37 protein-coding genes and 1 pseudogene (1 of these 38 cut by a window edge) are annotated in these 57,671 nt (G+C 52.2%); 19 read left to right on the forward strand and 19 right to left on the reverse strand.

Annotation, left to right across the window (positions count from 1 at the left end; translation table 11 throughout):
- Window positions 1–784: 784 nt before the first annotated feature.
- Together FHS90_RS09005 and FHS90_RS09010 are read right to left on the reverse strand one after the other, a co-directional pair.
- On the reverse strand, window positions 785–2,986 hold the full coding sequence (locus FHS90_RS09005; RefSeq protein WP_246386807.1) for a M3 family metallopeptidase: 2,202 nt from the start codon (window positions 2,984–2,986) through the stop codon (window positions 785–787).
- A 300-nt stretch (window positions 2,987–3,286) separates the two neighbouring features.
- Entirely contained in the window at window positions 3,287–4,288 is a 1,002-nt protein-coding gene (locus tag FHS90_RS09010; protein ID WP_182512794.1) for a glycoside hydrolase family 43 protein, read from the reverse strand.
- A gap of 600 nt (window positions 4,289–4,888) precedes the next feature.
- Between FHS90_RS09010 and FHS90_RS09015 the strand changes: the two genes are divergently transcribed.
- The gene (locus tag FHS90_RS09015) at window positions 4,889–8,296 is read left to right on the forward strand and encodes a DEAD/DEAH box helicase (RefSeq protein WP_182512795.1); all 3,408 of its coding nucleotides are present in this window, start codon (window positions 4,889–4,891) and stop codon (window positions 8,294–8,296) included.
- 22 nt (window positions 8,297–8,318) lie between these two features.
- Here FHS90_RS09015 and FHS90_RS09020 read toward each other — a convergent pair whose 3' ends face one another.
- The 5 genes from FHS90_RS09020 to FHS90_RS09040 all read right to left on the reverse strand — a co-directional run bounded on the left by FHS90_RS09020 (window position 8,319) and on the right by FHS90_RS09040 (window position 14,850).
- On the reverse strand, window positions 8,319–9,170 hold the full coding sequence (locus FHS90_RS09020; protein WP_182512796.1) for an HNH endonuclease: 852 nt from the start codon (window positions 9,168–9,170) through the stop codon (window positions 8,319–8,321).
- A 2-nt stretch (window positions 9,171–9,172) separates the two neighbouring features.
- Window positions 9,173–11,128, reverse strand: coding sequence for an AbiJ-related protein (locus FHS90_RS09025; RefSeq protein ID WP_182512797.1), 1,956 nt, complete (start codon window positions 11,126–11,128; stop codon window positions 9,173–9,175).
- Between the two features lie 310 nt (window positions 11,129–11,438).
- Complete coding sequence (locus tag FHS90_RS09030) at window positions 11,439–11,804, reverse strand: DUF4260 domain-containing protein (RefSeq protein WP_182512798.1); 366 nt, start codon at window positions 11,802–11,804, stop codon at window positions 11,439–11,441.
- Between the two features lie 333 nt (window positions 11,805–12,137).
- Window positions 12,138–13,208 (reverse strand): chemotaxis protein CheB, encoded by a 1,071-nt coding sequence (locus tag FHS90_RS09035; protein ID WP_182512799.1) that lies wholly within the window; start codon window positions 13,206–13,208, stop codon window positions 12,138–12,140.
- 1,078 nt (window positions 13,209–14,286) lie between these two features.
- On the reverse strand, window positions 14,287–14,850 hold the full coding sequence (locus FHS90_RS09040; protein WP_182512800.1) for a hypothetical protein: 564 nt from the start codon (window positions 14,848–14,850) through the stop codon (window positions 14,287–14,289).
- Window positions 14,851–14,871: 21 nt separating this feature from the next.
- Between FHS90_RS09040 and ggt the strand changes: the two genes are divergently transcribed.
- Window positions 14,872–16,563 (forward strand): gamma-glutamyltransferase, encoded by a 1,692-nt coding sequence (gene ggt, locus FHS90_RS09045; RefSeq protein ID WP_343049640.1) that lies wholly within the window; start codon window positions 14,872–14,874, stop codon window positions 16,561–16,563.
- 403 nt (window positions 16,564–16,966) lie between these two features.
- On the opposite strand, the gene FHS90_RS09050 is transcribed toward ggt, so the two are convergent.
- The 3 genes from FHS90_RS09050 to FHS90_RS09060 all read right to left on the reverse strand — a co-directional run bounded on the left by FHS90_RS09050 (window position 16,967) and on the right by FHS90_RS09060 (window position 21,801).
- Entirely contained in the window at window positions 16,967–18,073 is a 1,107-nt protein-coding gene (locus FHS90_RS09050; RefSeq protein ID WP_246386810.1) for an MFS transporter, read from the reverse strand.
- A 1,126-nt stretch (window positions 18,074–19,199) separates the two neighbouring features.
- Window positions 19,200–20,624 carry an erythromycin esterase family protein gene (locus FHS90_RS09055; protein ID WP_246386813.1) on the reverse strand — a complete coding sequence of 475 codons (1,425 nt, stop codon included), beginning with the start codon at window positions 20,622–20,624 and terminating at the stop codon, window positions 19,200–19,202.
- Between the two features lie 334 nt (window positions 20,625–20,958).
- Entirely contained in the window at window positions 20,959–21,801 is an 843-nt protein-coding gene (locus FHS90_RS09060; protein ID WP_182512802.1) for an alpha/beta fold hydrolase, read from the reverse strand.
- Between the two features lie 447 nt (window positions 21,802–22,248).
- Here FHS90_RS09060 and FHS90_RS09065 point away from each other — a divergent pair, with 447 nt between their 5' ends.
- Window positions 22,249–22,671, forward strand: coding sequence for a hypothetical protein (locus FHS90_RS09065; protein WP_220483029.1), 423 nt, complete (start codon window positions 22,249–22,251; stop codon window positions 22,669–22,671).
- A 634-nt stretch (window positions 22,672–23,305) separates the two neighbouring features.
- Here FHS90_RS09065 and FHS90_RS09070 read toward each other — a convergent pair.
- Both FHS90_RS09070 and FHS90_RS09075 read right to left on the reverse strand, forming a co-directional pair.
- Window positions 23,306–24,226, reverse strand: coding sequence for a hypothetical protein (locus FHS90_RS09070; RefSeq protein ID WP_182512803.1), 921 nt, complete (start codon window positions 24,224–24,226; stop codon window positions 23,306–23,308).
- 388 nt (window positions 24,227–24,614) lie between these two features.
- Window positions 24,615–26,408: a mechanosensitive ion channel family protein gene (locus FHS90_RS09075; RefSeq protein WP_182512804.1), complete on the reverse strand. Its 1,794-nt coding sequence runs from the start codon at window positions 26,406–26,408 to the stop codon at window positions 24,615–24,617.
- A 668-nt stretch (window positions 26,409–27,076) separates the two neighbouring features.
- Between FHS90_RS09075 and FHS90_RS09080 the strand changes: the two genes are divergently transcribed.
- From FHS90_RS09080 to FHS90_RS09100, 5 genes are all read left to right on the forward strand, one after another.
- Window positions 27,077–29,944, forward strand: a complete 2,868-nt coding sequence (locus FHS90_RS09080; protein ID WP_182512805.1) for an outer membrane beta-barrel protein — start codon at window positions 27,077–27,079, stop codon at window positions 29,942–29,944.
- Between the two features lie 789 nt (window positions 29,945–30,733).
- Window positions 30,734–32,329, forward strand: a complete 1,596-nt coding sequence (locus tag FHS90_RS09085) for a circularly permuted type 2 ATP-grasp protein (RefSeq protein ID WP_182512806.1) — start codon at window positions 30,734–30,736, stop codon at window positions 32,327–32,329.
- 254 nt (window positions 32,330–32,583) lie between these two features.
- A complete protein-coding gene (locus tag FHS90_RS09090; RefSeq protein ID WP_066838553.1) occupies window positions 32,584–33,540 on the forward strand; it encodes an alpha-E domain-containing protein in 957 nt (318 codons plus the stop codon).
- Between the two features lie 22 nt (window positions 33,541–33,562).
- Window positions 33,563–34,432: a transglutaminase domain-containing protein gene (locus FHS90_RS09095; protein ID WP_182512807.1), complete on the forward strand. Its 870-nt coding sequence runs from the start codon at window positions 33,563–33,565 to the stop codon at window positions 34,430–34,432.
- Window positions 34,433–34,517: 85 nt separating this feature from the next.
- Window positions 34,518–35,594, forward strand: coding sequence for a zinc-binding metallopeptidase family protein (locus FHS90_RS09100; RefSeq protein ID WP_182512808.1), 1,077 nt, complete (start codon window positions 34,518–34,520; stop codon window positions 35,592–35,594).
- Window positions 35,595–35,991: 397 nt separating this feature from the next.
- Here the strand turns inward: FHS90_RS09100 and uvrA are convergent, their stop codons facing one another.
- Window positions 35,992–38,538, reverse strand: coding sequence for an excinuclease ABC subunit UvrA (gene uvrA / locus FHS90_RS09105; RefSeq protein ID WP_182512809.1), 2,547 nt, complete (start codon window positions 38,536–38,538; stop codon window positions 35,992–35,994).
- A gap of 272 nt (window positions 38,539–38,810) precedes the next feature.
- On the opposite strand from uvrA, the gene FHS90_RS09110 reads away from it, so the two are divergent.
- Window positions 38,811–40,355, forward strand: coding sequence for a Fic family protein (locus tag FHS90_RS09110; protein WP_182512810.1), 1,545 nt, complete (start codon window positions 38,811–38,813; stop codon window positions 40,353–40,355).
- A gap of 91 nt (window positions 40,356–40,446) precedes the next feature.
- Window positions 40,447–40,656, forward strand: coding sequence for a GNAT family N-acetyltransferase (locus FHS90_RS22860; protein ID WP_182512811.1), 210 nt, complete (start codon window positions 40,447–40,449; stop codon window positions 40,654–40,656).
- 82 nt (window positions 40,657–40,738) lie between these two features.
- Here FHS90_RS22860 and FHS90_RS09120 read toward each other — a convergent pair whose 3' ends face one another.
- Window positions 40,739–41,617, reverse strand: coding sequence for a hypothetical protein (locus FHS90_RS09120; protein ID WP_182512812.1), 879 nt, complete (start codon window positions 41,615–41,617; stop codon window positions 40,739–40,741).
- 8 nt (window positions 41,618–41,625) lie between these two features.
- Window positions 41,626–43,074, reverse strand: a complete 1,449-nt coding sequence (locus tag FHS90_RS09125) for an AAA family ATPase (protein ID WP_182512813.1) — start codon at window positions 43,072–43,074, stop codon at window positions 41,626–41,628.
- Between the two features lie 145 nt (window positions 43,075–43,219).
- On the opposite strand from FHS90_RS09125, the pseudogene FHS90_RS09130 reads away from it, so the two are divergent.
- From FHS90_RS09130 to hrpB, 4 genes and pseudogenes are all read left to right on the forward strand, one after another.
- Window positions 43,220–43,433, forward strand: a pseudogene (locus FHS90_RS09130) (hypothetical protein); the annotation flags it as partial.
- A 237-nt stretch (window positions 43,434–43,670) separates the two neighbouring features.
- Window positions 43,671–43,949 (forward strand): type II toxin-antitoxin system Phd/YefM family antitoxin, encoded by a 279-nt coding sequence (locus FHS90_RS09135; RefSeq protein ID WP_182512815.1) that lies wholly within the window; start codon window positions 43,671–43,673, stop codon window positions 43,947–43,949.
- Window positions 43,950–43,951: 2 nt separating this feature from the next.
- Window positions 43,952–44,227: a Txe/YoeB family addiction module toxin gene (locus FHS90_RS09140; protein ID WP_182512816.1), complete on the forward strand. Its 276-nt coding sequence runs from the start codon at window positions 43,952–43,954 to the stop codon at window positions 44,225–44,227.
- A gap of 108 nt (window positions 44,228–44,335) precedes the next feature.
- Window positions 44,336–46,774: an ATP-dependent helicase HrpB gene (gene hrpB, locus FHS90_RS09145; protein WP_182512817.1), complete on the forward strand. Its 2,439-nt coding sequence runs from the start codon at window positions 44,336–44,338 to the stop codon at window positions 46,772–46,774.
- Window positions 46,775–47,723: 949 nt separating this feature from the next.
- Here hrpB and FHS90_RS09150 read toward each other — a convergent pair.
- Entirely contained in the window at window positions 47,724–47,966 is a 243-nt protein-coding gene (locus FHS90_RS09150) for a hypothetical protein (RefSeq protein WP_066832232.1), read from the reverse strand.
- Between the two features lie 403 nt (window positions 47,967–48,369).
- On the opposite strand from FHS90_RS09150, the gene FHS90_RS09155 reads away from it, so the two are divergent.
- From FHS90_RS09155 to FHS90_RS09165, 3 genes are all read left to right on the forward strand, one after another.
- Window positions 48,370–48,570 carry a hypothetical protein gene (locus tag FHS90_RS09155; protein ID WP_066832230.1) on the forward strand — a complete coding sequence of 67 codons (201 nt, stop codon included), beginning with the start codon at window positions 48,370–48,372 and terminating at the stop codon, window positions 48,568–48,570.
- A gap of 236 nt (window positions 48,571–48,806) precedes the next feature.
- On the forward strand, window positions 48,807–49,241 hold the full coding sequence (locus FHS90_RS09160; RefSeq protein ID WP_066832228.1) for a hypothetical protein: 435 nt from the start codon (window positions 48,807–48,809) through the stop codon (window positions 49,239–49,241).
- Between the two features lie 216 nt (window positions 49,242–49,457).
- Window positions 49,458–49,817 carry a cupin domain-containing protein gene (locus FHS90_RS09165; protein WP_182512818.1) on the forward strand — a complete coding sequence of 120 codons (360 nt, stop codon included), beginning with the start codon at window positions 49,458–49,460 and terminating at the stop codon, window positions 49,815–49,817.
- Between the two features lie 513 nt (window positions 49,818–50,330).
- Here the strand turns inward: FHS90_RS09165 and FHS90_RS09170 are convergent.
- Complete coding sequence (locus tag FHS90_RS09170) at window positions 50,331–51,890, reverse strand: protein adenylyltransferase SelO (protein WP_182512819.1); 1,560 nt, start codon at window positions 51,888–51,890, stop codon at window positions 50,331–50,333.
- A 202-nt stretch (window positions 51,891–52,092) separates the two neighbouring features.
- Window positions 52,093–52,965 (reverse strand): AraC family transcriptional regulator, encoded by an 873-nt coding sequence (locus tag FHS90_RS09175; RefSeq protein ID WP_066832223.1) that lies wholly within the window; start codon window positions 52,963–52,965, stop codon window positions 52,093–52,095.
- A 587-nt stretch (window positions 52,966–53,552) separates the two neighbouring features.
- On the opposite strand from FHS90_RS09175, the gene FHS90_RS09180 reads away from it, so the two are divergent.
- Together FHS90_RS09180 and FHS90_RS09185 are read left to right on the forward strand one after the other, a co-directional pair.
- On the forward strand, window positions 53,553–55,430 hold the full coding sequence (locus FHS90_RS09180) for a sodium:solute symporter family protein (RefSeq protein WP_182512820.1): 1,878 nt from the start codon (window positions 53,553–53,555) through the stop codon (window positions 55,428–55,430).
- A gap of 51 nt (window positions 55,431–55,481) precedes the next feature.
- On the forward strand, window positions 55,482–56,690 hold the full coding sequence (locus tag FHS90_RS09185) for a glycoside hydrolase family 130 protein (RefSeq protein ID WP_066832218.1): 1,209 nt from the start codon (window positions 55,482–55,484) through the stop codon (window positions 56,688–56,690).
- A 688-nt stretch (window positions 56,691–57,378) separates the two neighbouring features.
- On the opposite strand, the gene FHS90_RS09190 is transcribed toward FHS90_RS09185, so the two are convergent.
- Window positions 57,379–57,671, reverse strand: the end of a protein-coding gene (locus tag FHS90_RS09190) for an N-formylglutamate amidohydrolase (RefSeq protein ID WP_066832215.1). 418 nt of this gene lie beyond the right edge of the window; the window shows 293 of its 711 coding nt (coding positions 419–711); its start codon lies off the right edge, out of view; the stop codon is at window positions 57,379–57,381.

The following is a 57,671-nucleotide window of genomic DNA, read 5'->3' on the forward strand; positions in this document are numbered from 1 at the left end:
TCTCTCCGCTCTTCCGGATTTTCAATCCGGAAGCAGGTACTCCAGGGATTTGCAACCCCCGTCCCAGAGTATTTGCCCCGCAAAAGCCGCGGATTGCAAATCCGCCAGGTACTTAAGTTCGGGATCACAAATCCCGAACAGCACTGATGCTGAACCGTGAAGCAATGAACACCGCTACAAGCTCTGAAACTCGCTCTTTCCGCTCTTCCGGAGTTCTACCTCGCTCTTTCCGCTCTTCCGGAGTTCTACTCCGGAAACACCCGGCCGGGGAGTTCCACTCCCCTTCTTTTGCCCGTGGTTCCCGGCGGAGTGGAACTCCCCGGCAGGCGGGTTCGGGAGTAGAACTCCCGAACAGCACATTTATACTTACCTTCATACTTTCCTATAAGCCATACAAGTTTAATCTATAGCCTACCTACGGCGCGGAAGTTATTTCCTTGCCTAACGTGGTAAGTCCCAAAAGCAACTTCCTCACTTCAACAGACGAAGGAAAGATGGGCAATGCACCCACACTAACGTCTCAATCGTCAAAGTTACCAGTACTCTAAACTCCTGTTTTTGGCCTACTTTTCACAAAATAGCCCAGAAACGCAATTTCCCGTCCACCCTTAATTGCCAAAGCAAGCATTCCTGATACTCCCCTCCTCGGAGGGGTTGGGGTGGGTTTCACGCATAGCCTTATACTTGCAACACTCCATAAAAAAACTGCTGCGTTTTCGGCCTGTTTTTGAAAAAACAGGCCGAAAACGCAGCAGTAAAACATCAGGCGAAGCCAGAAATCAACTTACCTTTTCTTCGCCTTCTCGCCTGGCACCGGAAAGCCGCGGTCACGCATGAGGGCGTCTATCCTGGCGTCACGGCCCCTGAACAGGCGGTAGGCCTCGGCGGGGTCCATGGAGTTGCGCGGCGCGAAGAGGTATTTCACCAGTTTGGCGGCCACGTCTTTGTCATAGAACCCGCCCGGCGCTTCGGCAAAGGCCTCGGCGGCATCTGAAGTGAGCACGTCTGCCCAAAGGTAGCCGTAGTAACCGGCGGCGTAACCTTCTCCGGAGAATACGTGCGTGAAGTGCGGCGAACGGTGGCGCATCACAATTTCTTTGGGCATGTTCAGGGCCGCCAAGGTTTCGCGCTCAAATTTATCTGGGTCCAGGCCAGTGGGGTCAGACAGCGTGTGGTACTTCAGGTCCATCAGCGCCGAAGCCAGGAACTCAGTGGTCGCGAAGCCCTGGTTGAAGGTGGACGCTTTCTTGATTTTGGCCACCAGCGCCGGGGGCATCACCTGCCCGGTTTTGTGGTGCTTCAGGAACTGGTTAATCACCCTATCTGTAGACAGCCAACGCTCCAGCAGCTGGCTCTGGAACTCAGTATAATCCCGCACGCCACCGTTCAGGGTAGGGTATTTCACGTTGGAAGACAGGAAGTGCAGCGCGTGGCCGAACTCATGGAAAAACGTGGTGGCATCATCCCAGGAAACCAGCACCGGGTCACCGGGCGCGGGTTTCACGAAGTTGGAGTTGTTAGACGCCAGCACAGTCTCTTTGCCTTTGTACGTGGTGTGGCTGCGGTACGGCGAGGCCCACGCCCCCGACCGCTTGCCCGGACGCGCGAACGGGTCCAGATACCAGAGGCCGATGTGCTCGCCGGTAGTTTTATCGGTGACTTCCCAGACCTTCACGTCTTCATGGAACACCGGCACCGATCCTTCGGGCACAGGCGTGAAGTTGAAGTTGAACAGCTCGCCGGCGGTGTAGAAAATGGCTTGCGTGAGGTTGCCCAGCTCCAGGTACTGCTTCACTTCCTCAGAGTCCAGGTCATACTTCTGCTTGCGCACTTTCTCAGCGTAATAGCGGTAATCCCAGGGGGCAATGGTAATCTTTGCGCCTGTTTTGTTGGCAACGGCCTGCATATCCCGCACTTCCTCTTTTACGCGGGCCAGGGCAGCGGGCCATACGGCCTCCATCAGGGCCATGGCGTTCTTGGGGTTCTTGGCCATGCGGTTCTGCAGGCGCCAATCGGCGTAGGTGTCATAGCCCAGCAGTTTTACACGCTCGTCACGCAGTTGCAGAATTTTGGTGATGTTCTGGTTGTTGTCAGACGCATCGCCGTTGTCGCCGCGGGAGTAGTAGGTGTTCCAGACTTTTTCGCGCAGGGCGCGGTTGTCTGAATACGTCAGGAACTGGTCCATGCTGGAGCGGGTGTTGGTGACGGCGTACTGGCCCGGTTTTCCGCGGTCAGCGGCGGCTTTGGCAGCGGCCTTCACAAAACTTTCGGGCAAACCGCCCAGCTGGTCTTTGGTGAAGTAGGTCACGTATTTCTCCTCATCGGCCAGCGTATTGTTCGCAAACGAGGTGTACAGGCTGGACAGTTCTTTGTTGATAGCGGCGTACCGTTGCTTCGCCTCTGCGCTCAACCCCGCGCCGTCCATGGCGAAGTCTTCATAAATGAGCTGCACCACGCGCTGCTGGTCTGCGGGCAACGGCGTTTTCTGCGACTGGTCATACACGGCCTTGATGCGGGCGAACAGCTTAGGGTTCTGCGAAATCTTAGACCGGAACTCTGACAGCTTCGGTGCCAGCTCGGCCTGAATCTTCCGGAACTCGGGCGTGGACAAATTGCTGCTCCAGATGCTGTAATAGGTCATGGCCCGGCCCAGCGCCGAGCCCGCCTGCTCATACGCTTCAATGGTATTCTCAAAGGTGGGCGCTTCGGGGTTGTTGGTGATGCGGTCAATCTCAGCCAACTGCAGTTCCATGCCCCGCTCCATGGCCGGTTTCAGGAGCGCCAGGTCCATTTTATCAAAGGCCGGCACGCCGCCGTACGGCCCCAGCCACTCTTTGAGGAGGTCATTGTCAAACGCGGGAAGTTTCATCTGGGCAGTTGGTGGAGGCGTGGCAGATTCAGTTGAGGCAGGCTGCTGCGGCTGGGTAGACGTACACCCCATCACCGCCAGCAGGAATAGCAAAGAAGGCTTTATGGCCTTTATCATCAGTTTTTTGGTCATAGAAAATATACTTCAAGTTCGTTTCTTTTACAGAAACGGTTGTTTGTTAGAACCTCTAAGGTAAGAAATTATTGCGTGAAAGGATTTCGTTGGCACAGACGCTCGCAGGTCTTGCAGACGCTACGAGGCCTTTTGAGGAAGCGGTGAAGCGGTGGCAGGCATATACACCTCCCCCCCAAGGAGGGGAGTATCTGCACGAGTAGAAGTATAGTTTCTGCATTTTTGACCTACTTTTCTCAAAACAGGCCGAAAACAGGTAATAATAACAGTAAGAGACGATAGGATTTACAGCTTGTTCCGCTTCACCCCTTCATGCGTCAATTTGACGGGCTTGATCATGCCCTTCTCATCAAAGTGCATTTCCTCTATGCAGGTCACGCGGTGGTCGCGGTCGGTTTCTCCCAGTGGGCGGCGGTGGTAGACAATGTACCACTGGTCCTTGCCCGGCACCTGCATCACCGAGTGGTGCCCCGCGCCAGTGGCGATGTTGGGGTCCTGCTGCAGAACCTTGCCCACCCGCTCAAACGGCCCAAACGGAGAGTCGGCCACGGCGTAGGCCACTGAATAATTGGGCCCGGTCCAGCCGCCTTCTGACCACATAAAATAGTACTTCCCGTTCCGGATGAACATCACGGGGCCTTCCACATAGTTCTGGGGGGTGATTTCCTTGAAGGTGGTGCCGTCTGCGAACGGAACAAAACCGGTAAAATCATCTTTAAGTTTGGCAATGTTGCAGTGCCGCCAGCCGCCGTAGATCAGGTAGTACTGGCCGTCTTTGTCTTTGAACACAAACTGGTCAATGGGTTGGGCGCCGTTATGGAACTTGTCTACCAGCGGCTTGCCCAGGTAATCTTTGTAAGGCCCTTCTGGTTTTTCGGCCACGGCCACGCCAATGCCGCCCAGTTCCTGGTCGCTCTGGATATCATTCGCCCCGAAGAACAGGAAATACTGCTTCCCTTTCTGAATCACCGCTGGCGCCCACATGGCTTTCTTGGCCCATTTCACCGCAGCCGTATCCAGAATACGGCTATGTTTGGTCCAGCTGGTGAGGTCTTTTGAAGAGAACGCGTCAAAGAACACCTGCTTCTGGTACCGGTCTGAATACGTGGAAAAAACCCAGTACTGCTTGCCGTAAATGATGCCTTCGGGGTCAGCGTACCAACCGGGAAAGATGGGGTTCCCAGCGGTTGGTTGCGCAGTCTTCTTCTGCGCCTGCGCAAAGCCAGTGATGGCACCAAAGCCAACGGTAAGGACAGCGGCCAGGCAGAGGGAGTGCCATTTCTTCATGGAAGTAGTAGTTTTTGAAAGGTTTGAAGGAGTAAGGTATAAAGAAAAAGGGAAACGGGAAGTTTTAGGCAAAGCAGTCATTTAAAGCCACCTGTAGAGACCCGGCATCGCCTTGTCTCCTACGCATAGCTCATATCCATTCCCCAGTGGGAGCCTATCTTGTAAGCCTAAAAGCCCTAAGCCACCACCTGCCCCTATGACCTCGCAGTGTCTCCCAGACCTGCGAGTGTCTGTGCCAATAGCTGCCGCCAAATACTCTGTTACTTACGTTCAAGCAAAGAAGCATTGTGGGCCCTCCTGAACCCACCCCTACCCCTCCAGGGAGGGGAATATCGGCAATGCGTCAGAGACCAGGCAGTGCCTGGTCTCTACAGGAGGAATATCTGAAATGCGTAAACCGGCAGGAGTCAACATCCGCCTCCGCCCCCTTCAAGGGGGAGTATCTCCTTATGTAAAGGAAGTAAGAAAAGGTGAATTGCGTTTTGGCGCTGTTTTCCCGAAAACAGCCCCAAAACAGAAAAGCAAAAATCCCCCCTCTCTGTGGGAGAGGGGCCGGGGGTGAGGTCTCCCTTTTTTCCGTACCTTCACCCTCCCAACACCATGAACGTCCCGCACCAAACATCAAACCCTGCCAAACCTGTGCACCCCACCGACTACCGCCTGCCAGAGACTATTGCCACGCTCACGTATGCGGTGCTGGCGCGGCATGCGCCGGCAGAGGTTCTGAACGGCAAAACGCCGGGGTTCCAAATTCAGCCCGTGCAGATAGAAGTCAATGCGGCGTCGTTTGAAGGCACGTATTTGTATTTGCAGTTCCCGGGTGTGGCGGTGGTGCAGCAGGCTGATTCTTTGCTGTTGTCGTGCGGGTGCGAGACGCCAAAGAAGATGCTGTGCGGACACATGGTGCAGGTGGTGCAGGCGCTCCAGCACCGCCCCGAGTGGCGGGTGTTCTTTGATGCGCAGCTCAGGAGGCAAAAGCTCCAGGCCAAGGCCGAGGAGTACGGGCTGGAAGAGGAAGCCGACCTGGATGCGTACTTCACGCTGGAGTACACGCCGCAGGGGCTGCAGATAAAACCGAGGCTACCAGAGCTGCTGCCCATTACGCCCGAAACGCAGGCGTTTTTAAAGGAAAAGCTGGCGCCTGAGCAGCCGAAATTACCGTTTCAATCCACGCCCACTTCGGCGCAGCCGAACCAGAACACGCAGCGAATTGTGGTGCTGGGCGAGCACAAATACTACAAGCACCTGCACGTAGAGCTGCTGGAGGCGGCGGTGGCGCAGTCGGGCAATATCAAGAATCCGCTCAAACAAGTGAACCCGCTGGACTTTATCTGGCAGAGCAACGAGCCCGAGGTGCTCAAGTTCTACACGGGCCTCTCCCGCTTCCAGAACAACTACGACAACGAGACCACGGCCGCCGATTTGGAGGCGCTCAAGGCGCTGGTGCAGAACCCGTTGGGGTTGCCGTTTTTCGCCCAGAAATCTGAAAACCAAGGCAAACTGAGCGCCAACGCGCTGGAGCCCGTGGAGCTGCGAAACGCGCCGCTGGATTTGACGCTGGAGGTGCAGGCGCAGGAGAATTTCTACTACGTGCTGCCGCAGTTCCTGATTGACGGCGAGCCGTACCCCCTGCACCGTTTGCCGCTTCGGTATGGGCATTTCCTGGAGGTGCAGAAGAAGCTGTACCTGCTCTACAACCCAGATGTACGGCGGGTGGTGGAGTTCTTCCAGAAGCGGGGGCAGCGGGTGCTCATTCACGCCTCTAAGTTTGAGGAGTTCAGGGAGACCGTGCTGGCCAATCTGGAGACGCGCCTCAAAATCTCCTATTCGTTTTTAAAACCTGCCACGCCGCAGCAACTGGAAGAACAGGGCTTTGACCTGAACCTGGAGCGGCTGTTGTACATTTCAGAATCGCAGGATTTTATTTTGTTTACGCCGGTCATGCGGTATGGGCACGTAGAGGTGCCGGTGTTCACGCAGAAGCAGATTTACGCCAAAGATGCGCTGGGCCAGAGTTTTACCGTGGTGCGTGACCGCGAGGCGGAACACAAATTCACGTCAGCGGTATTGCGGGAGCACCCGCTGTTCAACGAGCAGCTGCACCTGGACTCTTTCTACCTGCACAAAAGCCGCTTCCTGCTAGATGATTGGTTTCTGGAGGCCTTCGAGAGCTGGCGCGGGCAGGGCATCACGCTGCTGGGCTTCAAGGAACTACAGAGCCTGAAACTGAGTCCGCACAAGGCCAAGATTTCTATTCTAGTGACCAGCGGCATCAACTGGTTTGACACCTCTATAGATGTGCAGTTCGGGCAGCAGAAGGCGGGACTCAAGGCGCTGCACAAAGCCCTGCGCAACAAGCAGCGCTTCGTGACGCTGGACGATGGCAGCCAGGGCATTCTGCCGCAGGAGTGGCTGGAGCGGCTGCAACGCTACTTCAGCGCGGGTGAGTTGGCGGGCGAACGCCTGCGCACGCCCAAGATGAACTTTCCTCTCATTGAAGAGCTCTACGACGAAGAGGTGCTGAGCCAGGAAGTGCGCGGTGAACTGGCGCTCTACCGCCAGAAACTCACCCATTTTGAAGCCATTGAGGAAGTACCCATTCCAGAAGAACTGCGGGCCACCCTCAGGCCGTACCAGCGGCAGGGCCTCAACTGGCTGAGCTTCCTAGACCAATTCAACTTCGGGGGGTGTCTGGCAGATGACATGGGGTTGGGCAAGACGGTGCAGGTGCTGGCGTTTCTGCTGGGGCAACGCGGCAAGGTAGACCGCAATACCAACCTGGTGGTGGTGCCCACCTCGCTGCTGTTCAACTGGCAGGCTGAGGTGGCCAAATTCGCGCCCAGCCTAAAAGTGCTCACGCTCTACGGAAACGGGCGGGTGCAGCACCTGCCGCAGCTGGACGGCTATGAACTGGTGCTCACCACCTACGGCACGCTGCTCTCAGACATTGCCGTGCTCAAGAACTACCGCTTCAACTACGTGGTGCTGGACGAGAGCCAGAACATCAAGAACCCGCAGAGCCAGCGGTACCGCGCGGTGCGGCTCTTGCAGGCGCGCAACCGACTGGTGCTCACGGGCACGCCGCTGGAAAACAACACCTATGACCTGTACGGGCAGCTGAGTTTCGCGTGCCCGGGGCTGCTGGGCAACCAGCGCTATTTCCGGGACATTTACGCCAAACCCATTGACCAGTTCAAAGATTTCAGGCGGGCTAAAGAATTGCAGCGGAAAATTAGTCCGTTTCTGCTCAGGCGCACCAAAGAGCAGGTAGCGCAGGAGCTTCCGCCCAAGACCGAGATGGTGCTGTACTGCGAGATGGGCACGGCGCAGCGCGAACTCTACGCGGCGCATGAGCGCGAAATCAGGGAGTTTATCTCGGCCCAGGCCGAAGAGGAAATTCAGAAGCACCCCATGCACGTGCTGCGCGGGCTCACCCGCCTGCGGCAAATCTGCAACTCCCCCGCCCTGCTGCCCGATGATGCGGGCGTGGGCGAACCTTCGGCGAAGCTGGAGGTGCTGCTGGAGCAGATTGAAAGCAAGGCGCCGCACCACAAGATCCTGGTGTTCAGCCAGTTTGTGTCTATGCTGCAGTTGATTGAACAAGCCCTGCAAGCGCGCGGCATCAACTACGTGACCCTCACCGGCCAGACCAAAGACCGACAGGGCGCGGTGGCGCGGTTCCAGGAGCAGGATAACGTGCGGGTGTTCCTCATCAGCCTCAAGGCGGGCGGCACGGGCCTCAACCTCACCCGCGCCGACTATGTGTACCTGGTAGACCCGTGGTGGAACCCCGCCGTGGAAAACCAGGCCATTGACCGCACCTACCGCATCGGGCAGGACAAGCACGTGGTGGCTGTTCGGCTCATCTGCCCTAACACCGTGGAAGAAAAGATGCAGAAACTACAGGCCAGCAAAAAGGAACTGGTCAATGATTTGGTCAAGACCGACGGCGGCATGCTGAAGGCTATAAGCAAGCAGGAGTTGCTGGCGTTGTTGGGGTGGGACTAAAAAAAACTTGTAAATGGCAAACTTATTTTAATACAAACTGCCTCAGAAATGGCTCAAAACTCACTAAAGAAATCTCTAAAATAGACCTCCAATAATTACTACCAAAAGCTTTTTGATTTCTCCTACTCAGCTCATCAGATGTTCTAATAATTATATCTAATGGCGAAAATTTTATTGCGGATTGAAGAGAATTAATTAAATTAGTAACTACTAAATCTGAATTTTCCTTAAATCTCTCACATAGCCTAAGTTTTTGATAATGGTATTCTATTATGGAAAACAATTCATCATCTATTCCATTGATATTATCAATATAAAAATCTATTTCTAATTTTGAATCACTACAATTTAATTTAACAAACAAATATTGATCTTTTGGAAGTTTATCAAGATAGAGATTCAAGAACAAACGTTTATTATTATCTCTCCAAGATATACTTTTATATTCATTACATTTTGAACAACTAGGAAATAAGTTCTTCGGGTGAATAGCAAACTCAGCAAATTCAGATTTTGGAACGATATGATCAAATGAACTTATTTCACCTATAGTACAATTTTGACAGGTACTAATAATCCTATTACTTTCTATAGTTGTTAGTTTTATCTTTAACTCCTGAAACGCTTTAGCTCTAAATGAATAAAGCTTTAGCAAATCTTCTTTTTCATCACCTGTAAAACCACAACATTCCAAATATTGCAAAGTGTTATTTTGAAAAGCTAAATCATAATCTTCATAAAGCAATTTCACACTTTCAGTCAAAGAATTCAATCTATTTTTATAGTATTTATCTTGAGCAGAATTTTTCTTACCCGCAACAACCTCTGCAAAAAAAGAAAAAGGATCCTCTTTATAAGAATTCAAATTTATCATATTCAGGATAGTTTACTTAAGATATAAAGGCGAGCGTTTAAACTTAATGGAATATTATCATACTCTAACTTAGAAACTATATCTTCAAAAGCTTCCCCAGATGCAGCAAAATAATCAATTATTTTTTTATAATGTTTAGGCACATCTTTATTACCAAAAACTTCATCAGTTAATACAGATAAATTTTCACCAAAAGACTCTAGACCAATCCTACGAACAGAAGGTATATTCCCATGCCTTTCCACAACATAAACATTTCTTGAGAAAAGTTCTCTAATAACAAGAGGGGAATGTGTTGCTATTATACAAAAGGATTCAAATTCATCAACAAGCTCATATATTGTACTCATTAACATTGTTATAGCATTTGGATGCAAATGTGTTTCAGGTTCATCATATATTAACAAAGAATCTAATCTTATATTAGCAACGATTTCGGTAATAATATAAAGCATAATACTTTGGCCAGAGCTCAGTTCTTTATTTATTCTTTTAAACTCTTTAACATCAACTTCATATTTATTTTTATATACCTTAACTTCCTCTCTAGGAACTAGAAATTGATTCAAAATATCTACATCCAAAAAATTTAAAAGGATTTTTCTCCATTTATTTATCCGCTCTTGCTCTTCTATTTTCTTCCAAGAATGATGAAATCTTACGACCAAATCTTGTTCTTGTAAAAAATTTCCATCCACACTTCTTAAACCACAATAAACGTAATTAAAAGAAGCTGTATTAATTGGAATATCAAACTTATCAAATAAACTATAGGACACTCCAATTACTTTACTAAATAAAGGTATACTTGGTTTAAAAAAATCTTTTTCCTTTCTAGATATTCTATTTGGCAATGAAGTAACTAATTGTGTTTTCCCTGTCCCGTTTTTGCCTATCAATCCAATAATTCTATTTGGAATATCATCATCTGTATTAAAGTCAAAATCAACATCAATTGGAATATCTGAAAATAGCGGTTTGAAAACAAATGTAAAACTATAATAATTGGATTGCTCTGTTTCATTCAAGATATTTCTAACTTCCCTCAAAAGCCTTTCAGCTTTATCCTCTCTAATTAATGATTGCCGAAACACAATTCTATTTTCAAAAGACTCTTGTATATGAGGAAAGAATGCAGCGTCTTTTAATGAAAAAAGTATTGAATCATAATCATGCTTAAAATAATATTTTATCCTATCATAATAGCTTCTACTCTGCCCAAGTGAGCAAAACAAGCTAGTCAGATTAATAAAATTATCTGGAAGGTGCTTTTTTGGATACAATTCTTCTCCACATATGATTTTTAATTCACCAATATAATTACATACGCAATTATTGTCATAATAAAATAACGAAAAAGCGGATTCAGTCCCATAATCATTCCATTTTACATTATGAACAACAACAAAGGAGGGAAAAATTTCAGGGGTATTATGAGAAGACTTACTTTTAGACATTCCACGAGGATTTTTTTCAACAAAAAATGGAATACTGTTCAGTTTAGTATCAATAGGCAAATTATCAATATCATTCTTTTCATATACTCTATAAATGGGAAGTCCATTTTCAGAATAATCACTAATTGCTAATTTATAACCCTCCTTTCCTAAAGTTCGGTTAAGTTCTAAAATAACAACTATTATATCATCCTCAATTTTTCTATACTTTGGATTTATTATAGCTTCAATAAATTTCTTATATTCTCTATCATTATCTAAAAGTTTTAACCTATGCTCAAAAAGTTCGCTATAATTCCAATCATCATTATTAATTATATGATGATAAACATCCCTATAAGCATTATCAAATCTTTTATCTGTTGAAGGCATTGATTTCAAATCCCATACATCATTTAAAAAATCCATAATCATATCGCTAGAAAACAATTCATCCACTAGCTTGAAATCAAAAACTAATATTTCAAAAATCAGCGATTTTAAACTTTTTGTAATCTTCATTTTTAAAACATATCACCAAAAGCCACATCTATTAATATTCAATCAACCTTTCTTAAAACTTAGATTCAATCATGTATAAATAAAAAATCACATATAAACTTATAAAATATTAACCTCTCCCAAAACACATTCATATCAATTACTTAAACTTTATAAAAATCAAATATTTTTCTATCCACCTCAATTCCTAACACCACATACCGTCGCAGCTTCGGAAGTATCATTCGATTATTAAATATAAAAAGAAAATCGTCATTAGTTCGTTTCTCTTAAATTAGCGAATAAAGTATTTATACTTTATCAATTATATTTAGCCTCCGCTACTCAGCCTTCCAATCCACCCTGAATGCGTGTGCTGGAAACTGTCAGAGAATTTCAAGCCGTAGCCCAGGGCGCGGTCTAGGGCACTATGCCCGAAGAGCACCAGCCCGGCCAGTTGCAGCTCGGGGTGCCCTAGCGCAAACCCGGCCGTGCCCGTGAGCAGCGCGAGACCCTGGTGGTGGAACAGGTTATAGGCATAGGCCCCTACCCGCGGGCCAGCCAGGTAGCCCAACATGCTTACATCTGGCAGGAGCAACAGCGCGAAGAACGTCCACCAGCTATAGCCCAGGTACAGGGTGCACACATACGCGGCGGCCAGTTTGGCCAGGTCTTCCAGGGTCAGGAGTAGTTTCATAAGGGGTTGGGTAGTGTGTAAAAACGGGCGGTTTGGGCACCGGTAAGTTGGGAAGCAAGATAAGAACAAAGAGGAGTTTCCCGTTCTATCGCTGGGGCAGCGCCCAAAAAGAAACAGTTCTTCCCCTCGGCGGAGCCGGACCAGCAAGTGCGGGGAAACATGCCCTGAAAGGAAGGGGCAGCAAACTGCACAGACAACCTCTTGCCTGCCTTCCCCGGCGGGAAACTCAGGGCCTGGTGACGGCCCCGGAAGAAGCGGACCAGCCCAAACTTCAAAGGCGTTTTCGGTCTGTTTTCTAAAAAACAGCCCGAAAACCCCCTGCGCACTCCGCGTTTACCGGAGCTTCTTTTTCTGGAACTGCAAATCGCCGCTTAGTTTCTCATGCACAAAGATAGAGTCATGCACCACGCGGGCCTGCTGGCCGGTCTCCTCGGCTTTCTGCTGGAACAGGGCGGCCACGTCGGGTTGTTTGGTCTGGGTGAAGTACGTGCCCATGTTCTCCAGCAGCATCTTGGTTTCCTCCAGCCCGCGCATGGCCTGGTAGAGCAGACTCTCCACCGACTCGGTGACTTCGGCTAAGAGCGAACTGATGGTGTAGGCGTGGCCGGTGTGGCACCGGAACCGGATGAGGTTGCCCTCAATAAGCTTGGTGAGCGCGCCGTGGCAGTCTGGGCAGGTAAAGGCCGTGAGTTCGCCTTTGTCTATGATGCCCATCTCAAAGGCGTTGTCATGGCGGGCAATGGCAATTTCAATCTCCAGCCGGTTCAGGTCGTCCTGCGGAACGTTGGGCGGGGCGGGGGCCTCTTCGGTGGTGAGGTGGGTGAGCAAAGATGCCAGCTGCGCGAGCGGCACCACGTGGTCGGCCTCCACAAACTGCAGGGCGTTGGCGGGCATGTCGGGCACGGCCGCATCAGAGGGGTCCTGCACCACCGTCACGCCGCCCAGCCGCTGCACAGACCACAGGCCCGAGGTGCCATCGTCCAGGTACCCGGTGAGCACCACCCCCACCACCCGGTTACCATACACATACGCCGCCGACCGGAACAGCGCGTCAATAGACGGCCTGAACCGGTTTTCCTTCGGCCCTTTAGACACCACCATGGTGCCCTTCTCCAAGATCAGGTGGTGGTCTGGCGGTGCCACGTAGATGTTGCCGGGCAGGAACTTCTCCCCGTCTTTGGCAAACTGGGCGGGCAACGCACTGTTTAAATTGATGATCTGGGGCAAAACGCTTTCAGAGTACGGGCCCAGGTGCTGCACCACAAAGATGGTTCCCGGGAAGTTGGCCGGCAGGTGCTTGGTTATTTCCGGCAACGCCAGAATGCCCCCCGCCGAGGCGCCTATCACCACAATGTCGCGCAAGGTGTCTTGCTTCTTTTTTGTGCTCTTCTTGGTAGTTGCCATGTGGGTGGGGTTGGTGGTGCGGGAGCAGGAACCAGGGTGAGTGCTCCTTCTGCCGGTGGTATTTTCTTTTGCGTTTCTTTTTACTTGATTCCCTTGCGGTTGGTTTCTTTTAGGTAGGGCGAAAGTGCGTTCATTCGCCACGCTGCCCGCCAGCCCCACCTATGGCAGAAAAGCATCTTTGGCACTGCACATGGTAGCAGGTACTACGCAGGGGACGCTTCCTGTTTTACGCCTGTTTTCAGAAAAACAGCCCAGAAACGCCCCTAAGCACCGAGCCTTTGGTAGCACCAAGACATGCCCTGGTCAGCGGGAGCGTGTTTCAAGAAGCATACCTGAACCCACCCCTGCCCCTCCCGGGAGGGGAGTTATCTGGCATGCGTGGGGGCAAGTATGAGATGCATGCCCCTTCATCTGCCATGCGTGGATCTGCACATGTAAACATCCCCCTTCGCCCCCTTCAAAGGGGGAGTATCGGAGTGAGTCCTGAGTCTTGAGTCTTAAGTTCAGAGTCCTTTCTTTTTTTCCTTACGCAAATCAGCACGAATGAAGCAGCAATGCCTGGTTTCGCAGCCGTGCCGCGAGGGCAGCCAGAGACCGTCCGTCATCTGTAGGCACGAGTCTGGGGACCCGCGCCAGCGGGAGTATCAGCGGGAGTATCAGCTGGAGTTAGAAGGCACGGAAGTAACTTCCGCGCCATAGAGGTGTAGAAGAGGGCAGAGGTCATGTGAGGCTGCCGCCCCATGGAAGCTGAAAACTTCCGCCACCACAGGTCCAAGTTGGAAACCTGAACCAGAGAAAGCGGCAAACAAGCAGCAAGAAGTAAACCAACAAACAACAATGAACAATCAACACTTCTGCTAGTGGCACCTGGGTTAATTAGCACTTCTGCCCCTGACTGATGTGCGCAGCACGGGCTCGTCTCAGGCTAGCGGAACTACAGCATTTACCTGCAGAGGCAGACATAACAGCACAAGCACTTACAGCAAAGGAATCTAAACCAGTCCTGGGGGTGAGCGCCTCTGTTAATACGGTGCCGCTCCAGCGGCAAGGCCGGAGGGCCTAGTTTTAACAGCAGTGCTCACCGCCAGGACGAGGCCCCGCGGCCGTGAGCGCTTACCGGATACAATGCAACAGCAATGGGATTTCGCACCGGAGCAAACGCCAAAGCCAGGGAAAACAGCAGACCACGTATTCCTAAAATCACGGTACTACGGCAGCGGCACAGCCAAGGGAACAGCAGATTACGCATTCCAGCATCTGCAGCAGCAGCAAAAATGAAACATTTGCTCCAGTGAGGCCCTGCATCCAACAGCACTGACAAGGAAACGACGCATTCCATCAGCAACACACCAGGAGAACAGCAGAACACGCATTTCAGGCCGCCAGTAAAACACAGCATCAACCGCCAAGGCACCTGCACACAATACCCTCTATTTTTCAGCAACACCCTGCCCAACCAGCGAAACAGCAGACGGCGCATTGCAAAAACAAGGGAACGAGCGCTCCTCCTCCCAGGCAGAACGATGAAAGACAGGAACATTCCGTTTCCGGCTTGTTTTCTGAAAAACAGCCCCAAAACACCCCTCCTTCGCCGCGCCTGAAAAGAACCGGAACCTCTCCCTCCTTCCAACGGTAAAACCATACAACAACTACTGCTTTCCACGTGCCAACAATTCAACGCTCTTTTTTCTTCCTCCTTCTAACGCTGGTGGGCTGCGCCAACCCAGACCTGCACACCAGGGGGCTGGTCACCCAGAACGCCATGGTGGTCTCAGCGCACCCCTTGGCCTCTCAGGTAGGCGCTGACATCATGCGGCGGGGCGGAAACGCCATAGACGCCGCCGTGGCCGTGCAGTTTGCCCTGGCGGTGGTGTACCCAGACGCGGGCAACCTGGGCGGAGGCGGCTTTCTGGTGCTGCGGCAACAGGACGGCACCGTGGCCGCGCTGGACTACCGCGAGAAAGCCCCCGCCGCCGCCCACCGCGACCTCTACCTCAACGCCCGCGGTGAAGTGATTGAGAACCTCAGCCTCAAAGGCCACCTGGCCGCGGGGGTGCCCGGCACCGTGGACGGCATGGTGCAGGCCCACCAGAAGTACGGGCGCCTGCCGTGGCGGGAACTGGTGCAGCCCGCCATTGCGCTGGCGGCCAAGGGCTTTCCGCTGACCCAGAAAGAGGCGAAGAAACTGAACGGGCAGCGCAAAAACTTCCTGGCCTACAACACCCGCCGGCCCGACTTTATCCTGAAAGACCGCTGGCGCGAAGGCGATACCCTGCGCCTTCCCGACCTGGCCCGCACGCTGGAGCGCATCAGAGACCAGGGCCGTGACGGGTTCTACGCCGGGGCCACCGCCCGGCTGTTGGTAGAAGAGATGAAACGCGGCAAAGGCATTATCACCCAGCAAGACCTCACTGACTACCACGCCGTCTGGCGCACCCCGCTGGTGGCCAACGTGGGCGAGTACCAGATCACGGCCATGCCCCCACCCTCCAGCGGCGGCATTGCGCTCATCCAGCTCCTGACCCTGTCTCAAGACTATCCGTTGCGCGAGTGGGGCTGGAACACCGTCAAAACCGCCCATTTCATGGTAGAGGCAGAGCGGCGCGTGTACGCAGACCGTTCCAAGCACTTCGGGGACACCGACTTTTTTGACATGCCCGTGTACGGCCTCCTGGACACCAGCTACATCAAAAGCCGCCTGAGAGGCTTTTCCCTCCAGAAAGCCACGCCCAGTGAGCAGGTATCTCCCGGCACGCCGCCCCTGGCGGAACCCATGCACACCACCCACTATTCCATTGTAGACCCGCAGGGGAACGCCGTCTCCGTGACCACCACCTTGAACAGCAGCTTCGGGAATAAGGTGTTTGTGGCCGGGGCCGGCTTTCTGCTCAACAACGAGATGGATGACTTCAGTGTGAAGCCCGGCGTACCCAACAGCTACGGCCTGGTGGGCGAGGAGGCCAACGCCATTGAACCCGGCAAGCGCATGCTCTCTTCCATGACCCCCACTATTCTGGAGAAAGACGGGCAGCTGTTCCTGGTCATTGGCGCCATGGGCGGCTCCACCATCATCACCACCGTGTTCCAGATCATCCAGAACGTGACGGTGCACGGCCACACCATTCAGGGCGCCGTGAACGCCGGCCGCTTCCACCACCAATGGAAACCCAACTGGATTCTGTCTGAATGGGGTGCGCTGGGTTTTGGAACTGGGTTAGGCCTGTGGTTCAAAGGCCACAAGATTGCCCCTAAAACGGGAGGCATCGGGCGGGCAGCCGGTATTCTGGTACTGCCAGACGGCACGTTGGAAGGCGGCGCTGACCCCAGAGGCGATGACGCGGCGGCGGGGTTTTAGAATTAATTTTTTTTAGCTTTCCCGCTGAATATATTTAACATATTATTTCAGCTGAAGACACATAGCTCTTATGAATGATTTAAATGTGTGGCGTCATAAACATATATAGGAAATATACTCCAGTTGATACTCCCCCTTTGAAGGGGGCGAAGGGGGATGTTTACACCAGCCGGTCACGCATACCTGATCACTCCCCTCCTCGGAGGGGCAGAGGTGGGTTCAATGCACCTGCCACCGCATCACCGCCTGCTCAAAAGACCTCGTAGCGTCCGGAGGACCTGCGAGCGTCTGCGCCAATAGCCACCGCTCCCCCACACCCCAAGGAAAAAACACCGCAATTGCGTTTTCGGCCTGTTTTCTGAAAAACAGGCCGAAAACAGGAAAGGGTAAACTGCACCAAAACCTAACGGTTCTGCATCTTAAAAAACAACTTAGAAATGGGAATCAACATCAACCCAGCCACGGCAAAAGAGATGAACGAGACTTTCAGGCTGAAGGCGTGGGCCAGGTACCCAATCATGGGCGGGCCAATGAGCATCCCCACAATCCCGAAGGTCACAATGAGGGAGATGGCCATGCCGGGGGTGTACTTGTCTGAGGTGCCGGCCAGCACGTACGTCATGGGAATCACCGAGGCCGTCCCGAAACCCACCATGGAAAAACCGATCATGGCCGGCCAGAACGTGGGGAACAGAATGGCCAGCATGATCCCTGTAAAAATTAGAAACGCGCTGAACACATAGGTGGTGGGCACGCCCAGGGCATCAATGATTTTGTCTGAGATAAACCGGGACAAGGCCATGAACGACATAAAGATGAGGTAGCCGGCGGTAAACACCTCCTCGCCCACCACCTCCTGAAAGTAGATCCCGCTCCAGTCAAACATGCCGCCTTCGCACACCGCTGAAAAGAAGACCAGCAGCCCCAGGTAGAGAATGAACGGGTCTGGTTTCCCAAACCTCACTTTGCTTTTGGCCGGGGCCACATCATGGCGCAGCAGATATTGGTACGCCACCACCGTGGCAACCAACGAAATGGCAGAAACTATCAGCAGGTGCGGTACCATCTCCACTTTCAACGAAACCAGCAGGGTGGTGAACGCAATGCCCACAATGCCGCCGGTGCTCCACAGCCCGTGAAACGAGCCGTTGATTTTCTTATCTGTCTGCTTCTGCAGGGTAATGGCCTGGGTGTTGATGGCAATGTTGAACACCCGCATGCTCAGCGAGAACATAAACAACACCGCCACCAGCGCCACGGGCGAAGGAGCCAGCCCTATAAAAGCCAGCATGACAGAATTCAGCAGGAACCCCACGGCCAAGGGCTTCCTGGTTTCAAATTTTGACACCAGCCAACCAGACAACGGCAACCCGATCAACGAACTGATGGGCATGCTCAACAGCACCGACCCCAGTTCGGCCTCATTCAGATCCAGGGCAGATTTAATGGTGGGAATGCGGGAGGTCCAGCTGGAAAAATTAAATCCTGACAGGAAAAAGAAGAGGCTCAACGCAACCCTCTGTTGGTTAAATGACAGCATTGTCTAGAATGAAGGACGCAAATACGTATATTCTGTACGCAATTGAAAAAAGATTTTTCTGAGTGGCTCCTGCTTCCTTTCATCAGGAAATGATCCTATGAAGGAGAAGTGGTATTCTTTGTCAGTTTTCATTCCCCAGCGTCCTATCAAGTAGACAAGTATTTCTTCTGCTTTAAAGACCAGTTCAAAAGCTTAATTCTCCTGTTCGTCAGAAAATTCAAAGCAACCGTATTACCATTTTATCTGCTTAAGAGCCTGTTTAAATTTGTCTTTTCTCCGGCCTTGGCCCCCCCCTCACCCCCTTCAAAGGGGGACAACCAGAAAGAGTACCAGGCATTAAAGTAACTTCCGCGCCATAGTAAGGCCAACGCAGAAAAGTAAGATGAGCGCTTTGCGTTTTGGGGCTGTTTTTCTGGAAAAAGCCCCAAAACGCAACGGAAGCTCTACCAATGGCACCTTTCAGTTGTATTGGTGAACTCCCGCAGCCCCAACCTCCTTCCCAGTGCCTGCGGGAGCGGGCGAAGCAGAAGCCGAAGGCGCCGAGGAGCTTAGCGGGAGCACGGACAGACGGTTCAAAACTGCAGTGGCCACAGAAGCAATGCAACAGAGGACGGCAGCGTGGTGGAAACTTTGAACGAAGCCCCTCCTGTCTGAGTGGCGGCGAGTCAGGGGCTTTTTGATTCTTTGGGTTAGGTTGATCAGCAAGGAGAAACCTGAAGAACCTCAGCAGGGGGAAAATTAAAATGCCTTTAGGCAGGAACGGTGGCGGGAGCAAGTGTCTTCGTTAGATCCTTCGGTAGCTACGCCAGCTCTTTTCGGCTCCCGCGTAAAGAATGTTCAGGATGACCAAGCGCAAAGAGACCAGGCACCGCCTCGTCTCTTTGCGCTGGCCACACCATATCCTTGGCACAATACCAGTATTGCGTCAAAACCACTCCCTACCCCTCCCAAGAGGGGAATCATCTGGTATGCGTCACAATCTTTACTAACCTCCACCTACTATGCCTCTATTTTTGAAATACCACCAGAAATAAGATCAGAACAGCGTGGGAGACAAGGCGGTGCCTGGTCTCTACAAAAGAAATGATCAACCTCTCTACGTTCCAGACGGATACAAATCTGGCGGTTCATTCCGGACGGTGATACGCTCTATGGGGTGCAAGGCGCGGGTTTTGTCAAGGAAGATAAACGCATCATACCGTTTAGGGAGGACAGAGGGTACATAGTTGCCCAGATGCTCCAGCTTGGGGTCATACACCACCCCAATGGCCCGGTGGCCTACCGGCCGATTCAGGGCTTTATTGGCCACGAGGTCTTTGGAGAAGATGATTTTATCTGTGGGGCTTAACTGGTGCAGGATCTGCTCCCAGCTGCCCGGTACCGCCGGGGGAACCTCCATGGTTTGGTAGGGGGCGCCCCACCGGCTGGCGGCAATCACGGTGCCTTGGTAAGAGCCAAACCCAACGGCAAACACCTGCTCTTCGCCATATTCCTTGCGTACCAGCTGCCCCACGTTCACCTCGCCCCTATCAGCCATGTCTGTGTAGCGGGCATCGCCCACGTGGGTATTGTGCTCCCAGACAATGGCTTTTGCCTCAGGCCCGTGAAACTCCAGCAGGCGCTGCAGGGTCTGCATCATGTGCCGGTCCCTGATGTTCCATGATTCAGAATTACTGGTCACGGCGGCCCGGTAGTACCGTTCGCCGTTCAGGGCTACCAGCGCATTCTGCTCGGCTACAAACTGGGCCTCACTTTTGGTATTCCCTTCGTTTTGACTCTGCTGCTGAATCTCCCGCCAGAGCCGGCTGGTCTCGGCTCGGCAGTTGGCCGAGGCATTGGCCACGGCCTCTGCGTATTGCATGGCGTCTGCACTGTACGGCTGGAAACACCGGTGCACCTGCCGCGCCGCCTTCACCAGGTCAGGGTTGTTCTTCACATACGGCAGGAGCTCGGTCATAGACTCCCAGAGACAGTAGACGTCCAGCCCAAAGAAGCCTGCTTTCTGGTCTGAGGGTTTGCCCTGGTTCACCGCATTGAGCCAGTGCACCAGCGAGGCCACCTCGTAGTTGCCCCACATCCAGGTGGGCCAGCGGTTGTACTGCTCCAGCAGCGCCACGGCGGCGGCACTGTCTTTGCGCGGGCCTTTGATGAACTGGTTAACGCGGTATGAATCGGCCCACTCCCCTTCAACGGCCACAAAGTCAAAGCCTTTCTCCTGCATGAGCCGTTTGGTGATAGCCGCCCGCCAGGTATAATACTCAGCGGTGCCGTGCGAGGCTTCGCCCAGCAAGACCACCCGGGCGTCTCCTATCTGCTGCAGCAGCACCTCCAGGTCCTGCTCCGTCCGGAGCGGGTGGTGGGGAATGGTGAGCGTGACCGTTTTGCCAGCCCTACCGGCAGGTGGGTCTCTCCTGCTCTGCCCCGCCACTTCCTGCTGAGGGGTTTGCTTGCAGGCAAAAGTGAACAGGCACAGCATTGCCCACAGGAATTGCCAACCGCTATGTCTTTTACTACGTCTCATGCGCCTCCTTCTTTACCTATTCCACTACCTGTTTAAATGCAAAACCAACGCAAGCGGAAAGACCATGTCTTTTCCTGCCTGAATCAACTTGCAGACAGGGTCAGGCCGCTTCCGCTGAAAACAAGGTGCTGTTTGTCACCCTATCTGCATCATTCTCAGACCAAAACCACCCCAAGAGGTACGCCCCTGCAGTAGATTGGTTAGTACCAGCACTGGATTTGGGTATTTACCGAAGGCTTATAGAGGAGGCGTTGCGTATTTTCCGTTTTGGGGCTGTTTTTCAGAAAACAGCCCCAAAACGGCACAAAGAAGACAAAACGGTATGCCGCAGGTATTAAACCGCTTTAATGCCGTAATGCTCCTGCAACACCTTCACAAAGGCTTTCTGGTTGTGGGACCACGGAATATGGCCGCTGCCCGGAATGGTGTGCACTTTTGCGGTAGGGAACCGCTGCAGCACGTGTTTTTTGCTGTCGCCAATAATGTCCTGGTCGCCGTAGGCAATGGTCACGTCATAGGCAGGGTGGGCGAACACCGGCAGCTCTGGCGCCGCCACTATCTGCTTGAGGGTTTGGTTGATAGCCTCGGCCCTGATGCACTCCACCTCAAATTTCTCGGGGTGGGATTCCTTGAAACCCCGGCTGAAATTCTCCAGCGCCTGCCAGAAGAAGTGTTTGTACCCGCTGTCACTGCCCAACAGCCCCAGCCCCGCCTGCATGTTCATGTTGAGCCACTCCAGCGTGGTGGTTTTGGCTTTGTTGTAGCGGGCAATCTCCAGCAGGGTGTCTTTCCACTGGGTGCCCGTGCCGGAGGCCGGACTGCAGAGGAACAGGCTTTGGAGGCGCTCCGGGTGCTGCTCTGCGTACAGTTGGGCATACAATCCGCCCCAGCTGTGCCCAAACAAGTGAAATTTCTTTACTTTTAAGAAGTCGGCAATGCGGGTGAGGTCTGAGAGGTACGCCTTCATGGAGTAATCGTGCCCGCTGGTGGGGGACTTCTGGGTGCCACGCTGGTGAAAGGTGATCACTTGAAAGTCACGGCTCAGGAACTCCACCAGGTACGTCATTCCGTCAGGCACCCCCGGGCCACCATGCAGCAAGACAATGGTTTCCTTTCCTGGTTTGGCCTGAATACTGGTAAAAAGCTTTGTGTCTTTGTTGTCTATATGCACCTTCATAGTGAGTGGCGGTCGTTGTCTGGGGTCGTTTCGGCAATTCCCATGGCTGCATCATGCTTCAGCTACGCAAAACCGGTCTGGTTCATACGGATTCTGGCCGGGCAAGGATAAGGACCGCAACCGCAATCCCATGTTTTCATTCCCTCCCCCAGATTCTCTGCTACCTATTCCCCTCCTTCTCTAGCCATACCGCTCAACGTTTTTTTCACCGCTCCCCTGCTCCTGCCCGCGGCGGTTTACAAAACATACAGCGGTGACGGCCTATGCAGGCGTATCCCTTTTACTTCAATCCAACGGGCCGGGCTAACTTTTTATCGGCTGAAGACCTGGCTCACCCTGCGTCTGGGCCCGCCGCAGTTCCAGGGTCTTAAGAGGAGATACCTTCGTTTCTGAATATATCATTTTTCAGGTAGTACCGTACAAATACCTATAGCAACCAAGATCCCTATGAAAACTTCTTTGAAACTCTATACCCTTGGGGCAGGCCTTGCCTTCTTCTCTTTCTTACCCGCCTGCACCCAGCAGGAGAAAAACGATGCCAGCGTGGAAGTCAATGAAGCCCAAACCGAGTTGGATGCCGCCGGGGAGGAAGCCTCTCATGAACTAAGCGAAGCCGGCAATGAGACCGAAAACGAATTCAACCAGTTCTCTTCCTGGGTTCAGGACAAAACCGCCAAAGCCGAAACCGCCACCGAACAGGAATGGCGGGAGCTGAAAGCCGACTACAAGCGCCGCGAAGCAGAACTGGAGGCCAAAAGCTCTACCTGGGATGAGAAAACCAGACAGGAATGGCAAGAGCTAAAAACCTCCTGGGAGCGCACAGAAGACAAAGCCCAGGCCCGGCTTGGCATCAAAGACGACAATGACTAGAAAGCTGTTTAAAGTTTCCCGGTCTCGGCCATGGGAGGCTCTTGCGCCAGTGACTTAAAAAGAAAACCCAAACAGCTTCCAGGTCACTATTCTACTTATATCCAGGCAATGTTTTCGCCGTACCGGCGAAGGCATTGCCTGTTTTGTTTTGGGGCTGTTTTAGAAAAAACAGCCCCAAAACAAAACAGGCACCATTCCCTTCTAAAAACGCCCTTACCGTTCTTCCTGCCGGGCACAAAATGCGGCCTTACCACAACAATCTGGGCAAAGGGATTTGATTCTTGAGCTCTCGGGGGAAAGACCAGACGTGATCGCATAACAACAAGGGGGGAAAGTTCTCTTCTGTTTTCGGGCTGTTTTCCTGAAAACAGCCCGAAAACACTTGCTTTCTTTGAACCTGTTTCGCGTTTTCTGCTTCAGTTATACTGAAAGGGTTTGTCTGGCGTAAGTGTCTATTGGAACTAATGTTTAAAAGACATTTCCAGAAGATCAGGTTAATAACCGCTCTCAAACCGCACAGAGCTTAAACGATAAGTTTGTACAGTTTACTTTGGTCTTGATTTACAGAAAAGAGTAGATTCTGGCTTATTGAAACCCAAAACTAACCCTGTAAAAACCAGATAAGGGGCACCTGTCATTTCACCTTCTCACAGGAGTAGGTATACGTACGCACACTCCCTTGCGAAGATGTTTGCGTAGCCGGTCTGTTTTCTGAAGTGTAGGTGTACGTATAGGTTCGGGTGTAATTATACGGGGCCGGATTGAAAGAGGCACCAGGTCCTTTCTGAGTTCCTTCCAGCGTAGATTCTGCTACTGTGGTGAGTACGTTGTTAGGGGAAAGATTGAGTAGCACCAGACCAGGGGGCAAGGCGTTCAGGAATTTGTTTTCATAATTGGGGTTCACCTTGTCATCATGGGTAAACGCGAGTTTGAGCACAATGTCATTCTGTATGGTGTTGCCTTGATAAGCCAGTACCCGGTATTCCTGGGAATTGGTTAGATTGCCTTTGGCATTGTAGGTGAATAGATAATCATTGAGCAACAACGGCGTTTGGCCCGTGACCAGCCAGTGCTTGCTCCTGACCAGCTGCTTGGCAGAGTTATAAGTGAAATCGCGCTCTGAGTACAGCATAGGAGCCGCCGCACCCGGGTTTTGAGTTTTGTTGAACCAGGAGACTTTTTGCACCAAGCCGTCAGAATTATAGTCAAACACGAATACCTGAGCCGGAAGGCCCTGGGCATCTGGAATGGTGGTGGTACGTATATGCCCCTGCCCGTCATAGTCAAACCTGAAAGCAGTGGCGGACGTCTGTGAATTGACCGTGGCTACTTCTGTGATCTGGGTCACCTGCCCGTTCACGTACTGGATTTCACGTTGGTGAGGCTGACCGGGCGTACCGTTGGTGACCTGCTCTTTTAGTAATTTACAGGCATATACCGGCGCTACAATAGGTTCAGGGGAAACAGGTGCAGGCTCCTCTTTGTCATCTGAACAGCCCATAAAAATCACTAAAAACAAGAAGCCAAACACAGAAGAAAATGCAGATTTTTTCATAGAAGCAGTGGTCATAAATTGGGACCAAAGTACTGTTTTCACTGCAAACTTCTAGCAAACCATCTTTATAAATATGTTAAATAAAGAAACGAAATAGGTTACGGTTTTATCTCACAGATGACAGTTTTCTATTTTCCAATATTACCGGAAGGCATTCGCAACCCGTTTTTGAAAAACTGCCTATAAGTAACGTTTGCTATTGCTTGGGGCAAGTCCTTTTCAAAGAATATTGCGTGCCATCCTTCGCTGAAAAACGTGCCTGCAAAGAACTACCTGGCCTGGAAACCATACTGCCGGAACCCTTCGCCAAGGAAAGGAACAGAACGCGTCTTGGTTTGACCCACGAGCTGTTTTGGGGCTGTTTTTCTGAAAACAGCCCCAAAACAGCCTAGGCGTTGCTGCCTTCAGGCGGATACGGAATGGTGTTGCGGAGTTCCTGAATGCGCTCAGGCTTGAACTTGGGCAGAGGCAGGTCGTTGTCCTGGCGCCACTGCCGTACCTGCTCCTCTGCCGCCTGCGTTTTCTCTTCAGATTTTCCGGAGTCGCGCCCCAGGTAGAGGGTCTGCGACGGGAACGCCAACCCAGAGCCGCTGCTGTCAATCACCTCCAGCATGCGCAAGAGCAGGTCTTCCTGCACCTCCAGAAACTCCCCGAAGTCCCGGGTGAGCACATAGCTGAACACCTCCAGGTTAAAGGAAGACGCCCCCACGCCCACAAACCGCACCCGGGCACTCTCCGGGTCAATCTTGGGGTGCGCGTACAGAATGCTCCTCAGTTCTACCAGCAGGTACCTGATCTGCTCAGGGCTGGTGTCACAGCGTATGCCAAAGGTGGGGTGAAACCAGATGCGGTCCCGGTGGGCGAAGTTCTCAATACGCTGCGAAGAAAAGTCACCGTTAGGGATAGTCACCACCGTGCGGTCATTGGTTCTGATACGGGTAGAGCGCATGCCAATCTGCTCTACCGTGCCCACCGTCTCACCCACCTTGCAGAAGTCGCCCACGCGTATGGGCTGGTCGGCAATGAGGGTCACGCTGCCCACAAAGTTCTCCACGGTTTTCTGCGCGCCCAGCGCCAGCGCAATACCGCCTATCCCCAGCGCCGCCAGCCCCGTGGTCACGTCAAACCCCAGCGTGCCCAGCAGGGCAATCACCCCAAACACCACCACGGCTATCTTCAGGCCGCGCCGCAGGAACAACACCGCCGACAGCCCGGCCATGTTCCCGCGCCGGGTGAGGCGCCGCTCCAGAAACTGGGACATGACGTCTAAGAGGCGCCACAGCAGCAGCAGAATGGCCACCATGCCCACCAGCACCGTAATCTGGCTGAACTTCTGCCGCACAATAATGGAGATGCCGGCCTGCTGCCCTACCCACACAAAGAGCCAGACCGCCAGATACAGCTGTATGGGCAGGGTAAACGCCCTGATCAGGCCGGCAATGTGTTCCTTGCGGGCATTGCGCCAGCCCAGTTTGAGCAGATACACCACCAGCCGCACCAGCAGCCACGCCACCACATAGGCCAGGGCAGCCAGCAGCAGTAGCGCCAGCCAGTGGCCAATGGGCACCCCCTCCCACTTATTCTCCACCACCACGCCCGGCAGCACCTTGTCTACCAACGGCTTAGAGGCCTGTTCAATGATAACAGGAATACGCTGCACCGTCTGTGACGAAAACAGCCAGAGGGGTCCACCCTCTGGGCCCTCTATCTTCTCCAGGAACAGGTCAAAAGTCTCACCGTTGACAGAGGCGGTGCCCACCCGTTCCAGGTTGGGGCCCAGGTTGTCATCTACGCGGCCGGTGTACGCGTCACTGATGAGGGAATACGGCACTATTTCCCCGCCCTGGTCTAACAGGCGCTGCAGGGCGTGCGCCAGCTTAGGCCCCTGCTGGGGCTGTTGCAGGGTGCTGTCCAGGTTCAGGAAGAGGGCTGCCTTCTCATAGTTTTCCTCAGATATGGCCTTGATAAACCCCTGCACCGTTCCTCTGGGGGTGCTCCGGCCCAGGGAGTCCTGCGGCCAATCGGGCAGTGCCGCTGCCACCGTAGAGTCTGCGGTTGCCTCCTGCGCCCGGGCGGGCAATACCGCTGTCGCGCAAAGCCAGAGCAAAAGCGCCCACCGCAGTGATCTACCTTGTATTTGAACCAATTTGAAAGAAGAAAGGGAATGCACTAGGTCTTTCATGAATGACTATTGACTAACTTAAATCCGGCTACTGTCAGAAACCGGGTGCCCACCAAGGGCCTCACCGGCCGCCGCCCCCTTAAATTACGTGGCTTTTGCCGAAAGGTATTCTGTCATGGCCCCGCGGTCAATGGCAAAGGCATCCGTCCAGGGGGAATTCCTTTGGGCGCTCCCCCTCTTTCCTGGGGTTCAGCGCGACAGAGACTGTTTTCTGTTTCCGGGCTGTTTTTTCAAAAACAGCCCGGAAACAGAAAATCCTGTCCAGAGAAATCAGCCACCCGCTGCCCGTTAGTGCCGCCCTTCCGTCACTTACTCGTCGGCTTGCCTGACACCAGAGGTACCTCCCGTCCTTCACCCAGCGGAGGAGAAAAATGATGAGATTTTTTCTTTTTCTATCGAAATGGTCCGTGACTCACCCTGGCATGACGCAAGCGTGCGCCTGGGTCTGCGTTTTGGGGCTACTTTCCCCAAAACAGCCCGGAAACAGAAACTCACTTCCCTTACAGGCACAAGTTCCGCCTGCGCCATAACCAGAATATATCACGCGAAACAGTTCCTATTCTCTGGAACTGCCGATGAGCCAAAGCCGAAGTAATTCAGAAATTTAATAGTTACGAATAAACTATCGGCTGCTTTTGAGGTCAAAGGGGGAAACGCACCTCCCAGACATGAAATCACCCCTCCTCCCTCTCCTGTTCTTTCTGTTGTCTTTTACCTATGCGCGGGCCCAGGGGGTGGCGGTGACGGGCACGGTGAGCAGCGCACTCTACAAAGAAACGCTGGTGGGAGCCACGGTTCAGCTGGTCCGGCTGCCAGACTCGGTGAGAACCGCCGTGGGCACAGACAAAGAGGGGAACTTCCGTTTTCCGGCGGTGAGCCCGGGCACGTACGCAGTGCTGGTCAACTACCTGGGGCACTCGCCCCTGAGCAAGGCAGTGCAGGTGCAGCAAACGCCCGTGCACCTGGGGCAGTTGGTTTTGCAGCAGGGCGCCACCCTCCTGCAGGAAGTGCAGGTGGTGGGGCAGGTGCCGCCGGGCACCCAGAAGGGAGACACCACCGTGTTCAACGCGGCCGCCTTTAAGGTGGCCGATGACGCCAGCGCCGAAGACCTGGTGACCAAGCTGCCCGGCGTCACCATCACCGACGGCAAAGTGCAGGCCCAGGGCGAAGACGTGCGGCAGGTACTGGTAGACGGCAAGCGGTTCTTTGGTGAAGACGCCAACACGGCCCTGCGCAACCTGCCCGCCGAAGTGATTGAGAACATTGAGATCTTTGACAAGAAAAGCGACCAGGCCGAGTTCAGCGGCTTTGACGACGGCAACCGCGCCAAAACCATCAATATTGTCACCAAGAAAAACCGCCGCACGGGGCAGTTTGGCAAAGTGGCGGCGGCCGTGGGGCCTGATAAAAAATACATGGCGGGGGCCAGCGTCAACTTTTTTAAAGGGGAGCGCCGGTTGACCGTAAACGGCCTGTTGAACAACATTAACCTGCAGGATTTCTCAGTGGGTGAGGCACCGGGGGGCGGCATGCGCGGCCGCCGGGGCAGCGGCGGTGGCGGGGGGGCCGGTATCACCACCACCAACACCCTGGGCTTTAACTATACAGACCTCTGGGGAAAGAAAATTGAGGTAAGTGGCAATTACAACTACAGCAACAACCGCAACGAGAATAACCGCTTTGTGTTCCGCGATTATCTCAATTCCCAGTACTACGAGCAGGAGAACCGAGACAACAGCTTTAACACCAACCGGGAGGAGAACCACCAGTTCAACTTCAGGTTTGACTACAAGCCCAATGACAGGAACCGGCTCCTGATCAGGCCCCGCATCACGGTGCAGCGCAATGACACCTATTCCACGCTGGTGAGCAGGTCGGTTTATGACAGCAACCCAGACAATGAGGCCTATGAACAAGCCTTGCTGACCACCCGTGACAACTCTTCAAACCAGGAGGCGCTTTCTTACAACCTGAGCAATGACCTTGATTTCAGCCACCGGTTCAACAAACCCGGCCGCACCATCACCCTGGGCCTGAACACTATTAAGACCTTTACAGACGGCGACAACTACCAGCTCACCAATGTCACTGACTATTTGCAGCCCCAGAAAAGCAACTACCTGAACCAGCACATACAAACAGACCGGAACGGCTTTACCTGGCGCGGTAACGTGGCCTTGGGCGAACAGGTGGGCCCCAAGGCGCGGGTGCAGGCGTCTTACAGCATCAGCAACCGGCAGGAAGACTCTGAGCGCCTGGCCTATGACTGGGAAGAAAACGCCTACACCCACCTGAACACCCGCCTGAGCAATGCCTTTGAGAGCGAATACCTGCGGCAACAGGGCAAGGCCAGCTACCTTTACAACAGTGACAAACTGCGCGTGCAGCTGGAAACCGTGTACCAGAACGCCAATCTGCAGAACCAGCAGGAGTTCCCGGCCCCCTACCAGATGGACCGCACGTTCCATAACTTTCTACCAGGCGCACAACTGGAATACAAATTCTCCAAAACCAAGAACCTGCAGCTGGACTACAGCACCAACGTAGACGCACCGTCTGTCACGCAACTGCAGGAAGTGGTAGACAACACCAATCCGCTCCGGTTCAGGGTGGGCAACGCCGGCCTGGTGCAGGAATACCGCAACACGGTCAATGTGCGCTACCGCTCGTTTAACCTGGAGACCAACCGTGTGTTCACCTTCTTTGTGAACGCCGCCAGAACAGATGACTACATCACCAACAGCACCACTGAGACCAACCTGGAAAGCGAGCCGCTTCTAGCCGGGTTAAACCCGGGAACGGGCGCGCAGCTCATCAGGCCCGTCAACCTGGACGGCAGCTGGAGCACCCGGGCGTTTATGAGCTTCGGGCAGCCGGTTTCGTTCATTAAGTCCAACGTCAGCGTGAATGGCTCAGTGGGGTACAACAAGACGCCGGGTTTGTTTAACCGTGAGCAGTTCTTCTCTACCTCTACCAATTACGGGTTGGGGGTCTCCCTGAGCAGCAATATTAGCGAGAACGTTGACTTTAACGCTTCTACCCGCTCTAACTACAACGTCATTACCAGTACCCTGCGCAACCGCAACAATAACAACAACTTCTTCACGCAAAACTCCAGCCTGCGGGCTAACCTAAAGTTCTGGCGCGGCGTGATTTACCGCACTGAACTCAGCCACCAGTACAACGCGGGCCTCTCTGGCGGCATCAACCCCCACGTCACCCTGCTGAACATGAGCCTGAGCAAACGGGTATTCAAGAGCCAGAAGGGCGAAATCAGCTTAAGCGTGAATGATGTGCTGGGCCAGAATGTGAGCGTGTCCCGCACGCTGTCAGATGCTTTTGTGCAAGACGTGCAGTCTACGGTGCTCCAGCGGTTCTTCCTGCTCACGTTCTCTTACAACATCCGCTCCTTTAACGGCGCCGCCCCCGGCGAAAGGGACCGCACCCGCACCAGAAGAACCCCCACCGAGGGAATAGACCAGAACAGCCCCGCCTCTCCCCGCCCTAAACGGCAAGGCGGCGGGCGAAGGAATTAAACAGCCGTAGTAGTTCCTTCTCCCGGCTGGCTACAGACGCCAAACGTCTTTCTGTTTTTGGCCTGTTTTTCAGAAAACAGCCCCAAAACGCAGGCCCAAGCACACGCTGGCGCCATGCCAGAGTCAGTCCCGGTCCATCACCTTAGAAAAGGAAGAACTTTCATCAGCTTCTTTCATAGAAACAAGCCCTCAGGCCGCCACAGCCACCAGTGGGTACTTTTAGGTTAGCCCTGCCCCTGCCACCACTGAGGCGCACTACCTTCTTGGCCATAATTAGCCATAAAAAGTAAGGCCCAGAAGAAACAGGAGGCAGCGCCAATGGCTTTTAGTTTCATCTTCAACAAATGGCTGCCAAGCCAGGACTTGCCCAGGGAAATTAGTGAAGACTGCGTCCTCTTATTGCGGCTCTTCCTCCCCTAACAGGTGAAATAAATACTAGATGGGGGCTGGATCACTGCGGTAATTACGAACAACCGCTCAGATAAATACTGTTTTTCTTCTAAAGTACCATTTTATCTTCCTCAAGGGTGAACAAAGCCCTGTGTCTTTTCCGTAAGGTGCAATCTTAGAGGAGACCTAGAAGGCGAAAGGAAGCGTTGACAGCGGCGAACAGTTACAGACGGTCCAGGCAAAAAACTCCAGGCTACAAAGTCGCCGGTGCTGGAAAACACTTTCCCCCAGAGGGGGCACTCTCCCTTCTGCCAGCAGGAACCGTGAACGAGCAGACTACCGCCCTCCTGCTGAAAACAATGGAGAATCACTTAGCAATAACTTTTTAGACCAACAGATATGGATGCTGCCCTGCGCCAGAACCAGATAAGTGACGTATTTAAAAACTACCAGATTCCCCCGCACTTTCTAGACGAGGTTTTTCAGAATCCGGGGGAGGCTCATCCGCATTACCAGGCCGTCTTCCAACAGTTTCTGGACTTCACCAAAGATGAGTTCAAGGAGCTGAACGAGCACGCCAAGATGTCGTTCTTCAACCAGGGCATCACCTTTTCTGTGTACTCAGAGGAGGCCAAGGGTGTAGAGCGCATTTTCCCGTTTGACCTGTTTCCGCGCATCATTCCGGCCTCCGAGTGGGCCCGGCTGGAGGAAGGCATCATACAGCGGTGCCTGGCCATGAACCTGTTCATTGAAGACATCTACACGAAGCAGCACATCTTGCGCGACAAGGTGGTGCCCGCAGAGCTGATCTTCTCTTCTAAGAACTACCTCAAGGCTATGCTGGACATAAAACCGGTAGGCGGCATCTACAACCACATCTCCGGCACAGACCTGATCAAACATAGAGACGGACAGTACTACGTGCTGGAAGACAACCTGCGCTGCCCCTCAGGCATCAGCTACGTGTTGTCTAACCGGGTGGCCATGAAACGGACGCTCTTCCAGCTGTTCAGGCAGTTCAACGTGAACACCGTGCATGAATATCCGCAGGAACTATTGGCCACCATGCAGTCAGTGGCCCCCAACGGCATTGACGCCCCTACCTGCGTGGTGCTCACGCCGGGGGTCTACAACTCGGCGTATTTTGAGCACGCGTTCCTGGCCCTCACCATGGGCGTGCCGCTGGTAGAAGGCCGTGACCTGTACGTAGAGAAAAACTTTGTGTACATGAAGACCATTAACGGACCCAAACGGGTAGACGTGGTGTACCGCAGGTTAGATGATGATTTTCTGGACCCCATGACCTTCAAGCCAGACTCTATGCTGGGGGTGCCCGGCATCATGGCGGCCTATAAGAAAGGCAATGTGAACCTGTTGAATGCCCCCGGCACCGGCTTCGCCGATGACAAAGCCGTGTACGCCTACGTGCCTGACATTATCCGGTACTACCTTCAACAGGAGCCCATCCTGAACAATGTGCACACCTACCGCTGCGAAAAAGAGGATGACCTGGCCTACGTGCTGGAGAACATGGACCAACTGGTGGTGAAACCCGTAGATGAAAGCGGCGGCTACGGCATCCTGATTGGCAACAAGGCCACCAAGGAACAACTCAGCGAGTTCCGGCACCGGGTCACCGAGAACCGCCGCAAGTACATTGCCCAGCCCATTATGGCGCTGTCTATGCACGCCACGTTCATTGAGGGCGAAGACCAGTTTGAACCCCGCCACGTAGACCTCCGCACCTTCACGCTGCTGGGCAAAGACCGGCAGTTTGTCTTGAAAGGCGGCCTCTCACGGGTGGCGCTCAAAAAAGGGAGTCTCATTGTGAACTCCTCACAGGGCGGCGGCTCCAAAGACACCTGGGTTTTGATGGACGACGGCACCCACATGGCCATGCACCAGGACAACGGCTCCCAGTCCATGAGCCAGAACGGCCAAACCATGACCATGGGCCCTGAAGGCATGACCATGGGTCCTTTGAACCCTGAATAAGGTTTTCTTCTCAATTTCCGTTTTTGGCCTGTTTTTGAGAAAACAGGCCTAAAACGGAAAACTTGGCAAGGCGTAGCAACAGACCTGTTGGCCCTACTGGAGTTCTGCTCCCGTACAGCCAACAGGGGTTGAAGCCTTGCACAGTGAAAAAGAAACCACCAGGGGTTGCCCTGCCAGAAATTTTTATAAAAATAACCCAGAGCCCCTGCCAACCGCAGGACGCAGAACGCAAGACTCAGAACTTTAACTACCATATGCTTTCAAGAATTGGGAACAGCCTGTTTTGGATGGGGCGCTACATTGAAAGAGCAGAGCACCTGGCCCGGTACAGCCGGGTACAATATGTGTCCTCAGTAGATGCGCCGCTGGGTCAGAACCGGGACTTTGTACTGGAATCAATCCTGGACATGGCGGGCAGCACAGACGCCTACAAAGCCCTGCACCCAGCCCTCGAAGATAACCAGGTCATCAATTACATCACCGTCTCAGAAGAGAACCCTTTCTCGCTGTTAAGCTACATTGGCCGCATCAGGGAGAATGCGCGGGGAGCCCGTGACAGTATCTCCATTGAGTTGTGGGAGGCCATTAACCGGTTTTACCACAAGGTGAACGGTTCTTTGACAGGTGAGCTTCCGGCAGAGGAGATAGAGTTTTTTGCCCGCCGCATTGAGGAGAACAGCTACATCACCAAGGGGTACATAGAAAACACCCTGCTGCACAATGACGTCTGGATGCTGATTTCGCTGGGCATACACCTGGAGCGGGTCATCCAGGTCATCCGGATTCTGCAGACCAAGCTCCATGACATTGAAAAGCTGGAGGCCGCCGGTAAGCAGGAAGGCGCCCTGGAGAATTACCAATGGGCCACCACCCTGGAGAGCACTGAGGGGTTTGACATGTACATGCGCTGCCACAAAACCAGCCCTACCCGTACCCACGTATTAGACTTTCTGCTCTTTGACACCCAGTTCCCCAAATCAGTGGCCTACAGCATGGAGCGCGTGCGTGACTGCATTCAGGGAATTGCGTTTCAGCAGGAGGAGCCCAAAAAGGAGTCCATAGAGTTCATGGCCGGGAAACTGGCCTGCCGGTTCCAGTACCTCACCATTGAAGAGGTGGAAGACCGGGCGGCTCCTTTTCTCAAGCGTACCCTGGATGCGGTCTATGAGCTGGCCCAGCAGTTAGATGTCAAATACCTGAAATACCATTGAGGCCTCCCCAGGCTTTGAGCCCATGAAGACAGTATATGAAGTGGTGTACCAGACCCAGAATAGCTATGAAGAGACGGTAAGGGAAGCCTTCTTCTCGTTTCTGGTGCTGCCCTGCCAGGACCAGACGCAACAGGTACGCACCTGCAGCTTCTCCAACTCCCTGGACGCTGAGGTCTTTCACCACCGCAATCCGTTTGGTTTTGACGTGACCAGCCTGCGCAGCCCCCGCCCCTTTACGCAGTTTGAGTTCTGCATGAGAGCCGTGGTAGAGAAGAGCTTCGCGTTCTTTCCGTACGGCAGCACCATGACCGTGGCCCAGGAACAGGAACATCTGCAGGACCACAGCTTCTACCTGAACCACCACCTGTTTCTGAGCACCGGGCACTACACCCGCATTGACCCACAGCATTACCCCCAGCTGCTGTTCCGGCAACAAGACCAGACCGTGTACCAGTACCTGCAACAGCTGAACAACCACCTGTACCAGTTGCTGGAGTTTGACCCCGAGCCTACGCACGTCTGCACCTCGGCCAATGAGGTGCTGCAGCTGGGCCGGGGCGTGTGCCAGGATTTCACGCACCTGTTCATTGGCGTGGCGCGCCTGCACAAGATCCCGTGCCGGTATGTCTCGGGGTACCTGAACCAGGGGCTCAACCTCACAGGCACGGCGGTCATGCACGCCTGGGCTGAGGCCTATATTCCCGGTTTTGGCTGGCAGGGGTTTGACCCTACCAATAATCTGCTCGCAGATGTGCATTACATCAAAGCAGCCCACGGGTCTGACTACAGTGACTGCAGCCCCATCAAAGGCATGCTCAGAACCAACGGGGGGCACACCACCACCTACGGGGTGAAAATCATCCCGCTACCGGAGCCGTATAGCAGCCAGTAAGCTCACCAGTTCGGCGAGGTGTGGTCATATCTGCCTAAGCAGATGCCGCGCCTTCTTCCTTTGTTTTACCGCTTAGTTTTTCCTTATGCAAACGTTCGGCTGTGCCTGTGGCAACAAATTATACTTTGAGAATTCCCAATGCGTTTGCTGTCAGCGCGAAGTGGGGTGGTGCCCGGTGTGCGAAGGCATTCACGCCGTGGAGCCTGACGGGAAGGGCCATTACACCTGCACCAACCCAGACTGCCGGGCCACGCTGGTGAAGTGCTTCAACTACAGCACCTACAACGTCTGTAACCGTTTTGTGGCAGCCTGGAGCCAGCCGCAGCAGAACAACCAGTGCCTCTGCGACTACTGCCAGCTCACCAAGACCATTCCAGACCTGTCAATAGACGGCAACATGACCAAATGGTACCAGCTGGAGGTGGCCAAGCGCCGCCTCCTGTACCTGCTGGACCGCCTGGGCCTGCCCTACGGCTCCAAAGAGGAGAACTTTGAACTGCCGCTTACCTTTGATTTTAAAGAAGATGTGCAACCGTCGCCGGTGCTGGGCTGGATGGGCCTGGGCAGGGAGGAGAAGGTGTACACCGGCCACGCCGATGGCAATATCACCATTAACCTGCGGGAAGCCGACCCCGTGGAGCGGGAGAAGCTGCGCGTAGCCTTTGGGGAGACGCAGCGTACGCTCATTGGGCATTTCAGGCACGAGATTGGGCACTACTACTGGCAGCTGCTCATCCAGAACAAAGACGAAGCGGCGTTCAAGGCCATCTTTGGGGACCATGAGCACCCCAGCTATTCAGAGGCCATGGACCACTACTACCAAAACGGCCCCAAGGCCAACTGGGCCAACGCCTACATCAGCGCCTATGCCACCATGCACCCCTGGGAAGACTTTGCCGAAACCTGGGGCACGTACCTGGACATGATTGCCGTGTTGGATACCGCTGAAAACACCGACCTGCTCCACCTGCCAGAAAAGGATTTGGTAGAGGCCCAGCTGGAAACCATCCAGAGCCGCTACACTGAGCTAAGCCTGAAGGTAAACGAGGTGAACCGCGCCCTAGGCCTCCCTGACCTGCTCCCAGAAACCTTCTCCCCGCCCGTGGTGGAGAAGCTCCGCTACATTCACCACCTCATTGCCCGGAACAGAAAAGCGCAATAAACCCGGGGGAAGAGAAAGAAAAGGTTTTCCGTTTTTGGCCTGATTTTCTGAAATCAGGCCAAAAACGGAAGTTGACACCACGGTTATCTAGGGCTTGTCCGCGTCAGCGGAAGAGAGCATGTATGGTTGCAATGGTTCTCCTTCTTCGGCTAGGCCGAATATCTGGCGCAGCTCTTCTCTTTCCCCAACCATCAGCCATACTCAAAATACCTCAATTCTCAAAAGACCTCGTAGCGTCCGGAGGACCTGCGAGCGTCTGCGCCAGGAACTCCAGCTTTTGCAACCTGAACCGCCATACCATCACCCTAGCCCTCTCCCAAGGGGAGAGGGAATGCCGCTTTTCCGTTTTTGACCTGTTTTGGCAAAAACTGCCCCTAAACGGAAACTAACTTCTGGACTACCCTGCCAATTCCTTCGCCAAAAACGGAGCCGTTTTGCTGCTTGCCACCTTCGCCACTTCCTCCGGGGTACCGGCCGCTACAATCTGTCCGCCCTCCTCTCCTGCGCCTGGGCCTATGTCTAGAACCCAGTCAGAAGCGGCGGCTACGCGCATGGTGTGTTCTACGGCAATGACCGTGTTGCCCGCGTCCACCAGTTTTTCCAGCTGGGCCATGAGTTTCTCCACGTCTGCCGGGTGCAGGCCGGTGGTGGGTTCATCCAGAATGTAGAGCGTGTTTCCTCTTGACAGACGCTGCAGTTCAGTGGCGAGTTTGATGCGCTGGGCTTCGCCGCCGGAAAGTTCGGTGGCCGGTTGGCCCAGGCGCAGGTAGCCCAGGCCAACTTCGCGCAGCACGGTGAGGGCGCGGTGAATAGCGGGTTCTTCATCAAAAAACTCCCAGGCAGCGTCTACGGTGAGGTTCAGCACCTGCGCGATGTTTAAATCGCGGTAGGTGACTTCCAGGGTTTGGGCGTTGTAGCGGGCGCCGTGGCAGACAGGGCAGGGCGCGTACACGCTGGGCAGGAAGAGCAGCTCCACCATCACGAAGCCTTCGCCCTGGCAGTTCTCACAGCGACCTTTGGCCACGTTGAACGAGAAGCGGCCCGCGTCATAGCGGCGTTTCTTGGCCAGCGGCGTATCACTGAAGAGTTTGCGCACGTGGTCGAAGAGGCCGGTGTAGGTGGCCATGTTGGAGCGGGGCGTGCGGCCGATGGCTTTCTGGTCTACCCGCACCAGCCGTCTGATGTGCTCCATGCCGCTCACGATTCTTCCGCCCAGGGTCTGCGGGGCAGGACTTTCCAGAGCATCAGCTTCTTCTTCCTCGGGTTGAACTTCCTGGCCCAGGTGTTCGGCTACCAATTCTACCAGTACCTGGCTCACCAAGCTACTCTTGCCCGAGCCCGACACGCCCGTGACGGTGGTAAACACGCCCAGCGGAAAGGCCGCACTCAGGTTCTGCAGGTTGTTGCGGGTCACGCCGCTGAGTTGGAGCCAGCCGGTGGGCGTGCGGCGCGGGCGCATTTGCCCCGGAGCCGTGCCGAACAGGTAGGCGGCGGTTTGGGAATCAGGTACTTCTTGCAACCCCTCGGGCGGACCGCTGTAGAGGATCTCGCCGCCTTTCTCGCCGGCGGCGGGGCCTACGTCCACGAGCCAATCGGCTTGCCGGATCACGTCCAGATTATGCTCTACCACAAACAGAGAGTTGCCCGCTTTCTTCAGGTTGGCCAGGGCGGTGAGCAGGGCCACGGTATCTGAGGGGTGCAGGCCCGCCGAGGGTTCGTCCAGCACGTACACCACCCCAAACAAATGCGAGTACAGCTGCGTGGCCAGCCGCAGGCGCTGCAATTCGCCGGGCGACAAGGTAGGCGTACTTCGTTCCAAAGACAGGTACCCGAGGCCCAGATCCAGCAGCACCTGAATGCGGGCGGTCAAATCCTGCGCAATGCGCTGCTTCACGATAAGTTGTTCCGGGTGTTCTGTGGCTTGTTTATTGTTGCCTTGAGCGGAGGCTGCCGCGTACGGTTTCAGTAACTCGGCCACCCGTTGCAGGGGCAGGCGCGACAGTTCGGTAATATCATAGCCCGCGAAGGTGACCGAGAGCGACGCGGGGTTCAGGCGTTTGCCGTGGCAGGTGGGGCAGTCGGTGTGGAGCATGTACTGCATGACCCGCTTTTTCATCTGGGGGCTGTTGGTGTTGGCGAAGGTATGGAACACGTGCCGCCGGGCGCTGGTAAAGGTGCCCATGTAGTTGGGTTCCTCGTTGCGCTGCAGGGCACGGCGGGTTTGCTCTGGCGTATAGCCGGGGTACACGGGCACCACGGGTTGCTCCTCGGTGAACAAGATCCAGTCACGGTCTTTCTGGGGCAGCTCGCGCCAGGGAGTGTCTACGTCATAGCCCAGAGTCACCAGGATGTCGCGCTGGTTCTGGCCGCCCCAGGCGGTGGGCCAGGCGGCAATGGCCCGCTCCCGTATGGTGAGGCTGGGGTCTGGCACCATGCTTTCTTCGGTGACGTCATAGATGCGACCCAGGCCGTGACAGGTGGGGCAAGCCCCCTCGGGAGTGTTGGGCGAGAACGCCTCGGCGTAGATGATGGGTTGCCCCGGCGGGTAGTCTCCGGCCCGGCTATACAGCATGCGCACCAGGTTAGAGAGGGTGGTCACGCTGCCCACGCTGGAGCGGGTGGTGGGCGTGCCGCGTTGCTGCTGCAGGGCCACGGCCGGGGGCAGGCCCTCAATGGCATCTACCTCGGGCACGGCCATCTGGTGGAACAGACGCCGCGCGTAAGGGCTCACACTCTCCAGGTAACGGCGCTGGGCCTCGGCGTACAGCGTCCCGAACGCCAGCGACGACTTCCCCGACCCCGACACGCCCGTGAACACCACCAGCGCGTCTCGGGGAATGGTGAGGTTGACGTTCTTCAGGTTATGCTCGCGGGCCCCGCGAACGGTGACGAAGCCGGTGAAATCTTGGTGGGTATTCTTTTGCTGCGGATTTTGGTTTGCCATGGCCGAAATTAGAGAAACTTCCCCTTTTACGGGAAACCCGGCCTAAGTTCACGCAGGCGGCCATTTCCGTTTTTGGCCTCATTTCCGGAAAACAGGCCAAAAACGGAATGAAGTAGAACGAACTTAACGGTGGAACTTTCTAGCAACAGCTTGTCTCCTGTTCAACCTACATTCTGTACCTGTTTTTAACATCATTTACTTATTTCAACCTGACTTTACTGACTTCTACCTGATTTTCCTATCTTTGACAGACCTGTTTTTAAGAACGCACCATGCCTCATACCCAAATTTCTCAGGAAATACTCGTTTTTCATGGCCGTACCGCGCCGGAGCCGGGGATGTTGGTAGGCTACGGGGCGCTTATTCAATTTTATGGGTTGGCGTTACCGTTTCCGGTGAAATTGGCCATCATCAGCAGAAAGAACCGCAAATACAGCCAGGCCCAATGGGCCGTTTTTCCGCCAGCTTACCACCCGCAAGACTCTTTGGCCGGTCATCTAACGTTTGCCCTGAAGTATGAAGGCGTCAACCTGCTGTTTTTCAAGAAGCTGTTCCAACAACTTCGGCCAGCCGAGGTGGTGGCCCTGATCCAGCAAGAATACACGGGGCAGTACATGCGCAAAGTCTGGTTTCTGTATGAATGGCTCCTGCAAGAACAACTGCCTATCCCAGACCTGACCATCAAGAACTATGTGCCGCTGCTGGAGGAGAAACTGCAGTACGGGTTAGCAGGGGGCACCCGTTCTGCCCGGCACCGTATTCTCAACAACCTGCCCGGCACACCGGCTTTCTGCCCGTTGGTTTCTAAAACCCATGCCCTGGAACAATACATAGCTGAAAAACTGGACGAGAAGATCAGCCGCACGCTCAAAGGGGTGCATAAAGATGTGTTGCTGCGTACCTCGGCTTTTCTGCTGCTCAAAGATTCCAAGGCCTCGTTTAGCATTGAAGGCGAGCGCCCCACCCAAACCAGGGCCGTGCGGTGGGGACAGGCCATTGGACAGGCGGGTGCCCGGCCGTTAAGCCAAGCCGAACTCCTGCGCTTGCAACAGTTAGTCATTGGCGACAGCCGGTTCACGGCGCTGGGCTACCGCACCGCCGGCGGGTTTGTGGGGGAACATGACCGAAGCACCGGCGAGCCCCTGCCCGACCATATTTCTGCGCGCTGGCAAGACCTGGCAGCCTTGATGCAAGGTCTGCTGGCAAGTGCCCAACTCTTAGAAAACGCCCATTACCACCCGGTACTGGCGGCCGCGCAAGTGGCCTTCGGGTTTGTGTTCATTCACCCGTTTGTAGATGGCAATGGCCGTCTGCACCGCTATCTCCTGCACCATCTGCTGGCAGCTATGCGTTTTACACCGCAGGGCATCATCTTTCCGGTGTCGGCGGCTATTCTGGAGCACATGGCCGCGTACCGGCAGGTGCTGGAAACCTACTCGCACCCCCTGCTGGATTTTATTCAATGGCGCACCACCCCAGACCATAACGTAGAAGTACTCAACGAGACCATAGACTATTACCGCTATTTTGATGCCACCCCGCAAGCGGAATTCTTGTTCCATTGCGTGGACTATACCATTCAGCACATCATCCCCGAAGAAGTAGCGTACCTCCAGAAACACGACCGCCTAAAGGCCTGGCTAGATGACCGTTTCCAGATGCCCGATAAAACCGTAGCCCTGCTTATCCAGTTTTTGCAACAGGGCCAGGGTACTTTATCTGCCCGCGCCAAAGCCAAAGAGTTTGCCGCCTTAACGCCAGAAGAAGTACTTGAGATTGAAACGCACTATAAGCGTGTTTTTGAACCAGAGGAATAGAGCAAATCTAACCTCCCTTAAATACGTCTGTCCGTTTTTGGCTTCTTTTTCCAAAAACAGGCCGAAAACAGGATTTTAATCTTGTAACAGAATGGTTAGCTTGCGAATAGAATCAAGTCTGTACCCTTCGGGGAGAGGCGTAGGAAATGCCTTGGTCATGGCGGCCGTAGCGTATGCCCGGGAACAGAACATCAAAATCCACCAGGTGTGCCCGTTTGGCAAGATGCTGTTCAAAAAAACGAATCTCTTAGGATGGTGTGATTTATTAAAAGGGTATTTGAAGAGTAATATTAGGCTTTAAAAATTGGTTTAGGCAAACAAAAACACCAATTATTTTAAATAAAAAATTTAATATTAACTGACAAGAATTAAGATTAAAAAAATCAACGAATTACTTCACTAAATTGTGAACGTTTTAATAATAAAGCCTTAACAATTGACCCATTATTTTCCAAATCCAACTTCCATGTTGTTTTATTTGAATTGACCCCCCAAAAATCTTCGTCAATATCCATTACAAAATTTCCGAAAAATATCCTTCGTTCATGGATTAATTGTAAATCATTAGTTGTATAGACTTTTACACCACTTCTAAAAAATTCATTTGCATCATCAAAAATTTCAAATTGTTTCACTCTATTTTTAGCAAATGTATAATAATATATTCTTCTCTTATGATTTCTTAGCTTAATAAACAAATCACCTTCGAAATTACAATTCCTATCAAATACAACATATTGTTTATCTTCTGATAGTGCAAATATAAAATCAAACACATTATTCAACTCTTTAGGGGTATTGATATCAATGTACCTTAAACTAAATTTTGAATATCTAGCTAATTCAAAAAACATCCAATGATTATTTGGCTTCAAACGTTCATTATAAACAGCTAAATTTTTATAAACAAACTGGGTGGAAGGACGATTTATACATAAAACAGAAGAATAACTTCCTAGAATTTTGTTAATATGATTTAATTCTTCAAACAAACTAAAGCCATCATTTCCACTCTTAACTGAGCAATAGTTACCTGAATCTAATAAATGTTTAATAAATTCTTTATATACTGGAACATCATTAAACTCAATTTCAAGCAATTCAGCTAAATGCTTACTTAAAACTATCTTATTTTCATTTTCAACATCAATAAAATTATCAAAAATACTTACTAAGAATCTACCTAGCTCATCCTTGATAGGATTATTTAAAACGTTGTCAAAATAATACCTATATATATCATTAAATAATAACAAATTCATATCAAATATTAATCAAGTAGCCCTTTGGCTAATTCATAAGAGTTATCAAAGAATGAGGATGGTAATGGTGGTACAAGTCTACCATTCTCACTTATTAAATGATTAGATTTTACACTTTTTGAACGTTCATCCTCAATAACTGTTCTCAAATAGCTGATAGAAACATCACTACTGGATAAACCATATGATTTTTCCTTGACCAGAATTTGCAATTTTCTAACTATATATTCACTATGCGTTTCAATAAAATACATATTATTTTGCCCTAATTTTACCAATGTCTCGATAAATTTCGCCTGTAATCTAGGGTGTAAATGAACTTCTGGTTGTTCAATCAATAATATTTTTTTTTCATTCCCATTCTCTGCTAGAAATGCTTGAAATATTATAGGAAGTTGTAATGATACACCATAGCCAACATCTGTTATATTATTCCAAAGATTGTTAATCTTCACTCGCAATTCTTTAACTGGTAATTTATTATCTACAGTAATATCTAATCCTTGAGCTATTCCATAATCAGCTACTACTTTATAAAAATCTTCAATAAATTCTGGAGGAAAATTCTTCTTACTTATTAAATCTACAAGCTTAGCAATATCATTTGTTTTATAAACACTTTTTTTATCTTTATCAAAATAAAATCGCTCCGGTTTGGAGTGGATTGGATTAACAAATTCTATTTTATCTATTATAAATTCTAAATAATTTTGAACAACTAATAAATATGCCGGTTGCCAAAAAGAACGACTAAAAAACTCATCACTTTCTAATACCTTTTTAAGCTCTTCTCGAAAGCTTGCGACTCTAATAATTGAAAGAAACGCTTTTTTCTCATACTCAACATCTGGAATTTCAATTAAATTTCCTTTAATATCCCAAAACTGAATTAAACATTTTGGATAACCACTCAAAAACTGCTCAATTGGTTTATAGTTTTCAGGATAAATAATATTTATTTTACCTATATCTTCACATTCAATTGACATAATAATTGACTTGTGATTTTCTAAGTCTGAAGTTAATTCAATACTTATATCTATATTAGAAGAAGTATTCTTGGGCAAATAAGAAAGAATTAAACTTTGCAGCTTACCTCTTCTTTCTACAACATCTTTATCATTTATTTCTTCTTCCCCAACATTGAATAATGGAGATAAATAAATAGAAGTAAAAAATTCATAATAATTATTAAAAGAAAAGGTAAAACATAAAGATTTTGAGATATCATGCTCAGAAATCATCTCAGAATAATCACCTAAATCAACATAATCATCAGATAATGTAAGATTAAAATTTTGAAGGTTTGTCCTAGAAAAGCTTTGTTTTAATGCTAATAAAAATTTCAAAACACTACTTTTTCCAGAACTATTTTCCCCTATTAAAATATTTAATCTGGAAAAGTCAAAAATTTCTGACTTAAAACCTCTAAAGTTGTTGAGAGTTAGTTTAAACATCCTTTAATTAGCTTCTAATTCTAATGTATCTTTAATACTTACCTTTTCTCATCTTTTTAAAAGTGATGATAGTAAGAAAATCTAAAACTACTTATAAAACACTTACTTTTATGATATAAAACTCAAATTATTGAAAACTTTTCCCTTGCCTTTCGACCCATTTACCATAGACCTGCCCGTTCGGGACATCATTCCTGCCGTGCGGGAACACCTTGCCGCCCAGAACACGCTCATTGTGAACGCTCCGCCGGGCGGGCAAGAGTACCCTGTTGCCGCTGGCCCTCTTAGATGAGGCCTGGCTGACCGGGCAGAAAATCATCATGCTGGAACCCCGTCGGTTGGCGGCCCGCACCATTTCCATAGAAGATAGGCAGAGGAAATGACTTTTGGGATGGCTTCTAATATGCATTCGTTTTAATTTTTAGTTCTCGTCCATCATTCCTGTTATAGGGTATTATCACCAAACATGGTCATAAACTGAAGACTTCTACTTCAGTGGGTTTACTGTTTCCTCAGAAACTAAATTGTACGTTATTCTGTACATATAAATGTACGGTTTTTTCGTACATTTATCTTTCAATTGAAGAACGGGAGCCATGAAAGCAATTACCATCACCAGCCTGCGTAACAGAATCAAAGCGTATTTAGATGAGGTCATCCAATCTGGAGAGACCATCATAGTGCCACGAAACAACAAAAATGATGAGGCGGTGGTGCTGATCTCTTTGAAAGAATACAATGCCCTGCAGGAAACCGAGTATCTACTCACCAGCCAAGCCAACCGCAACAAACTACAAACTTCTATTGCCCAATTGAATGCGGGTGAGACCGTGCCTTTCACCTTTCCAGGTTCAAAAACAGGAGTGGCAGAATAGGCATGAACATTACTTTTTCCGCGCAAGCCTGGGAAGAATACCTGTATTGGCAAAGCACAGACCCAAGCATGGTGACTAAAATCAATGACCTTTTAAAGGTGATTCAACGCACTCCCTTTGAAGGAATTGGCAAACCTGAAGCATTGAAGCATGGCCTTAAAGGATTTTGGTCCAGAAGAATCACCCAGGAACACCGCCTGGTATACCGTATTGTGGGAGAAAGAGGAATGAATCAAGTATGTGAGGTAGCCCAATGCCGCTACCACTACACCAGATAAGCAATTCTCCTTTACGTTACCCTTAAAGGAAGCGGTGAGCCTTGAGTACTTAATCCAATTACCACCTCTTTCCTAATTTCTAATTCTTAATTCCTAATTTTCCCTCCCTTGCCTTTCGACCCATTCACCATAGACCTGCCCGTTCGGGAGATTATCCCTTCCGTGCGGGAGCACCTTGCCGCCCAGAACACGCTGATTGTGAACGCGCCTCCGGGGGCGGGCAAGAGCACCCTGTTGCCGCTGGCCCTCTTAGACGAGGCCTGGCTGACCGGGCAGAAAATCATCATGCTGGAACCCCGCCGGCTGGCGGCCCGCACCATTGCCGAACGGCTGGCGCAGCTACTGGGCGAAGACGTGGGCCAGACCGTGGGCTACCGCATCCGGTTTGAGAACCGCATCTCAGAGAAGACCCGCCTGGAGGTAGTCACCGAGGGCATTCTCACCCGCATGCTGCACTCAGACAACGCCCTCAAAGGCGTAGGGCTGGTCATTTTTGACGAGTTCCATGAGCGCAGCATCCACGCCGATGTGGCCATGGCCCTCACCCGCGAAGCCCAGGCCACCCAGCGCCCCGACCTGCGCCTTCTGGTCATGAGCGCCACCCTCAACATGCCCCAACTCACCCGCCTGCTCAACGCCCCGGCCGTGGTGAGCGAGGGCCGGCAATACCCCATCAACGTGCAGTACGCCGGCGAGACCGATGCCCAACTGCTACACGAAATGACCGACCGCGCCGTGCGCCAGGCCCTGCAAGAGAAAGAGGGCGATGTGCTGGTGTTTCTGCCCGGCGAGCAGGACATTAGAAAAGTAGAAGCCCTGCTGCGGCGCGGCCTGCGCGAGGTGGCCATCCACCCGCTGTACGGCATGCTGCCACCCGGCAAACAGTACGCCGCCATTATGCCCGACCGCAACGGCAAGCGCAAAGTGGTGCTGGCTACTTCCATCGCCGAGACCAGCCTCACCATTGAGGGCGTGACTGTGGTGGTTGACACCGGTTTTGCCAAAACCCAGCGCTTTGACCCCGCCACCGGCCTCAGCCGCCTGGAGACGGTGCGCATCTCCAAAGACGCCGCCGACCAACGCGCCGGTCGGGCTGGTCGGTTAGGTCCCGGCACCTGTTACCGCCTCTGGACCGAGAACGGGCACGCCCGCCTGGCCCCACACCGCACCCCCGAGATTCAGGAAGCCGACCTGGCTCCGCTGGTGCTGGACATGGCCGCTTGGGGCATCACCGACATCAGGGCGCTCACCTGGCTCACGCCGCCGCCCAAAGCCGCCCTGCTGCATGCCCAGGAAACCCTGCACCAGCTCAACGCCCTGAAGAATGGCCGCATCACCGAGCACGGCCGCACCATGCACGCCCTGCCCACGCATCCGCGCCTGGCCCACATGCTGCTGGCCGCCCAGGAAAGCGGTCAGCTGGCCCTGGCCACCGACATTGCCGCCCTACTGAAAGAGCGCGACCCGCTGCCCCGCGAGGCGGGTATTGACCTGAACCTGCGCCTAGAGGCCCTGCGGCGTACCCGCCAGGAGAAACTGCACCAGAAACGCTTCGCGAAGATTGACAAGATTGCCGCCTCTTACCGGCGGATGTTCCAGCTAGAGCCTGAAAACACCGCCGTGGATCCCTATGAAACAGGTTTCCTGCTGGCCAACTGCTACCCCGAGCGTATTGCCTGCGCCCGCCCCGGCAACAACGCCCAGTTCCAGCTCGCCAACGGCAAGTACGCCAGTGCGGGCCACCGCGATGACCTCGCGCACGACCCGTGGCTGGCCATTGCCCACCTGCACGCCGGTGGCGAAGGCGTGGGCCGCATTTTCCTGGCCTCGCCGCTCAACCCCAAAGACCTGGCCCCGCTGGTGAAGCAGAAAGATGTGGTTTCCTGGGACCCCGAGGAAGGCGAACTCACGGCCTCCCGCGACCTGCGCATCGGGAACATCGTGCTCCAGAGCAAACCCCTCCCCGAGCCCGACGAGCGCTTTTTAATTCCGGCCATCTGCGAGACCCTCAAACGCGAAGGGGAACAGTGGCTCAATTTCTCGGATGCCGTGAAGCAGTTCCAGAACCGGGTGCTTTGCCTGCGGAAATGGCACCCCACCGAAGGCTTCCCCGATATCAGCACTTCTACCCTTCTGCTTACCTGTAATGAGTGGCTGGCCTACCACTTGGAAGATGTGCAGATTGGACAAGACCTGTTTGACATTGACCTTCTGCCTTTGCTGCAAAACATGCTGAGTAAAGAACACAAGCAGCTGCTGGAAGAACTGGCGCCTGTCTCGCTTCCTTTGCCAGACGGTCACTTGGTAGAACTGTATTACCCAGAGAACGCCCAGCCGCCGGTGCTTGAAGTCCGGTTGCAAGATGTGTTTGACTGGGAACAACACCCAACGGTAGACGGCGGTAACGTGGGCGTAATGTTGCACCTGCTTGCGCCCGATTTGAAGCCTTTAAAAGTGGTGCACAGCCTGCCGTACTTCTGGCAGGAAGAATACAGGTTGATGCGCGGTTCTTTGAAGGCCCGGTTCCCGAAGGTGGAGTGGAAGTGATTAACGTATGCAGTGCCCGAAATGGGTTTGCTGATAGTGTATCGTTGGAAGCTATTTGTGATTTTGCTATTTAGAGCAGTTGTGATGTGGCAACGGCTATTGACGGACATGCAAACAGTTCTTCCAAGTAGTACGAGGTCTTTTTGAGCAGGCGTTTTGACGCTGTATTTATTAGTTGCGTTTTCGGCCTATTTTCAGGAAAACAGGCCGAAAACGCAACGGCGCGGTTCCTTCTCCCCCGGGGAGAAGGCTAGGATGAGGGAGGTTCCAATTGCCAGAAGCAGGATTTCCAGGATTAGGTTCATTTTCTGGATTTTGTGAGTGATTGGCCCAGACGCTCGCAGGTCCTCCGGACGCTACGAGGTCTTTTGGAGTGGCTGATTGCGCAATGTTGATGGTTAAGAACAAATGCGCTGGCGCGAGTCTTTGACTCGTGACCATAAGTGCTGCGAGTCTCCCAACTCGCCGGGAACCACCAGCCGGTGACATGTGAAATATGTGTTCCTCACTCAGTCTGGCATTAGATAAAACGAGTTTATGCTTCAAACGGAGAAACGGGAGTCTGGAGTCGCCAACCACGCGTCGGCACTAATCTGGAGACTCGCGCCAGAATAGATGAAAGAAGTACCTTTCTGCTGTTCCTCTCCTCAAAGCATGCAACTCTGAAACCAATAGCTGCTGATGTATTCCGCGTAGCTAAATCAGTACAAGCGTACGCAGACAGATAGCCAATACCTAGAGAGCAGATAGTAGAAATAAAGGATTGGCTGGACACTGAAGAGAGGGTTCTACTGGATGAAATTCACTAGAAGGTCGCCTTTCATCAGACGCAATCATCTACCATCACAAGAAATATTACCGATAGGCTAAAGTAGAAGAGCCGCTGCCCTTTGTTGGCAGCGGCTCTCATTGTTCCACAGTTTTATTTTGCGCCTTGATAGGCCATCAGTTATTCAATCCAGTTGCGGCGGCCTTCAAAGTGGTTGCACCCAAACTGGGCGCCGGTCACCATCTCAAACGGCTTGGGCTGGCTGGGCATCATGCCCATCTCATGCACCACCGGGAGCACAAATTCTGGATTCATGGCTGGCTTGCCAGACAGTTCATCACACAAGCCAAACTGGTTGCTTTGCACTTCCACTACTTTCTGATCCTGGATCCAGTGGTTACAATGATTGCAGGTCGCTTCCATATCTTCATCTCTTTAAGTTCAACATCAAGTAGAAGTTTATACCCCGGCAGCTGCATTTTGGGTTCAGGAAAAACAGCTTTTGAATTAATTTAGATTTGTACTAAATAAAGACACCGGTTCCTTCAAAGCCCTCAGCGGGGGGCTAGCTTAAAAGATACCTTTGTCTAACGCCCACCCCAATGCAGGCACCTTGCCGGGCAGAGGATCAACCACCTCGCCCTCCCTCCCGGCCAGCGCACCAGATTCACTGCCCCGCCAGAGGAAGTCAGAGCTATCAGAAGAATGTTTCGCGGGGTTGCGCCTTCATTCAACGGCCAGGCGCTAAAATTCAGGTTTCTTCCGCAGGGCAACCCTTACTTTTTGTGCGGAATGCCGTAGGAAAGCAGGTAAAAACCAAATAACCATGGACGCTAACCAAACCACCAGATCATTCTCCCACTTGTTTAAAAGCCCTTCCCAGCTATTTGCCGCCCTTTCCAACCCTGGCAAAGCCGGAATGGACCTTTACAAAGCCCTGTCTACCAGAGAAAAGCAGTATGTGCTGTTTGCCGCCGGTGCCGGGCTGATTGTCTATGGCTTTGTGCTGGGCAAGCAGAACAAGTAGCACCGGTTCCTGTTTTCGGGCTGTTTTTCAGAAAACAGCCCGAAAACAGGAATTCCCCCTCCTTCCCCTGCGGGCGACTGCGGTTCGCCTCCCACTTTCCCTGCCTCCTGCCCGTACTTAAACCAACTGCTTGTGGGCCAAGCCCATTGCCAGGATCTTCGCTGAACTTTTTCATTCGCCATCACCACAGAAGCAGGTAATGCTTATATTTACTCCGGAAACCATTTAACACAACTATGTATACCGGACTTCAGCACCTGCACTCGTACCTTGCGTACCTGGTGCTTCTAGGCGTAGTAATCTCCCTGCTCAGCGCCTTGGCAGGTTTATTTGGGGGTAAAACCTTCACCGACAAGAACCGCAAACTGGGCCTGCTGGGCTTAATCCCTACGCACCTGCAATGGGTGGTGGGCTTGATTCTGTACTTTGTTTCTCCGCTGGGGCTGGAAAGCGCCTCTGGCGAAGCCATGAAAAACTCAGTGTCCCGCCTGTACTTCTTAGAACACCCGCTCATGATGGTGCTGGCCGTGGTTCTCATCACCGTTGGGTATTCCCGGGCTAAACGCCAGGTAGGCACTACCAGCGGCTTTAAAAGCATTGCCATTTTTTACGCCCTTGGCCTGATTCTGATTCTGAGCCGCATTCCCTGGAATGCCTGGCCGGGCAACTAGCCAGATTTTTCTATTGCCTTCCAAAGCCGCTTCTAAAAAAAGGAGCGGCTTTTTTATTGTACCGCCCTGGTTGCACCTGACCGCTTCAACGTTCCGTTTCCGGGCTGTTTTTCAAAAAGTAGCACTAAAACAGGCGCTGGCTCCTTGATTGGCCAGGGCGCCGCTGGCAGCTTTTCTTTCTGCTTGGCGTATGCGTACATACTAAAAAGGAAGAACATGATTAGAGCGTATAAACTGTACAATGACGAAGAGGGCAATTCAAGAGTGGCCGTAGGCACGGTAACCGACCGCACCCTGACTGACGCCAAAGCCATTCAATTCAAAGTTACCCCACCCGGCACCTTCTATGATTGGCACCCTGCCCCTACCCTGCAGTATGTACTCACGCTGGAAGGCACCCTGGAATTCACCACCAGCACCGGGGAAACCTTCACCCTCACCGCAGGAGACGTGTTAATTGCCGCTGACACCGCAGGCAAAGGGCATAAATGGCAAATGATTGGGGAATACCCCTGGAAAAGAGCCTATGTGCTGGTGAACGCTGAAGATGACCTCAACTTTGTTCCTAATGAATGAGACGCCGGGGCAATACCTGTACGAAGAAGAAGTGGAAGAGAGGTGGTCTTCTGTGCGGCAACGCACCCTGGCAGGAACCTGCCGTCAGGCTTCTAGTTGGTTTCTAGCGCGGCTACCGGAACCAGCAACTACGTTGGCAGCCCCTTTGTCTGGCAGTTTTCACCAACCAACCTAAAACAAGTAGTCTCAACGGAAAAGCCACGAAAGAAGCTCCCGTGGCCTTTCCGTTGAGACTGCATAGAAGGCTCTCATGAATAATCCTGTTTTCGGCCCGTTTTTTCAAAAAACAGGCCGAAAACAGGATTATAAGATCAGACGCTACGTCTAACAGAAATACTCCCTTTGTGTTCCTGAACAGATCTAGGCTGCTAACTAGATAAGCACCTGTGGTTCTCAATTTCCGTTCGTCACCCAGATCCTTTCTGGGGAACAGAGAAAGGAGTAGACTGTAAAGTTATTTCTGCTCAAACGCCTGTCACGCAGGAGAAGGTCTTTGAGCTGTGGTTTTATTCATCAAGAGCTGCAAGATAACATGGAGCAACCCGCCTGCTGGGTGGCCCAATCTGGCCGTTTGGCAAAAAACTCATCATACCGGTGGGAGTATGGGTCCTGGATGGCCTCCTGCAACTTGAGGAATAACGTATCCTGCCCCTGCTCCAACTCATGAATGGCCTGGTGCAGCAGGTAGTTCCTGAGAATGAACCGCGGGTTTGCTTTCCGCATCAGCTCCTGCGACTCTTCTCTGGAGATGGCATTGGCACTTCTCCTTCGGCCGTAGGCGTTTATAAAGTCAACCAGAAGCTCCCTTTCCTTGCCGGAAAGCTCCTGATAAAAAGCGTCTTTGAAATGGGCAACTATTGCCGGCTCTTCCTGCTGCGCCGCCGGAAGCTCTATCAGGTACTGATAGAACATGGTCATGTCTGGCTGCACGGTGGCAAGCATTTTCTCCAATTGGGTAAGTAACTCCGTGTCTTCCTCCCTCACCTGGTCCAGCCCCAGCTTTCTGCCCAGCATGGCGTAATACTCAGTGTAGAAAAGGTCGCTGTAGGTTTCCAGGGTGGCCACCAGCTCTTCTGTGCCGGGCAGCAGCGGCGCAATGGCGCTGGCCAGACAGCCCAGGTTCCAGTACGCAATGCTTGCCTGTTTCCCAAACGCATACCGCCGCCCGGGCAGATCTGTGGTATTGGGGGTGAAGTTAGGGTCATAATTATCAAGGAACGAAAAGGGGCCGTAGTCAATGGTGAGGCCCAGAACAGACATGTTGTCTGTGTTCATGACGCCGTGCACAAAACCCACGCGCATCCACTCCACCACCAGCCGGGCGGTTCTGGCCACCACTTCTTTAAACCAGGGCAGTACTTTTTCTTCGCCCTGTATGTGCGAGTAGTACCGGGAAATGGTCCAGTCAACCAGCTTTCTCAGGTTCTCCACCTCTTTTCTGGCGGCGGGCATCTCAAAGCTCCCAAACCGAAGAAAACTGGGTGCCACCCGCAGCACAATGGCTCCCGGCTCAAAGGCGGGGTTTCCGTTGTAGAACATGTCGCGCATGACCTGGTCACCCGTGGCAACCAGGCTCAGCGCCCGGGTAGTGGGCACCCCCAGATAATGCATGGCCTCGCTCATCAGGTACTCCCGCACCGATGAACGGAGCACGGCCCGGCCGTCGGCGCGGCGGGAGTAGGCAGTTTGCCCGGCCCCCTTCAGTTGCAGTTCATACGTCTGGCCATGGGGTGACTCCCACTCTCCCAAGGTAATGGCTCTGCCGTCTCCCAGCTGCCCGGCCCAGTTCCCAAACTGGTGGCCGGCGTAGCACGCTGCGTACGGGTACATGGAGGCGGTCACCTTGTTTCCGCCCAGAATGTCTACCTCCTGCTGGTCAACAGGCTTTTGAACGCCCAGCTCCTGCGCCAGACTCTCTGACCACGCCAGCAAAGAAGGGCTTTTAACCGGTGTGGGCAGGGCCTTGCTGTACAGCACGCCCAGCGTTTGCCGCGGACGGGTGTTGCCGCTGTCATCCCCCGGAAACGTTTCTACAAATTCCTTTTTATATTCTTTCTCTTGTAAGCTTTGCATGTACTAGTGTGTATTAAAATTCCAGAACAGGAACAGTTCATTGCCCCTGTCTTGGGTAAACATAAGTTGGAGGGGAATAGTTGTGTTGAGGGGAGCTGAAGAAGGAATGAATTTCCCCGCCTGTTTTTGGGCTGTTTTTAGAAAAACAGCCCAAAAACAGGAAAATAGAATTTAGCGGTCTGCTGGCTCTGCCGGAAGGGGCTTATACAAAAACGCGGGACCCTGAGTAGTTGAGCCTGAATTCTTTGGGGGTGCAGCCGTTCTTTCTCTTAAAGATTCTGTTAAAATAGGAGAGATTGTTGAAGCCGCACTTGAATGAAATTTCTGAGATACTTTCTGTGGTGTCAATCAACATGCGGGAGGCGTGGCCTAACCTGATTTCATTCAGGCTGTCAACAAACGTTTTACCAGTCCGTTTTTTGATAAACCTACTAAAAGACACCTCTGGCATGTTCACCACCTTGGCTACATCTGCCAGTGAAACATCTTTATCATAATAAGACTGCATGTATTCAAACGCCTTCTCTATTCTGCGGGAGTAGTGGTTGAACTGGTCTGGGGTAAACGAGCTGTTTGACAAGGTGCGCATGTTGCGCGAGGTAGAAAGGTCATGCAGGATGGAAATCAACTCCAGCACGGAGTCAAACCCGCTTTTCTTGGAAAGCTGCTTAAGCCGGGGGTGAAAGGCCTCACTTACCTCTATTGAAAAAGCAACCCCCTTGCTGGCCCGTTCCAGCAAGGTTCTTACAAAGCTAAGCTGGTTTCTCCGGAGCAGTTTCTCATCAAACAGATCACGGTGAAACTGAATGGTAATCTCTTCAATGGCTTTGGTCTGGCACTGATGCGTGAACCACCCATGAGGCAGATTACTCCCCACCAGCACCATGTCATAGGTGCCAATGACCTCTACATGATCTCCCACCACCCTTCGGGCCCCGTCGGCATTGTACACCAGGTTCAGCTCAAAGTCATCATGATAGTGCAAGGGAAAAGTAAACTCCTCCTTCACCCTGGCAAAGATGGTGAAACAGTCATTCTGAGTTAAAGGAGTGATCTCTCTATAAATTGTACTCATGTTAAAAAGAAGCTTTTTAGAGATTCAGCATCTACTGCTTGTTAAAATAGCATTAGAAAATATTTTTAAATATCCATAAATTCCAAGATGAATCCTAGAAGGCAAATTTATCATTTGTGCAAATAAATCAATCTTTATCTGAAGCAAAATCAGTTTCAAACCTTTTAATCAATTTTTATTTTGAAATAATTTATAAATTTCTCAAACCTTTCACCCCATCTTAAAAACAACCGGGTCTCGTTAAACTGTGCAAAAGGTGAGATAATATTGTTTATTGCTAAAATTGTATCATTCCCCACACCAGATTCTGTCTATTTTTGTACTAGTTCTGAACATAGCCACTTTGCCATTGGCATTGCTGAAAAACGTTACTGTTTCATGCTAAATGACTTGTCTGTATCAGGCGCTCCTCACCGGCAGGAGGTGGCGCCACAAGCTTTATTGAAGAGGCCGGCTTTTTGGCGGCTCCTGGCAGTAGTAGACTCACTAAAACACCAGTTCCTTTCTAAAAATTGAGGCTTTACACCCGCTCTTACAAGAATGGTCCCATTTTTTTACCATAGATACACAACTACCCAACCGCTTGCATGAAGTTACAACCATTAGATATTGCCATTATTCTCCTATACCTGGTATCAGTGTCTGTGATAGGACTGGTATTACAGAAAAGGGCTAAGGCAAACAAAGAAGCTTACTTGTTGGGGGGAAATACCTTGCCCTGGTATGCACTGGGGCTTTCTAACGCGTCAGGCATGTTTGACATCTCAGGCACCATGTGGATGGTGATGCTTGGTTTTGTCTATGGCCTCAAAAGTATCTGGATTCCCTGGCTGTGGCCCTCGTTCAACCAAGTGTTCCTGATGATGTTCCTGGGCATGTGGCTTCGCCGGTCAAACGTGACAACAGGAGCCGAGTGGATGCTGACCCGCTTCGGCCGGGGCCGGGATTCAAACAAATCACATGCCATTGTGGTCATCTTCGCGCTGCTCAGCTGTCTGGGGTTTCTGGCATACGGGTTCATTGGGCTGGGGAAGTTTGTGGAGATCTTTGTGCCCTGGTCCATGGTTCAGCCTTACATCCCGTTTGAAGTGTCTGCCGAGTTTGTGCCGCACTTTTACGGCATGATCTTCACCCTGTTTGCCATGTTCTACTCTGTCATTGGCGGAATGTCCAGTATTGTGTGGGCCGATGTGCTGCAATATGTCATCATGACGGTAGCCGCCGTGATTATTGGGGTCATGGCCATGAATAACCTGGAGGCATCTGCCCTGAACGTGCCGGAAGAATGGAAAACCCCCTTCTTTGGGGCCACCCTCAACCTGGACTGGACCGGCATCATTGATGAAGTAAATGACAAGATTCAATCAGACGGCTATTCCCTCTTCGGGATTTTCTTCTCCCTGATGCTGTTTAAGGGGGTGCTGGCCAGTATTGCCGGCCCCACTCCCAGTTATGATATGCAGAAGGTGCTGTCTACCCGCTCCCCAGAAGACGCGGCCAAGATGAGCGGGTTTGTCTCTGTGGTCCTGATCCCTACGCGCTACCTTATGATCATTGGGTTTGTGGTGCTGGCGCTCCTGAATTATAACCAACTCAACCTGGAAACAGCCAATGGCATTGATTTTGAACGCATTCTCCCCTCTGCTATCCAGAATTTTGCCCCCACAGGCGTACTGGGCCTGATTCTGGCCGGTTTGCTGGCGGCCTTTATTGGGACCTTTGCCGGCACCCTCAACGCCGCCCAGGCCTATCTGGTCAACGACGTGTACCTGCGGTATGTCAACCCCACCGCCTCTAACCAAACCGTAACGCGCATGAACTACACCACCGGCATTGTGGTGGTATTTGTGAGCATGATCATCGGGTTCTTCGCCAAAGATGTGAACAGCCTGCTCCAGTGGATTGTGGCCGGTTTGTACGGTGGGTATATTTCAGCCAACGTTTTAAAGTGGTACTGGTGGCGGTTTAACGGCAGCGGTTTTTTCTGGGGCATGCTGTCGGGCATTATTCCGGCCCTCATCTTCCCCTACATCTTTGACGGGCTTGACCTGTACTACTTCCCGCTCCTGCTCCTGATTTCACTTGCCGGCAGCATCACAGGCACCTTGATGGCCCCTCCCACAGATACAGAAACGCTCAAGAGTTTTTACCGCTCTGTACGGCCCTGGGGGTTCTGGAAACCTATTGCCGAACTGGTGAAGGCTGAGGAACCTTCTTTTACCGAAAACAAAAACTTCTGGCTGGACATGTTCAACGTGGTGATAGGGGTTGTTGGCCAGATGTCACTCACCCTGCTGCCCCTCTACCTGGTGCTGGGCATGAACACAGAGCTGATCATTGTTCTGGTGGTATTGGCAATCATTGGCGCCATCCTTAAAAAGACCTGGTGGGACAAACTGTCTTCCCGGGAAAACCAAACCCATGCCCTTCCTAAAAAGGAAGAGACAGTTGCAGCCCACAGATAAATCAAGACTTGCTGACAAAACAGAAGCAGTGTCACCTCAACTTATTTCATCATGAACAACACATTTAACCAAAGACTAGGCATCTTAGAAAAAGCGCACCAGGAACTTATCTCCCGCCCAAACCAAAAAATGCCGCTTGGGAACGGGATCTTTGACAGATATGCCTTTCCGGTACTTACCGCCCAGCACGCCCCCCTTACCTGGCGCTATGACTTCAACCCGGAGACCAATCCGTATTTTATGGAGCGGCTGGGTGTAAACGCCGCTTTCAATGCCGGTGCCATCAAACTGAATAACAAATACTACCTGGTGGCCCGGGTGGAGGGATATGACCGCAAGTCCTTTTTCGCGGTAGCAGAGAGTGACAATGGCCTTGACAATTTTCAGTTCTGGGACCGCCCCGTGGTGATGCCTGAAACAGAAGAGCCAGACACCAATATCTATGACATGCGGGTGGTGCAGCACGAAGACGGCTGGATCTACGGCCTTTTTTGTACAGAGCGGAAAGATCCCAACGCCAAACCCGGAGATGAGTCTGGGGCGGTGGCGCAATGTGGGATTGCCCGCACCAAAGACCTTAAAACCTGGGAGCGCCTGCCTGACCTGAAAACGCCCTCTCCGCAACAGCGCAACGTGGTTCTGCACCCTGAGTTTGTAAACGGGAAATATGCGTTGTACACCCGCCCGCAAGACAGTTTCATTGAGGCCGGCACCGGCGGCGGCATTGGCTATGGCTTCTGTGACACCATGGAGCAGGCGGTGGTAGAAAAAGAGCTGATCCTGCACAGCAAAAAGTACCACACGGTCTATGAGGCTAAAAATGGCCAGGGCCCTGCACCTCTCAAAACAGACAAAGGATGGCTTCACCTGGCCCACGGGGTGAGAAACACCGCCGCTGGGCTGCGGTATGTCCTGTACCTGTTCATGACAGATCTGGAAAACCCGTTTAAGATAACCCACACCCCCGGAGGCTATTTTATTGCCCCAGAAGGCGAAGAACGCATTGGCGACGTGTCAAACGTGGCGTTTGCCAACGGCTGGATCTTAGATGACAATGGTTCCGTGTTCATTTATTATGCCTCCTCAGACACCCGTACCCATGTGGCCACCTCTACCGTTGACCGTCTGGTAGATTACGCCCTCCACACCCCGGAAGACGGGTTTCGGTCTGCCGCCTCGGTTCAGCAGATTAACCGGCTGATAGACCAGAACCACCTGCATTTAAAGAGCATCAAGAAGCCGCTGCCCTTGCCCCAATAAGGACAGAAAAACAGGGCAATAGGTACTTCTAAAATACCGCATCTCAAGAACAGGCAACAGCGGTAGTATGCTTTCCTGGGGATGAGAGAAAGTGAAAGAGATTACTATCGAAAATAAAATACTTTACCTCCTATCCCATTTTCTATACCAGTAAACACAAAGTTCATAGATTTTTTAGCGGGTACTAAGTGAGGAATACTCTCCCTGAGCCAAAGGCGCTGTTCTGAAGCAAAAGGTGAATGCTTTGCCACCACCGCTCAAAATTTCTCTATGAACGTCTATTCCGCAAAGGGGCAGTAGTTAGAGCTTGTTTACATTTTGATTTTGCAGGCGAAAACGGGGAGCGAAAGGTTCTTCTATAGCGTTTTTTGAGCAGCATACGCCCCGCTATGGTGCGACAAAAAGGTAAAGTCAGGTTCTTTTGACACCCGTTTGCAGCGCAAAAGGCAAATTTAAACATGCTCTCAACTGCCCCTTTGCATTTTGCCTTTAGCGCAGGCGTAAATGGCAGCCATTAAGCAATACGTTAAAAAAACGGGGTGTTTCTACAGCAGTTTCAGAACCTCTTATCAGCGCTACCAGGGCGGGGAAAGTGTCAAGATAGAAGCTGTTTCCCCGCCTGTTTCCGGGCTGTTTTTAGAAAAACAGCTCGGAAACAGGAAAATAGAAATCAGCGGTGTGCCGCGGCCTACCCTTTGGGCAGCAGGAGTGACTTCACCGCCTCCGTCATCTCGTCTACCACCTGCTCCCACACCTCTGGCTCTCCCTGCAGGAAGAACTTCTGGTTAATTTCCAGCTCAAACCCGGCGTACTGGTCATCTGTAAACCTGGTTCTGAGGTAGGTGGGGAAACCGTCTTCCACGCCGGCATAGGGTGCATTGAACAACACCTTGCGGCTGGGGTTCAGAGAGCGGAGGGCCTCTTCCAGTTGGGCCGCAAACGAAGATTCCAAGGTCCGGTCAGGGTCAAACAGTATCCCAA

The organism is Rufibacter ruber (assembly GCF_014138425.1).
GTDB lineage: Bacteria > Bacteroidota > Bacteroidia > Cytophagales > Hymenobacteraceae > Nibribacter > Nibribacter ruber_C.

Coding starts and splice junctions, on each gene's coding strand:
- FHS90_RS09055 (WP_246386813.1), bottom strand. CDS start 20,624: ATGAGACGTAGTAAAAGACATAGCGGTTGGCAATTCCTGTGGGCAATG.
- uvrA (WP_182512809.1), bottom strand. CDS start 38,538: ATGGCAAACCAAAATCCGCAGCAAAAGAATACCCACCAAGATTTCACC.
- FHS90_RS09040 (WP_182512800.1), bottom strand. CDS start 14,850: ATGGTTTTACCGTTGGAAGGAGGGAGAGGTTCCGGTTCTTTTCAGGCG.
- FHS90_RS09030 (WP_182512798.1), bottom strand. CDS start 11,804: ATGAAACTACTCCTGACCCTGGAAGACCTGGCCAAACTGGCCGCCGCG.
- FHS90_RS09075 (WP_182512804.1), bottom strand. CDS start 26,408: ATGAAAGACCTAGTGCATTCCCTTTCTTCTTTCAAATTGGTTCAAATA.
- FHS90_RS09010 (WP_182512794.1), bottom strand. CDS start 4,288: ATGAAGAAATGGCACTCCCTCTGCCTGGCCGCTGTCCTTACCGTTGGC.
- FHS90_RS09155 (WP_066832230.1), top strand. CDS start 48,370: ATGGACGCTAACCAAACCACCAGATCATTCTCCCACTTGTTTAAAAGC.
- FHS90_RS09035 (WP_182512799.1), bottom strand. CDS start 13,208: ATGGCAACTACCAAGAAGAGCACAAAAAAGAAGCAAGACACCTTGCGC.
- FHS90_RS09020 (WP_182512796.1), bottom strand. CDS start 9,170: ATGATAAATTTGAATTCTTATAAAGAGGATCCTTTTTCTTTTTTTGCA.
- FHS90_RS09065 (WP_220483029.1), top strand. CDS start 22,249: ATGAAAACTTCTTTGAAACTCTATACCCTTGGGGCAGGCCTTGCCTTC.
- FHS90_RS09085 (WP_182512806.1), top strand. CDS start 30,734: ATGGATGCTGCCCTGCGCCAGAACCAGATAAGTGACGTATTTAAAAAC.
- FHS90_RS09150 (WP_066832232.1), bottom strand. CDS start 47,966: ATGGAAGCGACCTGCAATCATTGTAACCACTGGATCCAGGATCAGAAA.
- FHS90_RS09170 (WP_182512819.1), bottom strand. CDS start 51,890: ATGCAAAGCTTACAAGAGAAAGAATATAAAAAGGAATTTGTAGAAACG.
- FHS90_RS09015 (WP_182512795.1), top strand. CDS start 4,889: ATGAACGTCCCGCACCAAACATCAAACCCTGCCAAACCTGTGCACCCC.
- FHS90_RS09090 (WP_066838553.1), top strand. CDS start 32,584: ATGCTTTCAAGAATTGGGAACAGCCTGTTTTGGATGGGGCGCTACATT.
- FHS90_RS09135 (WP_182512815.1), top strand. CDS start 43,671: ATGAAAGCAATTACCATCACCAGCCTGCGTAACAGAATCAAAGCGTAT.
- FHS90_RS09165 (WP_182512818.1), top strand. CDS start 49,458: ATGATTAGAGCGTATAAACTGTACAATGACGAAGAGGGCAATTCAAGA.
- FHS90_RS09080 (WP_182512805.1), top strand. CDS start 27,077: ATGAAATCACCCCTCCTCCCTCTCCTGTTCTTTCTGTTGTCTTTTACC.
- FHS90_RS09025 (WP_182512797.1), bottom strand. CDS start 11,128: ATGAAGATTACAAAAAGTTTAAAATCGCTGATTTTTGAAATATTAGTT.
- FHS90_RS09095 (WP_182512807.1), top strand. CDS start 33,563: ATGAAGACAGTATATGAAGTGGTGTACCAGACCCAGAATAGCTATGAA.
- FHS90_RS09125 (WP_182512813.1), bottom strand. CDS start 43,074: ATGTTTAAACTAACTCTCAACAACTTTAGAGGTTTTAAGTCAGAAATT.
- FHS90_RS09140 (WP_182512816.1), top strand. CDS start 43,952: ATGAACATTACTTTTTCCGCGCAAGCCTGGGAAGAATACCTGTATTGG.
- FHS90_RS09100 (WP_182512808.1), top strand. CDS start 34,518: ATGCAAACGTTCGGCTGTGCCTGTGGCAACAAATTATACTTTGAGAAT.
- FHS90_RS09110 (WP_182512810.1), top strand. CDS start 38,811: ATGCCTCATACCCAAATTTCTCAGGAAATACTCGTTTTTCATGGCCGT.
- FHS90_RS09180 (WP_182512820.1), top strand. CDS start 53,553: ATGAAGTTACAACCATTAGATATTGCCATTATTCTCCTATACCTGGTA.
- FHS90_RS09185 (WP_066832218.1), top strand. CDS start 55,482: ATGAACAACACATTTAACCAAAGACTAGGCATCTTAGAAAAAGCGCAC.
- FHS90_RS09175 (WP_066832223.1), bottom strand. CDS start 52,965: ATGAGTACAATTTATAGAGAGATCACTCCTTTAACTCAGAATGACTGT.
- FHS90_RS09070 (WP_182512803.1), bottom strand. CDS start 24,226: ATGAAAAAATCTGCATTTTCTTCTGTGTTTGGCTTCTTGTTTTTAGTG.
- FHS90_RS09120 (WP_182512812.1), bottom strand. CDS start 41,617: ATGAATTTGTTATTATTTAATGATATATATAGGTATTATTTTGACAAC.
- FHS90_RS22860 (WP_182512811.1), top strand. CDS start 40,447: ATGGTTAGCTTGCGAATAGAATCAAGTCTGTACCCTTCGGGGAGAGGC.
- FHS90_RS09005 (WP_246386807.1), bottom strand. CDS start 2,986: ATGATAAAGGCCATAAAGCCTTCTTTGCTATTCCTGCTGGCGGTGATG.
- FHS90_RS09060 (WP_182512802.1), bottom strand. CDS start 21,801: ATGAAGGTGCATATAGACAACAAAGACACAAAGCTTTTTACCAGTATT.
- FHS90_RS09160 (WP_066832228.1), top strand. CDS start 48,807: ATGTATACCGGACTTCAGCACCTGCACTCGTACCTTGCGTACCTGGTG.